This window comes from Pseudomonas sp. SST3 (assembly GCF_003325755.1).
Window position 1 is genome coordinate 57,672 of the sequence record NZ_QORI02000014.1, and the last position, 57,112, is coordinate 114,783.

The window sequence follows — 57,112 nt, forward strand, 5'->3', positions numbered from 1 at the left end:
ATCCAGCAATTGTTCGCCGTAGGACGCAATCATGCCGGTTTGCGGGTAGTGAATATGAGTGTCGATGAAGCCGGACGTGATCAATGCATCCGGGTATTCGATCACCTCGGTGTCGGTCGGCAGCGAGGCCAGCAGCGATTCCGCCGCGCCTAGCTGAGCGACCTTGCCGCCTTCGACCACGAGCAGGCCGTCTTCGAAGTACTCATAGGATTTCTCCACGCCTACCTCTCTCGGATCGGCGAGGCTGTGGAGGATGGCGGCACGGTAGGCTTTGCGTTGGGACATGGTTGTTCTCGGAATCGTTGTAGATGGAAATAGTGTGGAGGCTTACCGTCGGCGTGTAGCCTTTGGACTCTGGCGGGTTGCTGTCCGCCTTGCCGCGGGCGCGCTTCAGGCAAAAAAGCGGTGCTCGATCAGGCCCAGATGCCGCTAACTCATCGAGTCTGAGTAAAGATCGCTCGATAGGACGGCAGCCTTCGTACGGGTTCGGTACTGACGCTACGATCGCGGTTCATCCTCGGCGCGAAGCAGGGACCAACATGGGCACCGGTTTCTCGCCGTCATGACTTTTTTCGCCGAAATTGGCGTTGTAGGTGGCGATCACTTCGCCGGCGATGGATACGGCGATCTCGATCGGCAGCTTGCCCTTCACCTCGGCAATACCCATCGGGCAGCGCATACGCTCGACCGTTTCGGGTTGGAAGCCACGATCGCGCAAGCGGTTTTCAAACTTGGCGCGCTTGCTCTTCGAGCCAATCAGGCCGTAGTAGGTGAAGTCGTTGCGCTCGAGAATCGCCGCAGTCAGTTCCAGGTCAAGTTGGTGATTGTGGGTCATGACGATGAAGTAGCTGCCGGCGGGCATGTTCTCCACCTCGTCGACCACGTCCTCATTGACGGCCTTTTCCACACCTTGCGGAACCTGCTCAGGGAATTCGTTTTCCCGCGAATCGATCCAGCGCACCTTGCAGGGCAGACTGGCGAGCAGCGGCACCAGGGCGCGACCGACATGGCCGGCGCCGAATACAGCGATATGCGCCTGCGGCTGGCCCATGGGTTCGAACAGCAGCACGGTGGCGCCGCCACAGCACTGGCCCAGGCTTGCGCCGAGGGAAAAGCGTTCCAGCCGCGTATCACGCATCCGGTTTACCAGCATCTCGCGCGCAATTGCCTGTGCTTTGTATTCCAGATGGCCACCGCCGATGGTGTCGTACAGTCGATCGCGGCTCACCACCATCTTCGAGCCGGCATTGCGCGGCGTCGAACCACGCTCCTCGATGATGGTCACCAGCACGCAGGGTTCGCCTTGTTGCCGCAGATCGGCGAGTGCTTCGATCCAGTTATTCATATCTGTCTCCGCTACCCGAAGGCATGCGATGGCTTTTTGTGGCAGCGAGTTGATGTTTAGTCCCCGTCGCCAACTGCGTGGCTGCGGTTTCATCAAGCTCGCTCCCGCTTGTGCTTCATGCTGCGCCAAGGCCGGGCCTGCAAGCGCTGGCACTTGCGTATCTCAGTAGGGTGGGCTTCAGCCCACCACCGAGCGCCGGCCCATTAGTGGGTTGAAGCCCACCCTATGTTTGCGACCGCCGCAGGTGGGCCGGGTGACGCGCCGCTCCAGCCCGCAGGTGCGAGAAACGCACCTGGTCATCAGGCTGGTGCCGTTTCCGTGGCGCTCGGCACTGCCGCAGCCTGCTTCAACTTGCGCATCTGCTCCACACCCCAGAGCACCCGCTCGGGTGTCGCTGGCGCGTCGATTTTCGGCTGGGCCTTGTAGTCGGCCAGACTGGCCACGGCGTCCTTGATCGCGCACCAGACGGAGATGCCGAGCATGAACGGCGGCTCACCGACGGCCTTGGAGTGGAACACGGTGTCTTCCGGATTCTTGCGGTTTTCCACCAGCTTGACCCGCAGATCCAGCGGCATATCCGCCACGGCCGGCACCTTGTAGCTCGCCGGGCCACTGGTCATCAGCTTGCCCTTGTCGTTCCACACCAGTTCTTCCATGGTCAGCCAGCCCATGCCCTGCACGAAGCCGCCTTCCACCTGGCCGATGTCGATAGCGGGGTTCAGCGAGGCGCCTACGTCATGCAGGATGTCGCTGCGCAGCATCTTGTACTCGCCGGTCAGGGTGTCGACGACTACTTCCGAGCACGCCGCGCCATAAGCGAAATAGTAGAACGGCCGACCGCGTGCCTGGCTGCGGTCGTAGTAGATTTTCGGCGTGCGGTAGAAGCCGGTGGACGACAGCGAAACCTGGCCGAAATAGGCCTGCTGGATCAGCTCGTCGAAGGATACGTACTCGTCGCGAATGCGCACCTGACCGTTCTTGAATTCCACATCCTCTTCGGTCACCTGGTAATGCCGGGCAGCAAACTCGGTCAGTCGCTGCTTGATGGTTTGCGCGGCGTTCTGCGCCGCCTTGCCGTTGAGGTCGGCGCCAGAAGAGGCCGCCGTCGGCGAGGTGTTCGGCACCTTGTCGGTGTTGGTCGCAGTGATCTGGATTCGCTCGACGTCGACCTGGAACACCTCGGCCACCACCTGCGCGACCTTGATGTTCAGGCCCTGACCCATCTCGGTGCCGCCGTGGTTCAAGTGGATGCTGCCGTCGGTGTAGACGTGTACCAATGCACCGGCCTGGTTAAGGAAGCTGGCGGTGAAGCTGATGCCGAACTTCACCGGGGTCAGCGACAGGCCCTTCTTCAGAATTGGACTGTTGGCATTGAACGCGCGGATTTCCTCGCGACGACGGGCATATTCGCTGCTGGCCTCGAGCTCGGCGGTCATCTCTTCGAGCATGTTGTGCTCGACGGTCTGGTAGTAGGGCGTAACGTTGCGCTCGGTCTTGCCGTAGTAGTTGCGTTTGCGCACGTCCAGCGGATCCTTGCCCAGCTCTCGTGCCACCGCGTCCATGATTTCTTCGATGGCGACCATGCCTTGCGGGCCGCCGAAGCCGCGGTAGGCGGTGTTCGAGGCCAGGTTGGTCTTGCAGCGATGGCCGTTGATGGTGGCATCGCCCAGGTAATAGGCGTTGTCCGAGTGGAACATGGCGCGGTCGACGATGGAGCCGGACAGGTCCGGCGAATAGCCGCAGTTACCGGCCAGATCGATCTCGATCCCGTGCAGCAGCCCGTCATCATCGAAGCCGACGTCGTACTCGACGTAGAACGGGTGACGCTTGCCGGTCATGGTCATGTCTTCCATGCGCGGCAGACGCATCTTGGTCGGGCGACCAGTGAGGTGCGCGATCACCGCGCACATGCACGCAGGTCCCGCGGCCTGGGTTTCCTTGCCGCCGAAGCCACCGCCCATGCGGCGCATGTCGATAACGATCTTGTTCATCGAGACGCCGAGCACCTCGGAGACCAGCTTCTGGACTTCGGTGGGATTCTGCGTCGAGGTATAGACGATCATGCCGCCATCTTCGGTGGGCATCACCGAAGACACCTGAGTCTCGAGGTAGAAGTGTTCCTGTCCACCGATATGCAGGCTGCCCTGCAGGCGACGCGCGGCGGTCGCTAGCGCGCCGGCCGAATCGCCGCGCTTGTGGGTGTGGCTGTCGAGTACGAAGTGCTTCTTGCGCAGCGCGTCGACCACATCGATCACTGGCTCCAGGTCTTCGTACTCGATCACCGCGGCCATGGCCGCCTTTCGCGCGGTTTCCAGGCTGTCGGCCGCAACGGCGATCACCGGTTGCCCGACGAATTCGACCTTACCGTCCGCCAGCAGCGGATCGCCGGGCATGACCGCACCGATATCCAGCTGCCCTGGCACATCCTTCGCGGTGATCGCGATGGCGACGCCAGGCACCGCGTAGCAAGGCGCCGTATCGATGCGCACGATGCGCGCATGGGCGCGGTCGCTCATGCGGGCGTAGACATGCAGCTGGTTCGGGAATTCGAGGCGGTCGTCGACATATACCGCTTCGCCGGTGACATGCTTCGGTGCGCTGTCGTGCTTGACGCTTCGGCCCACGCCGGTCACCAGATCCTGAGTGAACAGCGCAGCAATTTCTTCCTGAGTCTTGGTTGGCTTATGCATAGGAAGTAACCCTCGTCTCATATGCCGGCGCTTGTTGTTCGTGGAAGCACTTGCGCAGCAGGTTCTGTGCGACCAGCAGGCGGTACTCGCGGCTGGCACGGAAGTCGGTTAGTGGCGTGAAGTCTTTTTCGAGTGCCAGGCAGGCTTGCTCGATGGCCGACTCGGTAAAGGGCGCGCCGATCAGAGCGCGTTCACAGGCAGTCGCGCGTTTGGGAATGGCTGCCATGCCGCCGAAGGCGACCCGGGCATCTTCGATGATGCCGTTCTCGATTTTCAGATCGAAGGCTGCGCAGACGGCCGAAATATCGTCGTCCAGGCGTTTGGAAACCTTGTACGCGCGGAACACCCGGTTTGGCTGAGCGCGCGGCACGATGATTTTCTCGATGAACTCGCCCTGTTCGCGTGCGGTGACCTTGTAATCGATGAAGTAATCCTCCAGCAGCAGGGTGCGGCTGTTGGTGCCCTTGCGCAGGACTACCTGCGCACCCAACGCGATCAGGAGCGGTGGGGAGTCGCCGATAGGCGAGGCGTTACCGATGTTGCCACCGAGGGTGCCCTGGTTGCGGATCTGCAAAGAGGCGAAGCGGTGCAGCAGCTCGCCAAAATCAGGATATTCGTTGGCCAGCGCTTCATAGCAATCGGTCAGCGGGGTCGCAGCGCCGATCTCGATGCTGCTGTCGGTCACCTCGACCTTCTTCATCTCGGCGATATGACCGACGTAGATCATCACCGGCAACTGGCGATGAAACTGGGTGACCTCAAGCGCCAGGTCGGTACCGCCGGCGAGCAGGCGAGCATCGGGGTTGGCACTGTAGATATCGGCCAGATCGCCCACGGTCAGCGGCGACAGGCAGCGCTTGTCGCCACTGTTCAGCTCGGCGGTTTCGCGTGGTTCGATGGCTTTCAGCTGAGCAATGGTTTCGGCTTCGCGTACGTCGAACTGGTCCGGCTGCTTGGCGCAACAGGCCTGCTCTGCGGCGTCGAGAATCGGGCGATAGCCGGTGCAGCGGCACAAGTTGCCAGCCAGGGCTTCATGGGTGTCGGCCTTGTCGAAACCATCCGCTGATTTCTGCAGGGCGAACAGGCTCATGACGAAGCCCGGCGTGCAGAACCCGCACTGCGAACCGTGGCAGTCGACCATGGCTTGCTGAACGCTGTGAAGCTGACCCTGATGCTTCAGGTCCTCGACAGTGATCAGCTGTTTGCCGTGCAGGGCGGATACGAAGGTCAGGCAGGAGTTAAGCGTGCGATAGCGCAGACGGTCACCGTCCAGCTCGCCGACCACGACGGTACAGGCGCCGCAGTCACCGGAGGCGCAGCCTTCCTTGGTGCCGGGTTTGCCGCGATATTCGCGCAGGTACTCCAGCACGGTGGTATTCGGATCGAGTGTCTGCTCACGGCGCAGTTCTCGATTGAGTAGGAACTGGATCAAAGAGGGCCTCCGGGGATTTTTGTTCTGGGCTCTGGCAGTGGAAATTAGCGCTATCTGACTTCTTGGTCAACAAATACCTGACCCAAAAGTCAGTTCGAGCGACGAGCGCAGATGCCGGCGGTGATTGCGTTGGTCGCTGCCGGTGGATGTTCTTGATTACGAGTATGGATCAGGCGGGCAAAAGTGGCTGCGCGCGGCGATGGACGTGGATTTCGGCGAAACGAGCTAGACAGCCGGTTAGCGAATTCAAATGATGCCTGGCTGAGTCGTGAGGTTCCGAGAATACGGCTGGAACCCCACATGCAGCAGTGCGCATCAGCCAGCAATCAACTCCCGCGCGGCCTGACTGTGATCGGCAATCAGTCCGGCGATGTCGAGGCCCTCTACTTGGCCGTCGATGACGCGCCACCGTCCGCCGACCATTACGCGGTCGGCCCGATCGGCACCGCACAACAGCAACGCAGAGACGGGGTCATGGCTACCGGAAAAGCGCAGCTCATCAAGCTTGAACAGCGCGAGGTCGGCCTGCTTACCGACGCTCAGCTCGCCGACATCATTGCGGCCCAGCAGGCGTGCCGAGCCGCGTGTGGCCCAGCCAAGCACACGCTCCGGCGTGATCTGCTCGGCGCCATAGCGCAAGCGCTGGATGTACAGTGCCTGGCGCGCCTCGAGAATCATGTTGGAGGCATCGTTCGACGCCGAACCGTCGACGCCCAGGCCGATGGGCGCGCCAGCGGCTTCCAGCGCGACGGTCGGGCAGATGCCGGAAGCCAGCCGCATATTCGAACTCGGGCAATGGCAAATGCCGGTACCGGCTGCGCCCAGGCGCTCGATCTCGTCGTCATTGAAATGGATGCCGTGGGCCAGCCAGGTGCGTTCGGATAGCCAGCCAACGCTGTCCAGATAGCCCACGGTGCGCAAGCCGAAGCGCTGCTTGCAGAATTCTTCCTCGTCGAGGGTTTCCGCGAGGTGCGTGTGCAGGCGTACATTGTGATGCTCGGCCAGCGCCGCGCTGGCGCGCATGATTTCCGGGGTGACCGAAAAAGGAGAGCAGGGCGCCAGGGCAATCTGGATCTGCGCGCCGGCGCCGCGCTCATGGTAACGACCGATCAGCCGCTCGCTGTCATCGAGAATCGCCTCGGCGGTTTGCACCGTGTGCTGGGGCGGCAACCCGCCATCGGCTTCGCCCAGGCTCATGGAGCCGCGGGTGAGCATGGCGCGCATGCCTAGTTCGCGTACGGCTTCGATCTGCACATCGATGGCGTTTTCCAGACCGTCCGGAAACAGGTAGTGATGGTCCGCGGCGGTGGTGCAACCGGAGAGCAACAGCTCGGCCAGCGCCACCTTGCTGGCCAGCGCAAGGCGGTCCGGCGTCAGGCGTGCCCAGACCGGATAGAGGGTTTTCAGCCAGGGGAACAGCGGTTGATTCACCACCGGCGCCCAGGCTCGAGTGAGTGTTTGGTAGAAGTGGTGATGGGTGTTGATCAGCCCTGGCAGCACAACGTGCTCACGGGCATCGAAGCTATTGTCGACCGGTGTGGCGGGGGATTGCCCGGCGGCGAGTAGTTCGACGATGGTGCCATTCTCGATGACCAATCCGCCGGAGGCGTCCTGATCGTTGGCGGTAAAAATGGCGAGGGGATGCTTGATCCAGATACGGCTGGCAGTCATGGCCGGCTTCTCCTGAGTTGAGTTCAGAAATGAGCCAGCTCAGTTATGCCCTGTCTGCTGATCCAGGGACCTGTGCCGATCGGCGCAGATGCGGGGGCCACCATAGCGGCTCCCGTTGGCGTTGTCATCGTCTGCGGTTGCAGGATGCGGATGTACGGTCCCGGCGATACCTGTAGGAGCCAGCTTGCTGGCGAAGCTTCTGCATAGCATCTTCACGAGCAAGCTAGCACTCACATTCGGCGCTCAGGCTCGCCAGCAAGAACTCGGCGTCCCTAGCTCCTACGGGACGCGCTCGTATCAGCTCCTGGTCAACCGCCGAGGTAGGCGTCGCGGACCTTGGGGTCGCTCAACAGCTCTTCGCCGCTGCCCTGCATGACGATGTGACCATTCTCCAGCACGTAGCCACGGTCGGCCAGCTTGAGCGCCTGGTTGGCGTTCTGCTCGACCAGGAAGACGGTCACGCCATCTTCACGTAGCTGCTCGATGATCTCGAAAATCTGCTGGATGATGATTGGTGCCAGCCCCAGCGAGGGCTCGTCGAGCAGTAGCAACTTGGGTTTGCTCATCAATGCCCGGGCGATGGCGAGCATTTGTTGCTCGCCGCCGGACATGGTGCCGCCGCGCTGCTGGAAGCGTTCCTTCAACCTCGGGAACAACAGCAGCACTTTGTCCAGCTGCTCCTGAAAGTCCGTGCGGTTGGTGAAGAAACCGCCCATGACGAGGTTCTCCTCCACCGTCAGGCGAGCAAAGATGCGCCGCCCTTCAGGTACGACGGCGATGTCCTTGCGCATGATGTCGCAGGTCTGTTTGCCGACCAGTTCCTCGCCCTCGAAGCGGATGCTGCCTTCGGAGGCCATTGGCGTGCCGCAGAGCGTCATCAGTAGGGTCGATTTGCCGGCACCGTTGGCGCCGATCAGCGTGACGATCTCGCCTTTGCGGACCTCAACGTCGACGTTGTGCAGCGCCTGGATCTTGCCGTAGAAGGTCGAGACGTTTTCGAAATACAGCATGGTTACGCCTCCCCCAGATAGGCTTTGATCACGTCCGGATTGTCCCGAATCTGCTCCGGCGTGCCGTCGGCCAGGGGGCAGCCCTGGTTGATCACGACGATATGGTCGGAAATGCTCATGACCAGCTTCATGTCGTGCTCGATGAGCAGCACGGTGACATCGTGCGTGTCGCGCAACATGCCGATCAGTGCCTTGAGGTCCTCGGTTTCCCTCGGATTGAGACCGGCCGCTGGCTCGTCGAGCATGAGGATGCGCGGACGCGTCATCATGCAGCGGGCGATCTCCAGGCGGCGTTGCTGACCATAGGCGAGGGTGCCGGCCGGGCGGTTGGCCACCTCGGTGAGGTTGACCTGCTCAAGCCAGTGGGCGGCAAAATCCATCGCCTCGTGCTCGCTCTGGCGGAACGCCTTGGTCTTCAACAGGCCGGACAGAAAGTTGGTGTTGAGATGCCGATGCTGGGCAACCAACAGGTTCTCCACGGCGGTCATGTCCTTGAACAGGCGGACGTTCTGGAACGTACGCACCACACCCTTGCGGGCGATCTTGTGGCCGGGCAGGCCATGGATCGCTTCTCCGTCGAGCAGGATTTCTCCCGAGGTGGGCTGGTAGAAGCCGGTCAGGCAGTTGAATACGGTGGTCTTGCCGGCGCCGTTCGGACCGATCATCGAAACCACTTGTTTGTCCTGTACGCTCAGGCCCACTCCGTTAACGGCCAAGAGGCCGCCGAAGCGCATGGTCAGGCCGCGTACTTCAAGAATCGGGCGGCTCATCGCTTCAGCTCCAGGTGGGGGCGTTGCATGGGCAGCAGACCCTGCGGACGCCAGATCATCATCAGCACCATCAAGGCGCCGAACATCAGCATGCGGTATTCGCTGAACTCACGCATTAGCTCGGGCAACAGGATCATCACGATGGCGGCAAGAATCACCCCCAGCTGAGAGCCCATGCCGCCGAGCACGACGATTGCGAGGATGATGGCTGATTCGATGAAGGTGAACGACTCCGGCGACACCAGGCCCTGACGGGCAGCAAAGAAGCTGCCGGCGAAACCGGCGAAGGTCGCGCCCAGTGTGAAGGCGGAGAGCTTGATCACGGTGGGGTTCATGCCCAGCGCGCGGCAGGCGATCTCGTCCTCGCGCAACGCTTCCCAGGCACGGCCAATGGGCATACGCAGCAGACGGTTGATCACGAACAGAGTCAGCAGCACCAGCAGCAGGGCGATCAGGTAGAGAAAGATCACCTTGTTGATGGAGGCGTAATCCACGCCGAAGAACTCGTGGAAGGTCTGCATACCCTCGGCGGCGCGACGGTCGAACGAGAGGCCGAACAGTGTGGGCTTGTCGATGCCGCTAATGCCGTTCGGACCACCGGTGAGATCGGTCATGTTGCGCAACAACAGACGGATGATTTCGCCGAAACCCAGGGTCACGATTGCCAGGTAGTCACCCCGAAGGCGCAGCACCGGGAAGCCCAGCAGGAAGCCGAACAGCGCCGCCATGGCGCCGGCAATCGGCAGTGCGACCCAGAACCCGATCCCGTAGTAGTGCGATAGCAGCGCGTAGGTGTAGGCGCCGACCGCGTAGAAGCCGACATAGCCCAGATCGAGCAGACCAGCGAGACCGACGACGATGTTCAGGCCCAGGCCCAGCATGACGTAGATGAGGATCAGCGTGGCGATGTCCACCGCGCCTCGCGAACCGAAGAACGGCCAGGCGAGCGCCACCAGCACCAGTCCGATGATGATGTAGCGCTGAGTCGACGGCAGGGTCAGGAAGCTGCCTGCGCCGGCCGGAATCGTCGGCAGCTTGGGGCTGGCGGCCCAGCCGGCCGCTGCGTGGTGGCGGAACAATTGCCAGAAGAACATGGCAACGGCACAGGCGGCGATGATCCAGAAGGTCTTCGCGTCGCTGCCATGGACTTCGAGGCGAATGCCGACGGTGGTGAGTTTCAGACCGAACACCGGTACCGCGACGGCGATGACCAGCAGGGCGCTGAAAAAGGCAGTACGAAGATTGCGGGTCATACCTTTTCAACCTCCGGGCGACCAAGGATGCCGGTCGGACGGAACAGCAGAACCAGAACCAGCAGGCTGAAGGCCACCACGTCCTTGTACTGATCTCCGAAGATGTCTGCGCCGAAGGCTTCGGCAACACCGAGCACCAGGCCGCCCAACATCGCACCAGGGATGCTGCCGATGCCGCCGAGTACCGCGGCGGTGAAGGCTTTAATGCCGGCCAGGAAGCCGATGTGCGGGTTGATTACCCCGTATTGCATGCTGATCAGCACGGCCGCGATGGCTGCCAGCGCTGCGCCGATGACGAAGGTCAGGGCGATGATGCTGTTGGTATTGATGCCCAGCAGGTTGGCCATCTTCAGATCTTCGGCGCAGGCGCGGCAGGCGCGACCCAGCCGGGAGCGGGAAATAAACAAGGTCAGGCCCATCATGGCAAGGATGGTGACCACGAAGATCAGCACCTGCATGTAAGAGACCACCACACCGTTCATGGCGCTTTCACCGAAGATGAAGTTGCCCGGCATCAGGTTGGGGATCGCCTTGTCCTTTGAGTCCTGAGAGAGCAGGACGACGTTCTGCAGGAAGATCGACATACCGATCGCCGAGATCAGCGGAATCAACCGGTTGCTTCCGCGCAGTGGCCGGTAGGCGACCCGCTCGATGCTGTAACCGTAGGCGCTGGTGACGATCATGGCGGCGGCGAACGCGCCAATCATCAGAATTGGCAGGGCATCGAGCCCCATCATCGAGAGCCCGACGATGGCGATGAAGGTGACGTAGGAACCGATCATGTACACCTCGCCGTGGGCGAAGTTGATCATGCCGATGATGCCGTAGACCATCGTGTAACCGATGGCTATCAAGGCATAGGTACTGCCAACGGTCAGGCCGTTGATCAGCTGTTGGAAATAGTGGTAAAGCTCAGGCATTACGTTCTCCTGAACACCCAGCAGCCCGTGCTCGACCGCCAATGCGGACCTGCTTCGAACACGCAGCACGGAGAATGCAGCGCCAAGGGCTCCGTGCGGATCACGCACATTGCCAGCTTCGAGGCGGGCCAGCTATGCAGGCCACTCGCTTGGTTGAAGGTGTTGCGGGGGCGGCCCCATTGCTTGTGGCCGGGTCAGCCCCGATCAGCTAAAACAAAGCCCACAGCGGACGCCGTGGGCTTCGGTTGGGTGGTTACCGGCTCACTTGGCTTCGGTCTTGGTGCCGTCCTGGTGCCATTCGTAAACCACGAAGTTGAAATCCTTCAGGTCGCCCTTCTCATCGAACGAGAGGTTGCCGGTCGGCGTATCGAAGGTGTTGCTGCGCAGCGCTTCGGCGACCTTGTCGGTGTCGGTGCTGCCTGCTTTCTCGATACCCTCGGCAATGACCTGGACCGCAGCGTAGGCTGGGAACACGAATGGGCCGCTCGGGTCCTGCTTCTTCGCCTTGAAGGCGTCGACCAGTTCCTGGTTACGCGGGTCCTGGTCGAAGGATTTCGGCAGGGTCACGTACAGGCCTTCGGAAGCCGGGCCGGCGATGGCCGAGATTTCCTTGTTGCCGACGCCTTCCGGTCCCATGAACCGCACGTTCAGACCACGCTCTTTGGCTTGGCGCAGTAACAGACCGAGTTCCGGGTGATAGCCGCCGTAGTAGACGAAGTCGACGTCTGCCTGCTTGAGCTTGGAGATCATCGAGGAGAAGTCCTTGTCGCCGGCGCTTGATGCCTTCGAACAAGCCGACCTTGACGCCTTTCTCTTCCAGGGTCTGCTTAACGGCGGTGGCGATGCCTTCACCGTACTGCTGCTTGTCATGGATGACGGCAACATTTTTCGGCTTGACGTGATCGGCGATGAAGTTGCCTGCGGTCGGACCTTGCAGGCTGTCCAGACCGATAGTGCGGAAAATCAGTTCATAACCACGGGAAGTGATGTCCGGGCTGGTCGAAGCCGCGGTAATCATCAGAATGCCTTCGTCTTCATAAATATCGGACGCGGGCTGAGTCGAGCTGGAGCACAGATGACCAACTACGAAGCTGATTTCGTCGTTGACGATCTTGTTGGCGACTGCGACCGCCTGTTTGGGGTCGCAAGCATCGTCATACACGACGCCTTCCAGTTGCTGCCCGTTGACCCCGCCCTTCTTGTTGATCTGCTCGATGGCCATCTGGGCGCCGATGAACTGCATGTCGCCGTACTGCGCAACGGCCCCTGTGACCGGGCCGGCCAAACCGATCTTGATGTTGTCGGCGGCAAGCGTATAGCTCGCTGCTCCCGTCAAAGCGATTGCCATGAAAAGTTTGGAAAGACGCTGTTTGGTCTTCATATGCGCTCCACTTGCATCATTATTGTTTTGAATCCTGCTGGCTGCAGTGTCGTTCAGGAGCAAACGTCCCCAAACGGTACGGCAACTGTACCGGCACAGTGTAGAAGCGTCAGCACTTGTTTGCACAGTCAGCAATTGGATCCGTTTGATGAGATTCACCCGGACGTTATCATTGCGCCCTTTTTGAAACAGGTGAGTCACATGAGCGAAGATCCAAGCACTCTCTATGCCAAGTTGCTGGGCGAAACCGCGCCGATCTCCTGGCAGGACTTGCAGCCATTCTTCGCCCGTGGCGCGCTGCTACGCGTCGCCAGCGACTTCGATCTGATCGAAGCGGCGCAGGCGGTGGCTCAGGATGACCGCGAAACAGTAGCCCAATGGCTGGCTAAAGGCCATATGGGCAAGCTCGAGTCTGAACAGGCGCAGGATTGGCTGGAGCGTGATCCGGAGTTGTGGGCGGTAGTGGTAGCGCCTTGGGTGCTGGTGCAGGAAAGGGCGGCCCGTCAGCACTGACGCCGACCGCTCTGCTGATCGAAAGCACCCAAGGCCACCTTTCAGCTCATGCCACCTTCTTGCAGGTGTCCTTGCGATTGGGCATCTGCTTGCACTTCTCACCGAGTTTCCGCAGGGAGTCTTCATCCTGCTTCAGTTTGTTGGCCAGCATCTTCTCGACAATGAACAGCTCTTCCGATCCCAAGTGCCGTTCGGCCTGCTCGATGGCAGCGAGCGCGGCGGCCGGGTTGTCGTTGCTCAGGTGGTAGCTCACCAGCAATTCGTATACGCCGGGGCCCGCCAGCGACCAGTCGCGGATGGCCGTTAGATGGGCCAGTGCCTGGCGCTTCTCACCTGCAGCCATGTGCACGTTGAACAGACTGCGGCGGATGCCGGGCTGGCTTGCAACCGGTGACTTGAGCGCCCGCTGGGCCAGCGTTCTGGCGTCCTTGAGGTTATTGCTACGCAATGCCTCGTTCGCTCCGTAAGCGTTTCGATAGGCATCCATGGATGCCTTGACCGTCGGATTACCGCGCACCTTGCGCCAGCTCCGTTTGTCGACCCGGTTGTAACGGGTCTCATCGTACTCGCGCTGCAGGTACTGCCGCAGATCGGTATCGCGACGCTGCGCGGACATGTGTGAACGTGTCAGGTGTTGGCCGACGGCGCTCACCGTGGTGGTCAGCCCCTGATTGACGAAGAGGTTGATCTCCTGGGTGAAGCCATTGAGGTCGAATCGCTTCAGCGACTCCTGCATGGCGCCTTTGCGTGCCTGAATGAAACTGGCAAGAATCGGTTCCTGCTTACCCTGGAAATCATCGAGGCGCTGCAGGCTGTGACTAGCGGCGCGCGGCGCATAGTGGGCTTTGACCAGGAGATCGGTGCCAAGCAGGTCGGCCTGGTCTTCCTGAGCCCGCCCCCACGCCGTATTCCATACATGGTCGGAAAAGGTGTTGGCGAGCGCGGTGTAAAGCACTGTGTCGCCGATCATCTTCTGGGTGCCTTGCGGGTCCTTGCTGAGCAGCTTGAGCTGGGAGGCACCGCGGTCCAGACGGCTGTCAGCCACCACTGCTGCGATGACGGCGGTGCTGGCCAGCGTGGTCAACAGTTCGCGCTGTTGGTCGAAGGCGAGCCGTCGATCATGATGACGCAGCAGCACATGACTCATCTCGTGAGCTAGCATCGACGCGATCTCGTCTTCGCTTTCCACGCCCTCGAGCATGCCGAGTGGCACGAACAGGTTGCCGTAAGGATCGGCCGAGGGGCCGAATGCATAGCTGTCGACGACCCTCACCTGCAAGTTAGGCAGCTCACCTGGCCAACCCTTGCCGAGTTTGTCGACGATACCCTGCAAGTAGCTCTGCAGGGGAGCGATCAGAACGAGGTTTTGCTGGCGGATCTCAGTGGCCGGCAGATTGCGTCCGTCATAGCTAAGGCGGAGCGTCTGCCGGTGCTGGGGGTCGAGCTTGAAATGGCTACGCACCTCTTCTTGTGCCAGATACTTGCCCTGAAAACCGTCATGAGCGCTTCGGCCAGCCAGGTTGATCAAGGCGTCAGGCGCGCCTTTGAGCGTCGTGCATCCACTCAGGGCGGCTAGCAGCGAGAGGGCTATCACTATGAGTCTAGGTGGCATGACGTCAGTTCCTCGCGCAGCCGGCGCCGTAGCCAATCGTGGACAGGTTGGTGGCGCCATCGGCTTTGGCTCTTGGCAGGGCTGCGCAGGGCATCGGGACGGTTTTGCCTTCGCTCAGGCGCACGTCGACGCCATCGAGCCAGACCGGTCGGCCGGCGATTTCGACCTGCACCAGTTCCATGTCTTCGTTCCACTGTTGAGCAGCTAGTGGTGTTGGCGGCAACTCGGCGCGCGGGACCCTCTGCAGGAGGCGGCCAGTCTCGTCGAGCAGCGCGATTGGATCATTGGTGTATTCCTCCACGGTAAGGCCGGCTGCGTGGGCAGCGCCGCTTAACAGCAATGCGCAGAGCAGGGTTAAAGGTTTACGCATGGTGACTCCTTTCGCTTGAGGCAGGGCTGGAAGGGCCTTCGCAGCATTCCTTTGGCAGCAACAGGCCTGTCAGTAACAACAGGCCCAGAATGTTCACGGGTGTGATCCGCAGTGCGTAGAGCACGCAGCTGAGCAGCACCAGTACGGTGATTGCAGTGATGGGAACAACGTTGCGCATTGGCCGGAGCACTGGGGGTTGGCGAGCCTGGAACCTCAGCAGCAGCGCCACGAAGGCCAGCTCGAAGAGGTCGAGAATATCCATTTCCGTGCCGAATAATCCCGGCGGTGCGGTGAAATAGTGCATGCCGTACTGGATGAGGTTATCTAGCGCCGTGGCGTGTGCGTATACGCCTGGCAGTTGGCCGTGAACGGGTGAGTGGGTGAGATCTTCAGCCGACGCGATGGCGGCTCCCACCAGTACCAAGCGATCGGTCAGCAGCTGCTTCAGAAGGGCGCGCTCCTCGGGCACGGTAGTAGCCAGAGCGCCGGCAGGGATGGTCAGGTGATAAGGGCAACGCGTTTCGGTGGGGCCGGTAAATCGCCAGAAAACCGCTTGTAGTATTCGCGTTGCGGCCTCTGCCCAGGCGTTTCGCTCTGCTGGGCATTGGCCGGTATCGCTGACGTGGCGCTGCCCGTCGGCTTGGCCGAGCCCCCACTGCAGGGCCATCGGTAGCGCCGCCGCCGCCGCCTCAGCCGTTGCCGGTAGCGACTGGCAGGGGTGTTGCTGGCAATGGATTCGGTACAAGGCGAACGCGGCCGTGTCCATCCAGCCATCGTCGGTTTCGGCCGCCAAAGGGTAATCCTGGGGCGCAGCGCTCCAGCTCACCAGTGCGGGTTGACTGGCCGCGGCGAATCTCGACAGCGTATTGGATTGGGAGACGCCCGAATTGGCCAGGTAGAGCGGTATGGAGGCGGCGCTATAGCGTTCGAAGACGTTGGCGAGCAGCTGACTGCTATCGTTGCTGCGCCCCACCGCGTGATCGTAGCTGTACATTAAATCCACCATCACTGCGGCGGGCCGATAAGCCAGCAACTGGCGGAACAGCTTTCCCTGTTCCGCATACGGGAGCGGCCAGTGGCTGCCGCGTTGGCGGAGGTAATCATCGTCAATGATCACCACTGCGATCCGCTGCTGCGCGCCGTCGTCATAGATATTGGCCAGAAGCTGGTTCAACAGGCGGGAGGAGGCTTCTTCAGTTGCGGTGGTGAGGCCAAACGGGTCCAGGATAATGGCGAGCAATGCGCCGATGCTGGCAAACCTGGAAAAATGATGCACGAAACCTGGCACTCAATCAGTCTCTAATGATATCAATCTGATATCACGCATAATCGGCGACGAAGGCCGCCAAAGTCAACGCCGCTGGTCTGCTGCGGTCAGCCACGCACCCAGCGCATCCGTGCCCAGCCACTCAAAGCATCGACCGCCAGCACCATCAGCAGCATGGCCAGAATCACCGTCGAGGCCTGGGCTTCCTGGAAGAGGCTCAGGCTCATGTAGAGCATCTGCCCCAGACCGCCGGCGCCGACGAAGCCGAGCACGCTGGCCATGCGGATGTTGTTCTCCCAGCGATACAGGGTGTAGGCCAGCAGCTGTGGCCAGATGACGGGCAGGGTGCCGTAGCAGAACGCGCTGATGCGATTGCTACCTGAAAGACGCAGCGCTTCGGCCGGGCCGCTTGGCGTGTTTTCCAGGGTTTCGGCAAATAGCCTCCCCAGCACCCCGGCAGTGTGTAGCGCCAGCGCCAGGGTTCCGGCATTCGGCCCCAAACCAGCCGCCAGGACCATCAACGCGGCCCAAACCAGCTCGGGGATGGCGCGCAATGCGTTGAGCACCAGCCGCGAGCTGGCCATGGCAATAATGCCGACGCGTCCTGACGCCGGTAATGCGAGCGACAATCCGAGCAGCGCGGCCAATAGCGTGCCGATCGCCGACATCGCCAGCGTTTCCAGAGCGCCGTAGCCGACCGCTCGCAAATGATTGGCTGAAAGATCAGGACTGAGGAAGCTCGAAGCGTAATCGGCCATCTGCCTACCGCCGTCACGGCTGAATAGTGCGCTGGCCTCGAATTGCAGAAAGGCGAACGAACCGATCACGGCCGCGATCAGTAACAACGGCAACGCATAGCGCGATAGCGACTTCACACGAATCTCCGGCGCAACGTCTGGCTGATCAGGTCGGCCATCAGCACCAGCGCCAGGAAGGTCAGCAGCATGCTCGCGACTTCACCGCCGGCGAACATGCGCATCGAGAGATCCATCTGCTGACCCAGCCCGCCCGCGCCGACGAAACCCATCACCACCGAGGCGCGCACCGCACATTCCCAACGATAAACGGTATAGGACAGCATCTCGCCCGTGGCCTGTGGCAGCACACCATAGGCGAGGGCCTGCAGTCGTGAGCTGCCGGCGCCTAGCAGGGCGCGGGTGGGCAGCGGATCGACCGACTCGAAAATCTCCGCATAGACTTTGCCGAGCATGCCGGCATAAGTAATGGCAATGGCCAGCACGCCGGCGGTCGGCCCAAGCCCCACCGCACGCACGAACAGCAACGCCCAGACGATCTCCGGCACGCTGCGCAGCACGATCAGCAGTCCACGCACCGGCCAACGCGCTGCCTGCGACCACCACCTCGGGCGGCCGGCGCGGCTGAGTGCCGAGATCGACAGGGCCCGCGTAGCCAGCAGGGCACAGGGCAGGGCCACGACCAGCGCCAGCGCCATGCCAGCAGTTGCGATGGCGAGCGTCTCCAGCGTGGCGCGCCCCAGCAGCGCGAGAAAGGCCTGGTTGTGCGCGGGCGGCCAGAAACCGGAGAGGAATACACCCATGGTTTCGGCGTTGCTGCCATCGAACAGCACGCCCAGGTCCAGTTCGCTCAGTGACAGGCCCGGCCATAGCAGAGCCAGCGCCAGCAGCGTCGTCATCAGGCGCGGGCCGGCGGCCGGGTCGCGTTGCGTGAGGGTCGGATTTAGCATCGCGGAATGTGCAGGGACTGGCCTGGCAAGGGCAGCGAGGCCTGCTCGTTTTCCAGCTGCTCGTTCGCATAGAGCGCTTCGAGCTCGGCTGCTGTCACCGCTGCCGAGGCTTTATCGAATAGGATACGGCCGGCACGAACTCCGATGACCCGCGGAAAATGTTCCAGTGCCAGATCCACGGCATGCAGGCTGGCCAGCAATGTCACCTGACGCTGCACGGCTTCGCGATTGAGTACGTTCAGCGAGTACGCGGCAAGCACCGGGTCCATCGCCGACACTGGTTCGTCCGCGAGAATCAGCTCGGGCTGCTGATAGAGCACCCGGGCGATACCGACGCGCTGCAGCTGTCCGCCGGATAGCTGATCGCAGCGCATATAGAGTTTGTCGGCGAGGTCCAGCCGGCCGAGGGCTTCGGCTGCGCCTTGTTTGTCCAGTGGATAGACCAGGCTGGCGAGACTGCGCCCCAGCGACCAACGGCCCAGCTGCCCGGCGAGCACCGCCGTGACGACCCGTTGCCGGGGCGGAAGCGGTGGCGCTTGGTGAATCAGGCCGATGCGCTTGCGTAATCTCTGGCGCGCGCCAGTGGATAGCGACCATGGCGTACAGCCGAGCAATTCCAGGTGCCCGATGCTTGGTTGGATGTGGCTGGCCAGCAGGCGCAACAGCGTGGTCTTGCCAGCCCCGGACGGGCCGATGATCGCGACTCGCTCGCCTTGCCCGATTTCCAGCTCGATGTCCTGCAGTGCTGCCTGTCCGCCCGGATGGCTATGACACAGGCCGGACAACCGCACGCATGATGCCGGCGCGGGTGCCCTGCGGATATCCGGTGGGAGAAAGGTGATCGAACTGCTCATCGTGACTACCTGGCTTCGCCTCACAGGCACAGCTGCCTGTGCGTCGCCATGAGGGTTTAGGCGCGGACGGCTGGGCGCAGAGGCCGAGCCGTGACGGTTCTGGCTGCACCGATCGCTGGCGACCGAGTGCGAAGGGTTACTTCAGCAGGCCAGCGGCGCGCGCGGCGTCCTCGATTCCTTCGTAGTTTTCCGGGCGGGTTTCGATGAAGCGGCTGGCCGCCTGCAGGTCGAGAATTTTCTTGTGCTCCCGGTTCTTCGGGTCCAGCGCGAGGAAGGCGGCTTTGATCTTGCTCACCAGCGCAGGGTCGAGGTCGCCACGCACCGTCCAGTTGTAGTCGTAATAGGGTGGGGTGGTGTCGATGACACGCACTTTGCTCGTATCCACTTTCCCGGCCTCGACCAGCTTGTCCCACACCGAAGCGTTGAGTACGCCACCGTCGGCTTTGCCGGCCTGGACCCAGGCTGCCGTGGCGTCGTGGGCACCGGAGTAGGCGATGCGCTTGAAGAACTGCTCGGGATCGATGCCGTCCCTGATCATGAAGTAGCGCGGCATCAGGCTGCCTGACGTCGAGGACACGGAGCCGAAGGCGAAGGTTTTGCCCTTGAGGTCCTGCAGCGTCTCGACTTCTGGGTCGGCGGTAATGAATTTGCTGGTGAACTTCTCGTCCTGCTCACGCTGCACCAGCGGAATGGCATCGCCGGTCTTCAGTCGGGTTTGGACGAAGGTAAACCCACCGAGCCAGGCGAGGTCTATGCGGTCTGCGGCAATGGATTCCACCACGGCGGCGTAATCGGAGACCGGGGTGAATTTCACCGGCATGCCCAGCGCTTTTTCAAGGTACTGGCCCAGCGGTTCGAACTTGCGGATCAGCTCGGTCGGCGCTTCGTCGGGAATAGCCGAGACACGAAGGACCTCGGCGGCATGTGCGGTGACAAAAGACAGGGATACAGCAAGGCCGGCAACGGCTGCCAGGGTGCACTTCAACATTGTGGTTCTCCGGTTCAATAGCGGAAAAAGCGCGCGAATTATAGAGGCAGAGGGGCGCGCTGGTGCAAGTCGCGTGGCGCTGATGCCTGATTTGTTGCGGGTCGCAAGCCGCTTCGGATTGTCGAGCCGGTACGGTTAGTGAGGTCAGTTACCCATCGAAACATGAATGATGGCACTGTGACATATCATGCTCTGCCCGCATCGATTAGAATTCGGCGCCTTCCGAGGACGGCGTCGGGATTGACGGAATCAGGGGATGAAAAGCGTAAGCGTCATGCACTGCTAACGCGCCCCGGCGAGCAGCTGGCTCTTGTGCGGTGCGGTGCGCGACTGAGCAACCACCACGCAATAGGCAGCATTGAGGGACCAGCGAAGATTGATCTGCCTAAGGACCGGAACCATGACCGATGCACGTCCCGAGCGCCGCGTAAATCATGTATTGCGCCGACATATCGACTGTCTGCTCGATTCGGGCGGGACGCTGACCGGTCGCTGCCCGATCACGGTAACGATCAAAGCCTGCACGCTCACAGAGCGAAATGGCGTGCTGTTCAGCGAAAGTGGGCTTCGAGACCTGGTGGCGGCCATCGCTAGCCATGTTTGGCCTACTCCCCATCTGCGTTACATAGCCATCGATATCTGTCTACGGCAGCTGGGACAGCCCATCGAACCGCGCAAGGACCGCTAGACGCACGCGACTGGAGTGTCTTGTAGTTGGCCAACAGGACGGTTTGCTGAATCGCCTGAGTGCTAGCGTTGGCGAAAGTCTTTTGTGATTCAGTTCACGGCTGAACTAGAATTACCGGCCCAACGGACGGTGGCCTATTGCTATGGAACAGCAACAAGACAAACGCACGCTCCATTTTCTTCGAAAACACATCGATGAACTGTTTGCCGACGGAGCGACAGTGGTCGCGCGGGACCCGGTGACCCTGCTGTACAAAGGCCAGACACTGGGAATCAAGCAGGGAATGCTCGTTGGCTATTCCGGTCTGCTCGATCTCATCGAAGTGATTTCCGACGATGAATGGCGGGACGCTCAGCATCAACTTTACGTTGCAGAGCCGGACGAGCCCAGCCCAGCGCTTGAGGGGCCGTCCGCGCCCGAGGGTACGAGGCGCCCGATAAGCGATAGCTAAACCAACCGCCTTCTATCCCTGCGAATAAATATCCAGGCGAAGAAACGCAGCGGACAGGAGCGGATCAGAGAAATATGGGTGCGTCCTGCATCCCTATTTTGAAAGGGGGCTCTCCATGCTCGATCAGGCGTCGTGCAAAGGCTTCATTCCGCCTTATATCCTCAAGCACATCATCGATAATGGCTCGGAGCATCAGCGTGAGCGGGCCTTGGGCACGCTCGCTCACGTGCGCCACCTGTTGCCCAATCCGGGGCCGCCCAACCGCCAGCCAACACCGAGCGTGCTGCCCGAGCGCGGTCGGCCGGGGGAACCGCGGCGCAGCATTCACGATGCTCAGCAGCAGATGGTGCTGCCGGGTGCGCTGGCACGGATCGAAGGCCAGCCGCCGATTGCTGACCCGGCGGTTGACGAGGCCTACGACGCCCTCGGTAAGACTCATGAGTTCTTCTGGCAGGTGTTCGGTCGAGACTCGATCGACGGTCACGGCTTTCCGCTAATCGGGACGGTGCACTACGGCGTGGAGTACGAGAACGCGTTCTGGAACGGCGCACAGATGGTCTTCGGCGATGGTGACGGCGAGATTTTCAATCGCTTTACCCTGTCGCTGGACGTCGTGGCCCATGAGCTGGCCCATGGCATTACCGAAAGCGAGGCCGGGCTGGTCTACTTCAACCAGTCCGGTGCCTTGAACGAGTCGATGTCCGACGTTTTCGGCGTACTGGTCCGACAGTTCAGTCTCAAGCAGGCGGCGGACCAGGCCGACTGGCTCATCGGCGCCGAGTTGCTGACCGACAAGGTGCAGGGCGCCGCACTGCGCTCGATGGCCAATCCGGGCAGCGCCTATGACGATCCGTTGCTGGGCAAAGATCCGCAGCCCGGGCACATGCGCGACTTCATCGACACCCGCGACGACAACGGTGGCGTGCACCTGAACTCTGGCATACCCAACCGCGCGTTCTACCTGGCAGCCACGGCTGTTGACGGCTACGCCTGGGAAAAGACCGGCCGTATCTGGTACGACACCCTGTGTGATCGTCGTCTGGCCAACGATGCGGATTTCGCCGCGTTTGCTCAGCTCACGCTGGATAACGCGGCGACACGCTTTGGCGCTGGGAAGGAGGCGCAGTCGGTACATCAGGCCTGGATCGATGTTGGCGTATTGGAGAACTGAGGAGGTTTCATGAGACAGCTACCGCCATTGGGCAAGGACGCCGTCGTCCGCCTGTCGCGGCAGGGCGGCTTTGCAGCGATGCAGGCGCTCAGTCGGCCACGCGAGATCGACTTCGCCAGTTGCAACGAACAGCAGCGAGTGCAGATATGTTCCGTGCTGGAGGGCTGTCTGCCGCTAGCGACGGGCGCCAGCGGGGAGGGCGATCGCCGCTTTTATCAGATCGAGCTGCGCTATCGAGAGAACGAGCACGACGACGAATTGGTTCTGCAGATTCCCGAGGAGCAGGCACCCGGCGAGCTTGTGCTGCTCTGGGACAAAGGCGAGGTGCTCTGAGCGCGACTTGGCCGCCGCCGCGACAGCGGCGCTAGAATCGTTGCACCTGCCTTCGAGGAGCCTTCTTCATGTCTGAATTGCCATCCATTGCCTTCGCCGGTATCGGCCTGATGGGCCTGCGTATGTGCCGCCGGTTGCTTGCTGCCGGCTTTCCATTGACGGTCTGGAACCGCTCGCCCGACAAGTGCGCGCCGCTGGTCGAGGCCGGCGCGCGGCAAGTGAACACACCGGCCGAGCTCTGTGCTGCAGCTGATGTGGTGCTGTTGTGCCTGGCCGATACCGCGGTGGTGCGTGAGGTGGTGTTCGGCCCTGACGGTGTCGTCGAGGGCGCGCGGGCGGGGCAGGTGCTGGTCGACCATTCCAGTCTGGAGCCGGCCGCCACACGTGCCATGGCGATCGAACTGGAATCGCGTAGCGGCATGCGCTGGGTTGACGCGCCGGTATCCGGGGGTACGGCCGGCGCCGAGGCGGGGAGTCTGGCAATCATGGCCGGTGGGCGTGGCGAAGATGTTGAGCGGGTGCGACCGGTATTGGCGCACCTGGGCCAGCGACTGACCCATATGGGTGATGTCGGTGCCGGCCAGGTGACCAAGGCCTGCAACCAGATGATCGTGGCCTGCAACGCGCTGGTTATCGCCGAAGTAGTGGCGCTGGCCGAGCGCTCCGGTGTTGATGCCAGCCTGATCGCGCCGGCACTGGCCGGTGGTTTCGCTGATTCCAAACCGCTGCAGATTCTTGCGCCGCAAATGGCCCGCAGCGAATTCGAACCGGTCAAATGGCATGTGCGAACCCTGCTCAAGGACCTCGACACCGCGGTTCAGCTGTCCCGTGAAGAGGGCAGCGCCACGCCGATGACTGGCCTGGCCGCGCAACTGATGCGCCTGCACGGCAGTCAGGGCCATCTCGAGAATGATCCCGCGACGCTGGTGAAGATGTTCCGGGAGCAAAGCCGATGAAGATTGCCGCCAACCTGTCCATGTTGTTCAGCGAACTGCCCCTCGACCAGCGCATCATGGCTGCCCGCGTGGCCGGATTCGAGGGTGTGGAGATCCAGTTTCCCTACGAACTACCGGCGATCCGTCTCAAGGAATTGCTTGAGCGCGCCGGCCTGCCGCTGGCGCTGATCAACCTGCCAGCCGGTGACTTTATGCAAGGTGGCCCAGGTCTGGCCGCGGTGCCCGCCCGCCAGAAAGCCTTCGATGCAGCCTTGCAGGAAGCGCTGACCTACGCCGCCATGGCGCGGCCGGCGTGTGTCAATGTACTGCCGGGTCGATTAGCTGAAGGCGTCACTCGCGACGAAGCGTTGGAAAGCCTCGCCGGCAATCTGCGCAAGAGCGCGGAGGCCTTCGCGCCGCTCGGGGTGCGAGTGGTGTGCGAGGCGATCAATCCGCTGGATATGCCGGGTTTCCTCGTCAACACACCCGAGCATTTGCAGGCATTGCTGGGGCTGGTCGATCACCCGAACTGCCAGGCTCAGCTGGATCTTTACCACATGGCTCGGCAAGAGCTGGACATCGCCGCCGGCATCCGGCTGTTGGGCTCGCGCATTGGGCATGTGCAGTTTGCCGATTACCCTGGCCGCGGTGCGCCCGGTACCGGTTCGGTAGCGTTCGGCCCTCTGCTCGATGTGTTGCGGGCGGTGGGCTATGACGGCTGGCTGGCGGCCGAGTATAGACCCGACGGTGCGGATACGAACGCCAGTCTGGGCTGGCTGGAGGGATGGTTACAGCGCTGAATGGTCGCATCGTCCTGCATAAGCGCAGATGATGGTGACAGACAGGCGCGCGAATGAACTCTAGAGTTGGTTCCCGAGGATCGGTCGGGATACGGCCGGGGCATAACAATAAAACGAGAGCGATGTCATGCAGCCATCCACCCAAGCCGCTAACGCCTGGCGCGTCCTGTTCCTGCTGTTTCTGGCCAACCTGTTCAACTTCTTCGATCGCACCATACCGGCAATCATCGCCGAGCCGATTCGCCTGGAATGGAACCTCAACGACTTCCAGCTGGGCCTGATCGGCACCGCCTTCACCATCATCTACGCGATCGCGGGAGTTCCGCTGGGGCGAATGGCTGATCTCGGCTCGCGCCGCAAGATCATGGGGTGGGGGCTGACCGCCTGGAGTGGGCTGACGGCCGTCAACGGGCTGGCCTGGAATTTCTGGAGCTTTTTGCTGGTGCGCATGGGTATCGGTATCGGCGAGGCCAGTTATGCGCCGGCCGCCAACTCGCTAATCGGCGACCTGTTTCCGGCAAACAAGCGCGCACAGGCGATGGGTATCTTCATGCTTGGCTTGCCGCTTGGGCTGCTGCTGGCCTTCTTCACCATCGGCTCGATGGTCGAATACTTCGGTAGCTGGCGTGCGCCGTTCTTCATCGCTGCAGTGCCTGGGCTCGTGCTGGCGCTGTTCATTTTCTTCGTCAAGGAACCCCAGCGCGGCGCGGCCGAGACGGTAAAGGTCTCACAGGAACCCGTGCAGCAGCCGGTGCGCAAGGTGCTGGCGATTCGCACCTTCTGGTGGCTGGTGCTGGCTGGGCTGGCGTTCAACTTCGCAACCTACGCCTGCAATGCATTCATGGTGCCGTTGCTGATGCGCTATCACGCCGTGCCGCTGGTCGAAGCATCGATCGCCACCGGCGTGATCGTCGGGCTGACCGGTCTGATCGGGCTGACCCTCGGCGGCTGGGTTGCCGACCAGATCCACCAACGCTTCGCCCGTGGTCGGCTGATTTTCGCCGCTATCAGCATGGCCATCGCCACCCTCGCGACCGGCTATGCGCTGCTCGCCGGGCGGATCGAGGTCGGTGTGTTCGTTGCTGTGTTCAGCATCGGCTGGTTGTTCTCCTACAACTTCTATACCTGCGTCTATACGGCCATTCAGGACGTGGTCGAGCCGCGCCTGCGCGCCACTGCGATGGCATTGTTCTTCGCCGGCCTATACCTGCTCGGCGGTGGCATGGGCACGGTGGTGGTAGGGCTGTTGTCTGATCATTTTGCCGAAGCCGCAATGCTCGCTGCTGGCGCCAGCGAGATGAGCGAGTTGTTCCGCGCAGAGGGTCTGCACGGCGCCATGTACCTGATTCCGGCCTCGTTGCTGCTGACCATGGTGTTCCTGTTCCAGGCCTCGCGCACCTTCTGTCACGACTCCAAGCGCATGACCGACGGTATGACTGACTCCGCCGCGGCTGCCGAGACGGCGCTGGCCTGACCAACACCAGCCAGGCGTCGCAGCGGCAACGCGGCACCTGGCTCGGCTTGAACCGCATCAAAACGACGATTGACCGACATTTGCCTGCTGGCTCGCATAAACTGCGCGGCCGTTTTTTGGCAGTCCGGACCGTTCATGCACAATCCGTCACCCGCCCGCGCCTGCGGCATCGATTTCGGTACCTCCAATTCCACCGTCGGCTGGTGGCGACCCGTCAGCGAGCCGCTGATCGCGCTCGAGGACGATCAGCACACCCTGCCATCGGTGGTGTTCTTCAACGCCGAGGAGCGGCGTCCTGTCTATGGGCGTCTGGCTCTGTCCGAATACCTTGAAGGTTACGAGGGGCGGCTGATGCGCTCGCTCAAGAGCCTGCTGGGCTCCAAGCTGTTGAAGAGCGAAACGACGGTGCTGGGCAGCGCGATGCCGTTCAAGGAAATCCTCGGGCTGTTCCTTGGGACGCTCAAGCAACGTGCCGAAACCAGTGCGGGTCGTGCCTTCGACGAGGTGGTGCTGGGCCGTCCGGTGTTTTTCGTCGATGATGATCCTCAGGCGGACAGGGAAGCGGCGGATACGCTGGCCGCGGCGGCAAGAAAGATCGGCTTCAAGGACGTGTCGTTCCAATACGAGCCCATCGCCGCGGCGTTCGACTACGAGTCGCGCATCGAGCAGGAAGAGCGGGTGCTGATCGTCGATATCGGCGGCGGTACCTCGGACTTCTCGCTGGTGCGGTTGTCACCGCAACGCCGTCATATCGATGATCGCCAGGAAGACATCCTCGCCACGTCGGGCGTGCACATAGGCGGCACCGATTTCGACAAGCAGCTCAGCCTGCAGGGCGTGATGCCGCTGTTCGGCTATGGTAGCCGGATGAAAAGCGATGCGCCGATGCCCACCAGCACGCACCTCAACCTTGCTACCTGGCACACCATCAACGCGGTGTACGCGCCGGCCTCGCTGCGCGCGCTGCAAAGCATGCGCTACGACATCGTCGACCCCACCGGGATTGATCGCCTGTTCAGCCTTATTGAACAACGCGCGGGGCATTGGCTGGCGATGCAGGTGGAGCACGGCAAGATCGAACTGACCGAGCAGGACCGTCATGCCATCGACTTCGCGCGAATTGAGGCTGGTCTGCAGGCGAGCCTGACCCGCGACGGCTTTGAAACGGCCATCGATCCGCTTCTCGAACGAATCCGAGGTAATGTCAGTCAATTGCTGGCCAGTGCCGGACTCAAGCCCGAGGACATCGATACGGTGTTCTTCACGGGTGGCTCCAGTGCGATTCCGGCGCTGCGCCAGAGCGTCGCCAGGCTGCTGCCAAGGGCACGCCATGTCGAAGGCAACCGTTTCGGAAGTATCGGCAGTGGCTTGGCCATCGAGGCGAAGAAACGCTACGGTTGATTTCCTGAGCGCCTGCATGGCGCTCGGGCCTGCCCGGGAGTCGTCATGAGCTACAAGCTGCGTCCAAAGAACCCCGCCGCCGAGGTGCGCAAGGTCGCTCGGCAGCGCATCGACAAGGCCATCGAGGCGCTGGGTGTTCCGCCCGCGGAGCGCGGCGAAGGGGTGCATAAGGCGCGCAAGCGCTTCAAGGAGCTGCGTGCGTTGCTGCGTCTGGTGCGCGAGCCGTTGGGCGATGAGTTCAAACACGAGAATCGACGGGTTCGCGATCTTGGCCGGATGCTGGCCGAATCGCGCGATGCCACCGCCATGCTGGAAAGCTGGGATCTGCTGATGCAGCGCTTTGCCGAGCGGCTCGGCGAACCTGCTTCCAAGCAGACACGGCAGCGCTTGCAGGCCAGTGCTCGGCAGGCAGAGGGCAACGCCGCCGACCTGGACGACCGCATCGCGCAGGCCGTCTCGGAGCTACACGCCGTCAAGGCCAGCATCGACAGTTGGCCGCTGGACGCCACGGGCTTCGGGCTGCTGGCCGCCGGGGTAGAGCGCACCTATGCCGATGGCGCGGCCGAACTGGCGAAGGTCAGATCGGAACCGAGCGATGAGCAGTTTCATGAATGGCGCAAGCGGGTCAAGGATCACTGGTATCAGGCGCAGCTGCTGACACCCAGCTGGCCCATGCTGATGCGGCTGCGCGCTGACTCGCTCAAGCGCTTGGCTGATTTGCTCGGCGATGACCATGATCTGGCGATGATGCAGTACTTGCTGCGGGAGCAGCCGCAACTCTTCGGTGATCAGCCCGTGCTCGAAAGACTCGGCCCAGCGATCGCCGAACGCCGCAGCGAACTGCAGCGTGCAGCACTGGGGCTGGGTGATGAACTCTATCGCGAGGCACCCAGGGATCTGGCGGCGCGCTGGCGACGTTACTGGGACGCGGCGGAGCACTGACCCGCGGCGCTGCAGCGCTGATCAGGCGGCTTGGCTGTTGATCTCGTGGATCTCCAGCATCTTTTCCAATTCGGTGCGGATGAAAGCGTCTTCGCAGCCCGGCAGGTACTCACGCAGCTTGCGGATCACCCACTGCTGGCCTTTATCGACGAATGGCAGGCGCTCCTCCAGTGATTCGATCGCCATGGCCTTGCCATAGAACGCACCGGTCTCGCGATTGGGTTCGATGCCCAGGTGGTTAAGGCAGTTGAGTACTAGCCTGCAGCTATCGACTTCACCCTGGCGGATCTGTTCGAGCTGCTTCCGCTGAGCCGGGTCATCGCATTGTTGCAGGCTCTCACCAGCAACCTTGGCGCCGGCGCGCTCGGCACTCAGCAGGTCCTGGAGCAGTTTCGCTTCGCCTTCGGCCGTGTTCAGGTGGTTCTGGTCACTCATGCTCGATCTCCTGGCAGCGGGAAATGGCGCACGGCTCGAGAGAAGTGCGCCAGGAATGAATGTGTCGGGTTACAGCTTCTTCGCGGAAATGATCTTCACCGGCGTCAGCGGGACGTTCTGCATCATGCTCCGGTTGCCGGTCGGCACCTGGGCGATCTGGTCGACCACATCCATGCCGCGCACGACCTTGGCGAAGACGGCATATCCGAAGTCGCGGCTGCCGTGGTCGAGAAAGTCATTGTCGCGGTGGTTGATGAAGAACTGGCTGGTAGCCGAGTTGACATTTTGCGTGCGGGCCATGGCGAGGGTGCCACGGACGTTGTGCAGCCCATTGTCAGCCTCATTCTTGATCGGTTCGCCAGTCCTCTTCTGGCCCAGGCCTTCATTGAAGCCGCCGCCCTGGATCATGAAGCCGGGAATTACCCGGTGGAACACGGTGCCATCGTAGAAGCCGCTTTCCACGTAGCTAAGAAAGTTCTTCACGCTGATAGGCGCCTTCTCGGCCTCCAGCTCGATTTCGATTTCACCCATGCTGGTGTTCAGCAGTACGTGTGGGTTGTCTGCCGCCAGCAGGTTTCCGGCGAGCAACAGTGAGCAGGCGGCGAGTACGAGTCGTTTCATGGTGTGGTCCTGGTGAGGGTGGAAGCCTGGGGCAGGCTGTCATTGGCAGGCTGCGATTGCGCATCGTACGTCTTGATCAAGTCGATGAGAATCTGCGTTGCCGCGCCGAGCGGTTTGTTCGGGTTGGTGTAGAGGTAGAACAATGGGCGGCGAATGCTTCCTTGAATCAATGGCAACGGCTTGAGTACACCTTCGGCCAGCTCGCGTCCGATCATGTGCCGCGGCAGCCAGGCGAAGCCGAGTCCACTGCTGACGAAGCCTACTGAAGTCGCCAGGCTACCGACGGTCCAGCGCTGCTCGGCGCCCAACCAGCCGCTGTCGCGTGGCTGCCGCTGGCCGGAATCGCGCACCACGATCTGCATCTGGCTCTGCAAGTCCTGCACGCTGAGCTTGCGTCGCAACTGGTGCAGGGTGTGGTCGGCGTGGGCCACCGCGATGAACTCGACGGTGCCCAGCTCGGCGCCGAGGTAACCGGTGATGTCCAAGCCGCTGATGGCCAGATCGGCGGTGCCGTCCTTGAGCACATCCTCGACGCCGGACAGGACCTCTTCGCGCAGCCGCACCCGACATCCACGACTCTGCGGCATGAATGCGGTCAAGGCGTGGATCAGCTTGGCGTTGGGGTACGCGGCATCCACCACCAGGCGAACCTCGGCTTCCCAACCCTGCTCCATGTGATGGGCCAATTCCTCGAGCTGCCCGGCCTGGAGGACCAGCTGCCGCGACCGCCGTAACAGCACCTCGCCGGCATCGGTGAGCACCGCCTTGCGTCCATCGATCCGCAACAGCGGCACGCCCAGCTGCTCCTGCATGCGAGCCACGGTGTAGCTGACCGAGGATTGCGAGCGATGCAGCATTTCGGCGGCTTGGGCGAAGCCACCATGGTCGATAACCGCTTGCAGGGTTCGCCATTGATCGAGGGTTACGCGTGGCATTTTCATTCCATTGCTTTCCTGTTGCGTCTGTCTGATACGCTGGCACGCCTTTACGAGGAGCCCGCACAACAATGAAAAGAATCTGCATCGCCGTGCTTGCGGTCGCCATCATCCCACTGAGCGCCCTGGCCGTCAGCTATCCGGTGGAGGTTGAACAGGAGCTCAATGGTGCCGAAGTGCTCGCCACTACTGAAACCATAGACCGGGACATGGCCGGCCTGGTGCTGCAAAACTTCGGTGATCGTCCAGTCGAGTGCACGGCCGTGTTTCGTAACGGGCCGGAATCCCCGCGTACCCGTCGCACCACGTTGGCTGCTGGCGAGCGCAAGCCGCTGACCGCCAAGTTCAAGCGCGATGTCATTCGTTTGCGGATCAAGCTGACCTGCGAGCCGCATTAATCCGTCCATGGAGCGCTCCTGATTGGGGCGCCGTGGTGCGTCGCCAGACGCGGCAATCGACAGCGCGGCCTGCCACCGGCCACATCTGGCGGTCCCGGGCCAGCCCATTAGCAGTTCGCGCTGCACAAAGCCGCCGCTACGGCGACCGGACGCGTTAATCTATGCGACGTTCTTTCGACCTTGAGGTATCCCCCTTGTTTGACCAATTCGCCCTGCATGAACGCCTGCTCAAGGCGGTCGCCGAACTCAAATTCGTCGAGCCGACTCCGGTGCAGGTGGCGGCCATTCCCCCGGCGCTGGAAGGGCGTGACCTGCGGGTGACGGCTCAGACCGGTAGCGGCAAGACCGCGGCATTCGTGTTGCCTATGCTCAATCGGCTGATTGGCGATGCGGTGGTACGCAAAGACGTGCGCGCGCTGATACTGCTGCCGACCCGCGAACTGGCCCAGCAGACCCTCAAGGAAGTCGAGCGCTTCTCGCAGTTCACCTTCATCAAGTCGGCCATGATCACTGGCGGTGAAGACTTCAAGGTCCAGGCGGCGATCATGCGCAAGGTGCCGGATATCCTCATTGGCACGCCTGGGCGGATGATCGAACACCTCAATGCCGGCACGCTGATTCTCAAAGACGTCGAGCTGCTGATCCTCGACGAGGCCGACCGCATGCTCGACATGGGCTTTGCCGAGGATGTGCAGCGGTTGGTGAACGAATGCGCCAAGCGCCAGCAGACCCTGCTGTTCTCGGCCACGAGTGGCGGTGCGGCCCTGCGCGAGATGGCCGCCAGTGTCCTGCGCGATCCGCTGCACCTGCAGCTCAACCGCGTCAGCGAGCTTAACGAAGGCACTCGTCAGCAGATCATCACCGCCGAGAGCACCGAGCACAAAGAGAAGCTCGTGCACTGGCTGCTGGCCAACGAAACCTACAAGAAGGCTGTGATCTTCACCAACACCCGGGTGCAGGCGGATCGGCTCTACGGCCGGCTGGTCGCGGAGGGTGTGAAGGCCTTCGTGCTGCATGGCGACAAGGATCAGAAGGACCGCAAGCTGGCCATCGACCGGGTCAAGGAAGGCGGCGTGAAGGTACTGGTCGCCACTGACGTGGCGGCACGCGGGCTGGATATCGAGGGCCTGGATCTGGTGATCAACTTCGACATGCCGCGTTCGGGCGATGAGTATGTGCATCGTATTGGTCGCACGGGGCGCGCGGGTGCCGAAGGGCTGGCGATCTCTCTGATCTGCCACAACGACTGGAACCTGATGTCGAGCGTCGAGCGCTACCTCAAGCAGCGATTCGAGCGCCGGGTCATCAAAGGTTTGAAAGGCAGCTACGGTGGGCCCAAGAACCTGAAGGCCTCAGGCAAAGCGGCGGGCACCAAAAAGAAAAAGGACGACAAGAAAAAGGGCGTCGACAAAAAGGCCAAACCGGCCGGCAAGCCGACCGCCAAGCGGCCGAAGAACGCCAAGCGCGACGAACCGGCCTCGCAGATCGTCAGTCAGGACGGCTTGGCGCCGCTACGACGCAAGAAGCCCGCCGGGGAATAAACCGATCGAAGGGGTGGCGTCGCTACCCCGTTCTCCGCCTGTTTATCAGCGCTTCTCGGCCGGTGCGATATCGGCCTGCTTCTCCGCCTGCTCAACGTGCTCGATGCGCTTCTCGTAGGCTTCGCATTCGCTGCCCAGCTGCTCGGCCGTCTGCTTGACTTCCATATCCCGCAGCTCCTGATTGATCTCAGCGGCCCGCTTTGGGTCGTTTTCAGTCAGCGCGTTAACGCGATCGGCAAGCTCCTTGGCCTTGGCTGTTATCACGTCAGTGGTGCACTCGGCCGCCAACACCGGCTGGCTTGCCAACAGGGCAAGGGTCAAGGGAATCATCAGGCGTTTCATGGCGCGCTCCTTTATAGGTCGATCTGTTTGGTGGATCGTCCCGGACGCGCTTTAGTTCAGCCCGTTTCCCGTTGCGCTGGAGATCGAACCATGCCGCCGCCGGCAAGGTCCGTATTAGCAAGAGCCGCCGTGCTGACGCGGTGCAACAGGAGAAGGTCATGACCTATAACTGGGATCTAATGCTGCGCCTGCTGCGAGAGGCGCAGAAATCCGGCAACGAGAGCTTCGTGCCGCGTCAGTACGCTGACGAGCATGCCATTGCCATGGAGGAAGCCGGGCAGCCGCTGCCTAACCTCGATTCACTCAAGGCCGAGGCGCAGAACTATGAAAGCCTGCTGTTTGAGGGCGGCTTCGTGGTGACTCGCCCGCAAGAGCAGGGCGGCAATGGCGAGAACTTCGTCCTGACCGAGCGTGGCACCCGGTTGCTGCAGATGCTTGAAGGGGGTGGCGGTACCCAGTACCGCCAGCGCCTGGACGAAAAAGGAGGCGCGGCGTTGACGCCGGAAGTCTTCGACGGGCTGGCGTCAGGCTGAACGTTAGCGCCTCGCGGATGCGAGGCGCTGGTTCGATTTAAAGCAGAGGGCCGATGGTCCCACAGGACTTGTTCGCCGCATGCTTCTGCAGGACCGGCAACTGAGGGCGGTGCTTCCCGCTTTTCACATCCAGCGACAGCGCGTACTCGCCCCACCATGGACCGGCCGCCCAGTAGGTGCTGGGAATGCAGTTCTGGTTGAGATACTTCAGCAGGTTGTCGGTCGCCACGATGGCCGAGGGCGAGAAATCCGGTGCACCGTGCTCGCCGATGAAGCCGCGAAGCCGGTTCTTTCTCAGCCACTCGACGAAGGGCTTGGCCCGGTTCACGCCGATCATCGGATCGTAGACGGCGGAGCGGTTCGCATAGGTGCCGGAATAGTCCTTGTCCAGGTACAGGTGAGCTTCGTACACCAGCTTGTTCTTCGCGTCGCGCATCCAGGGGTTGGTGGCCAGCTGGGTGTTGTAGGACGGCCAATGGAAAGCACTGGACCAGCGGTCGCCCGAGACATAGATCCAGCGATTCTGATCGATGCCACGAATCGCCTGCGCGGCCGCCAGCGCGGCGGCGGGCCACTTGCCATTGGTCGAATGGGGCTCATTCATCAGCCCGTAACCGTACACTGCCGGATGGTTGGCGACTTTCTGCACGATGCGGCGCCAGCCATCGGCGAAGGCGCTGATCGGAACGTCATTCGAGGCGATCAGTTTGCCGTAGTAACGGTAGTAGTTATGCATGTCGAGAATGACTTGCATGTTGTACTTCTGTGCGTGATTAAGGGTGGTCAACAACCGGCTGAGCTCGGCGGCGTTGAGTTCGCCATTGAGTTTCGGTTGGATGCGTTCCCAGCGAAACGGCAGGCGGATCAGTTTCAGGTTGAGGTCGGCGTAGCGTTTGAAGTTGGCCTCGCTCGGGTAGATGTAATGGATCTGATGCTGGCCGGGTAGCCCAGCGTATTCGCCGAATTCCGCGCCAGCCAGATTGACCCCGACCAGGTGGATCGGATTGGCCGGTGCTGCGTCGGTGCCTGTCGCCGGAGCGGTACTTGTACCGGTGCTCGGATGGGTGAAGTCGGTGCTGCTCACCGAAACGGTTCGCGGATACCCAACGAGCATTCCATCGATGGTGCCGCCATCAAGCATTACAGTCATGTTGTCGCCGGAGTGGTAGACAACCTTCACGGTCAGGACCTGCCCGTTGGCGAACCGCACCTTCGCGCCCTTGTGATAGGCCGTTTTGTTGGCCGCGCTGGCTTTCACCGAAATGCCGGTGGAGCGATAGACGCCGTTGACGAAATCGGTGCCATTGAACGAGTTCAGAGCCGTGACCAGCGGTGCGGAGGTTGCCGGTGTGCTGGTCGCTGGTGCATCCGCCACTGGCGCGCTAGGTGCGGTCGGCGTGCTTGGCGCGGTAGCCGTCGTCGCGGCGAACAGTTTGTTCGGATAGCCAAGTGCGCCACTAAGCGCGCTGCCCGAGAGCATGACGCTCATGTTGCTGCCGGAAATGTACACGGCAGTGATGGAGCGAGTCTGGCCGTTTGCCAGTTTCACCGAGGTGCCCGGTTTGAATACCGACCGGTTGGTGGTGGTCAGCGGTATCGAGAAGCCTGCCGACCGGCGCCATACACCGTTCAGCCAGTCGCTGTTGGTGTAATTGTTAATGGCGCTGCTGTGCGCGGTCGTGGTGCTTGGTGTCGGTGTGGAGGTCGCCGGCGGTGTGCTGGAAACCGGCGCCGAGCCCAGTACCGCAACGGTATGAGGATAGCCGGTGGCCACGGCATCGAGCGTCGTGCCGGAAAGCATTACGCTCATGTGCGCGCCCGAGAAATAGATGACCTTAACGGTGCGTATCTGACCGTTTGCCAGTTTCACCTGCGCGTCTTTCTTGAAGGCGGCCTTGTTGGCGGTTGTCGCAGGAATCGAAAAGCCAGCGGACTTACGCCAGGTGCCCTTGTTCCAATCCGGGCTGGTGAAGTTGTTGACCTTTGCCGTCGCGATGGTTTGCACGGCAGTGGCTGTCGAGGTGGTGGTTGCACTTGCTTGCTGCACAGTCGAGAAGCCGATCATTGCGGCGAGCAAAACGGCGCTTAGTGCTCCTCGTGGTACGCCCAATACTGCATTTAAGGACATTGATATCTCCGGAACTTAATACGACAAAAGGCCGCGAGTGCCTTTTAAAAAATTGCGGAAGCATTCATGGATGATGCAACGAACGAAGCACTGACCAACGACGCCACCTACTGCGCAAACGGAGCAGGTGTGCGGCTATTCGCCGTACCCGCTCTTGCGTGGATAGGCTTTATATAGATCGATGGTTTAATAGTGAAATTCTTTTGGCGCCGTAAAATCGACATCAATGTCGTTTTTTATTATTTAGTTTCATATCGCTACTATTCAATATCAATATGACATTAATTAGCGCTTCGCTATAAGTTACTGATTTTTATAATAATTAAAAGTATGTTAAGTCATCGGCTGGCTATAGTTGCTTAACTAGCGTTTCGCTTGTTTTCCCACGGGCTCGTTGCTAACGGATCGATGCGTATGTTGCGAAATGTTTCATTCGCGCGCCAAGCAGCAAACTTCGCGGGGAATCGAACGGTCGGGCGAGCTGAGGGCTGAAAGAGCCAGCCGGACATGGTCGAACTGCGATGCAGTTGATTGAGCCATTTTGCCAATGCGTGCGATGGAATGGACGAAGGACTGCTAGCGCACCTGATGCAGGCTATCGACGGTCAGTTCCAGCGCCTTGCGCATGTCCAGTCGGGCCGAGCGGCCGATGTCCTGGTTGCTCATCTGATAGCTGCGCTCGGATGGCAGGATCGGGGCGGTCAGGTCGTCCGCCTCTACCGGTTCGAAATCCCTGTCGCGGCCGATGGTCAGTGCGCTGCGGCGCAGCAGCTCACGCAGCTGTTCCGGGGCGAGCTGCGGGTTGATCGAGAGCATTGCTGCAATAATGCCGGTGACCATCGGTGTGGCGTACGAAGTGCCGCAATGCACCTCGCCGCGTTTGCCCGCTTCCAGCGTTGCGGCACGGGTGCAGGCAGAGGCTGTAATGTCGACGCGCATGTCGACGTTCGATGATGGCCGTTTGGTAACGTACTCCGGATGCTCCACCGGGACGTCGCGCTCCTCGTTGCGCTGGTGGCCGCCGACGACCAACAACTGCTCCGTAATGAAGGAGGAAGGCAGGCGGTAGTCGTCCTGCCCTGAACGGGCCGAGCCATTGCCGGCCGAGTTCACCACGAGCACATCAGGGTGTTCGCGGCGCAACCAGAGAAAGAACTCTTCCAGCAATTCCTCGTAGCCACTCATGGCGATGCCCGAGCGAATCAGTGAATCCACCTCTTCGCCCGCAACGTCCCGGGCGCCGATGCGGTGGATGCCCCAGCTCCAGTTCAGCACCCGCACACCATCTTCGACCAGGTTCACCGAAGCGGCGACGTTAGCGGTAATGCCTGCATCGGAGTTGCGCTCGACTATCACTTCGAAGCCGGCGCTTGCGGGTTCCAGCGCGCTGAGGAAGCCGCTGTCGCCGGGTTCCATGCTGCGGGCGGCGAGAATGCCGGTGACGGTGCTGCCGTGTTCGCTCGGCACGTCGGCATCTCTGGCATAGACGCAGGTGCGTGGCGCGCGGGGATCGCAGTCGCCGATATAAGGGGCGAACTCCGGGGCATCGAAGTCGAGGTTGCGTTCGATGATGCCGATGCGCACCGGCTGCGTTTCGATCGGGGCATGCTCGGACGGCAGACGATGACGGTAGTAATCCACCGCGTCGAGAAAACGATTGGCAACCCATTCGCTGGTGCGCGGCTTCCTGTCCCGGTCCTGCTCGACCGGCTCCTCGGGGCCGGATTCCTCGACCACTACCGCGTCCACGCTCACCTCGTTGCCCAGGCGCAGCACCAGGGCATCTCGCTCGGTCAGGTTCTTCACCGGCAGGCGCAGCTGATAGGTGTTGAGGGGCGCGATGGCACCGACTACCTCGGCGCCATACTTCCGGGCCAGGCGGTGGGATTCTTTCAGACCGTCGTGATTTTCCTCGATGATCAGGCTGATCAGGTTCAGGTAAGTGTTCAGCCCATCCATGTTCTTCGTCACTTCGTCAGGACCGGCCGCCAGCACGTGGCTTCTGCCCAGCGTCAGCCATACCGGGTTGCTCTGACGTTCGCCCTGCTCCAGCCAGAGCGGGCCGCTCTGGTGCTCACGCTTGCGCAGTGTCAGGCGCAACTTGCCGTTGTCGAGTCGGGACACCTCTAGCGGTTCTCCGCTCAGCAGTAGCTTGATATCGCCATCACCGAGCCCGTCGCTGCGCAGGCAGAAGGTCAACTGGTCGGCTGCAAAGAGGTCACCGCAACGCTGCACATCCTTGAGTCGTAGTGGATCCGCCTCGGCCATTGCCGGGTTGAGGGGCAGCCCCCCCAGCAGAAAACCGATCGCTACGGAGAGTCGGGCTGCCCTCATTGTCGGCGTTGCAGGTAATGCACGCTGAACAGGGTCTGCGAATCGGTCCACTGACCACTGCAGTCGAAGCCGGCGCTATTGGCGAGGTTGGCGAAGGACTGCAGCGTGTACTTGTATGAATTCTCGGTATGCAGGCTTTCGCCGGCATCGAAATGGAACCGCTGGCCTTCGATGGTCACATCCTGCGCTTCACGGCTGACCAGATGCATTTCGATGCGTGAGTCGTTGTCGTTGAAGAACGCCTGATGAGCGAAACGTGACGGGTCGATGTCGCTGTCCAGCTCCTGACGGATGCGCTGCAGCAGGTTCAGATTGAACGCGGCCGTGACTTGGGCGCGATCGTTATAAGCGGCCTCCAGAACGTCCCGGTCTTTGACCAGGTCGACGCCGACCAGCATGCCGCCACCCTCCGGGAGAACCTCGTGTAGGTGCCCGAGTAGCTTGCGCGCCTGCAGAGGAGTGAAGTTGCCGATGCTGGATCCGGGAAAAAATACCAGGGGGTGATGAATGGTGAAGTCGGTCGGTAGCCTCAGTTCATCGGAGAAATCGGCGCAGGCGGCGTGAACCTCCAGCCAGGGGTAGTCCGCCGCCAAACGCTGAGTGCTGGTGAGCAAGAAGTCTTCTGAGATATCGATGCCCAGGTAGCTGACCGGGCGCAGCCCTTCGAGCAGCAGGCGTACCTTGCGGCTGGCGCCACTGCCCAGCTCGATCAGATCGGTCTGCGGCCCGGCGATTCTGCGGATGTCATTTGCCGCTTCGGCGAGAATCAGCTCTTCGGTGCGGGTGAGGTAGTACTCGGGCTGCAGACAGATTTGCTCGAACAGCTCCGAGCCGCGGCGATCATAGAAAAACTTCGGCGAGATGCGTTTCGGCGAGGCGGCAAAACCCGCCAGCGCTTCGTCACGCAGAGAAGCTTCGTGGGGCTGCTGGGTCTGGTCGTGGAAATGAACCGCTAATGCCATTTTCATAGCTCCCTGGCCAGGCGCAGCCCGGCGAACTGCCAGCGCATGGACGGCTGGAAAAAATTGCGGTAGGTGGCGCGGATATGAGCTTCCGGCGTCGCACAGCAACCGCCGCGCAGGACCATCTGGCCGGACATGAACTTGCCGTTGTACTCGCCCAGACTGCCTTCCAGCGGTCGGAAGCCGGGATAGGGGCGGTAAGCGTCGGCTGTCCACTCCCAGACATCGCCGAACAGCTGCGCCGGTCCCTCATGGGGTGTGTTCGCCGCGACCGGTTGCAGGTGGTCGTTCTCGAGAAAGTTGCCGCGTTGTGGCTGGTCCATCGCCGCGACCTCCCATTCGGCCTCCCTGGGCAATCGGGCTCCGGCCCAGCGCGCATAAGCATCCGCTTCGAAGAAGCTGACGTGGCAGACCGGCGCCTCCAGATCCAGCGGGCGCAAACCGCCGAGCGTCATCTCATGCCAGCTGTCCTCCTGACGCTGCCAGTACAGCGGTGAATGCCAGCCGCATTGCTGGATATGTGCCCAGCCATCGGACAGCCAGAGCTCGCTGCGCGCATAACCGCCGTCTGCGATGAACGACAGGTATTCACGATTGCTGACCGGGCGATCGGCCAGCTGGAAATCCTCGATGAACTGCCGATGCCGCGGCATTTCACAATCAAAGGCAAAACCACTGCCAGCATGGCCGATATGGCGCACGCCACCGGCATAGTCATGCCAGCGAATACGATCGTTATGCAGCGCCGGTGTCGGTCTCAAGTCGTCGCGGTAGACCGGATGCAGCGGGTTCTGCGCGAGGATGTGCTTGATATCCATCAACAGCAGTTCCTGATGCTGCTGTTCGTGCTGCAGGCCGAGCTCGACCCTGCGCATGATTTCGCCGGCATGCTGCTGCGGTGGGTTGACCAGCAACTCGCCCATGGCACGGTCGATGTGCTGGCGGAAGCGATACACATCCTCGACGCCTGGCCGCGAGATCAATCCGCGCTTGGCCCGCGGGAAGGGCGTGCCGTGGGTTTCATAGTAGGAGTTGAACAGGTGGTCATAAGCCGCATTGAGCGGTTTGTAGCCAGAGAGGTAGGGCTTGAGCAGGAACGCCTCGAAGAACCAGCTGACGTGTGCGAGGTGCCATTTCGGCGGGCTGACGTCAGGCATGCTCTGGATGACGTAGTCCTCGATCTGCAGCGGTGCGCAAATCACTTCGCTGGTTGCGCGGACCTGTCGGTAACGCTGCAGCAGATAGTCCAGTTCGGCGAGTGCTGGTTGCTGTTTTGGCTGTTCTGCCAGGTTGCCCATGGGCGTCCCCCTTGTTCGATGCCTGGATTCGATGCCAGAACGGCCGAAAACCGCCTCTATAGCGACCCGAAGCGAGGCGCAAAAGTTTCTGCCGATGTAGATGCGAGAGCCGTTACATGGGCTCACCGGCGCCTTTTGATGAAAGCAGCACAACCGCGATTGCGAAAGGCGCCGTGTCGGTTACTCGGCTGCCAGCGCTGTCATTGACCACGCAGGGGACGCCGGACCTAGCTGTTCTCGGTCGGCGGAGTAGGGCGGATGAGAATCTCGTTGACATCCACATGGCGCGGCTGCGAGAGCGCATAGACCACCGCTCGGCCGATGTCCTCAGGCTGCATCGCATAGGCGGGCGGCTTGTCGAACAGCGGCGTGTCGACCATGCCCGGCTCGATCAGCGTGACCCGTACGCCCGTGCCGCGCAGCTCTTCGCGTACGCTCAGGCCCATGCCGGTCACCGCCCATTTGCTGGCGCTGTACATCGAGCCGGGAATGACGAAGCGGCCGGCTGCCGAGCCGGTTAACAGCAGGTGGCCGCGGCTGGCCTTGAGTGCTTCGATGCTGCAACGCAGGGTCAGGCCGACCCCGTAGACGTTGGTCAGCAGCATTTCGCGCCAGACTTCAGGATCGGCGCCGCTGAAGCCGCCTTCGCTGCCCGGTATGCCGGCATTGGCGTAGACCGCATCGAGCTGGCCGAAATGATCCAGGGCCCGTTGCACCATGGCCTGTTGTTCGGCGTACTCCTTGACATCGCAGCGGATCGCCAACGCCCGATCCGGTCCGCCGAGGTCGCTCACCAACCGTGCGAGCTTATGTTCGGAGCGCGCTGCCAGCGCCACGCGATAGCCAGCCTCGGCGGCGAGCCGGGCCGTGGCGGCGCCGATCCCGGAGGATGCACCGGTGATCAGAAGAACGGGATTGCTCATGGTCGTCCTCGTCTGGTCGCAGAAGCGTCAGTAGTTCGGCGGGGTTTCCGGAATGCCGGTGCTATCGGTAATGGACGGCATGGTCCAGGGCTCGAGACGATGATCCTTGTCCTCAACGTCCAGTCGCGCCTGCTCGATGACGCTGCCAAGATGCTGCGGGTTGCTGTATTCCTCCCGCGACACGCTGGGCACCCGCAGCACCTCGGTGCCGCTACCCGACATGACGGTAAAGCCGAAACTGTCCTCATCCGGGTTGGCGCTGGTCACGCAGCCGCATGGGAGGAAGGCCTCGGTGACGAGTTGCATCGCATCATCGAGCGTCAGTGGTTGGTTACTCATGGCGTTCTCCATCGTCAGGCTGTCTGAAGTGGACCGCCGGGGAGGGCTGCCGTTTCCTGGCAAGCGACGGGCTGCGGTTGTTTAGCCTTGTAGCCGAGCCGCGGCGGCAGCATATTCAGTGCATGAAACTGACCCCCGCTCACGATGCGCTGGCCGCGTTCCACCCGGCGGTTGCCGGTTGGTTCAGCCGCAGCTTCCCAGCGCCGACCCCGGCCCAGACGCGCGCGTGGCCCCTGATCCGTTCCGGTCGATCGACGCTGGTGGCGGCACCCACCGGCTCCGGTAAAACGCTGACGGCCTTTCTTGCCGCGCTTGATCAGCTGGTCCAGCAGGGCCTGGCCGACGGTGGCCTGCCGGACGAAACGGCGGTGCTCTACGTGTCGCCGCTCAAGGCGCTGTCCAACGATATTTATTTGAACCTGGAGCGGCCGCTGGCGGGGATTTCCGCCGAGCTGCAACGCCTTGGGCTACCGATGCTGGAGGTTCGTACCGCGGTGCGCACCGGCGATACCCCGCAGGCCGAGCGCGCCGCGATGCGCAAGCGGGTGCCGCACATTCTGGTGACGACCCCGGAATCGCTCTACGTGCTGCTGGGCTCCGAATCCGGCCGACAGATGCTGGCGGGCGTGCGCAGCGTGATCGTCGACGAGATCCATGCGATCGCCGGCAACAAGCGCGGCAGCCATCTGGCGTTATCACTGGAGCGGCTCGAAGCCCTGTGCGGGCGGCCGCTGGTGCGAGTCGGCTTGTCGGCGACACAGAAACCGATCGAAGCAGTGGCTGACTATCTGGTCGGTGTTGGTCGCCGCTGTGAAGTCGTCGATATCGGACATGGTCGGGCGCGCGATTTGGCGCTGGAAGTGCCACCGGTTTCGCTGGAAGCGGTGATGAGCAATGACGTCTGGACGCTGGTCTACGATCGCCTGGCAGCTTTGGCCGGCGAGCACCGCACCACGCTGGTATTCGTCAATACGCGGCGCATGGCCGAGCGCGCCGCGAGGCATCTCAGCGAGCGCCTCGGCAACGCCGTGGTGGCGGCGCACCACGGCAGTCTCGCGCGCGAACAGCGATTGAACGCCGAACAGCGGCTCAAACGTGGCGAGCTAAGGGTGCTGGTGGCCACTGCCTCGCTGGAACTGGGCATCGACATCGGCGATGTGGAGTTGGTCTGCCAGCTCGGTTCGCCGCGCTCGATTTCCGCCTTCCTGCAACGTGTCGGCCGTGCTGGGCATCAGGTCGGCGGTGTCTCCAAGGGGCGGCTGTTCCCCAACTCGCGCGACGACCTGATCGAATGCACCGCCTTGCTCGACAGCGTGCGCCGCGGCGAGCTGGATACCCTGGTGATTCCCGTGGCGCCGCTGGATGTGCTGGCGCAACAGATCATCGCCGAGGTGTCGTGCCGCGAATGGCAGGAGGATGCGCTGCTGGCGATGATTCGTCGGGCCATGCCGTACGCGTCGCTCAGCGAAGAGAGCTATCAGGCGCTGCTGGCGATGCTCGCCGAGGGCTACACCACTCGCCACGGCGCCCGCGGCGCCTACCTGCACCGCGACGTGGTCAACCGCAGCCTGCGCGGCCGGCGCGGCGGTCGTCTGACCGCGCTGACCTCCGGCGGGACCATTGCCGACAATGCCGACTACAGCGTGCTGCTCGAGCCGCGGGGCTTCAACATCGGTACGGTGAACGAGGACTTTGCCGTGGAAAGTTTGGCCGGTGATGTGTTCCAGCTGGGGAATACGGCGTACCGCATCATCAGGATCGAGGCGGGGCGGGTCCGGGTTGAAGACGCCCAGGGCCAGCCGCCGAACATTCCGTTCTGGCTGGGCGAAGCGCCAGGGCGCAGCGATGAGCTTTCGGCGGCCGTGGCGAGGTTGCGTGGTGAGATCGATGAACGTCTGGCGGAAACGGATTCCTGTAGGAGCGAGCTTGCCCGCGAACCTGACACAGCGGCGGTGTCGACATTCGCGAGCAAGCTCGCTCCTACAAAAGCAGCCGGCGATGCTTCCGAGGCCTCATTAAGGCTCCAGCCCGCCATCGACTGGCTCATGGACACACTTGGCCTGCCAGACGCCGCAGCCCGGCAGATCGTCGAGTACCTGGCGCGCGCCCGTTCGGCGCTGGGCGCGTTGCCAACCCAGCAGCGGCTGATCATGGAGCGATTCTTCGACGAATCCGGCGGCACCCAGCTGGTCATCCATTCGCCGTACGGCAGCCGGATCAACCGAGCCTGGGGCCTGGCGCTGCGCAAACGGTTCTGTCGTACCTTTAACTTCGAACTGCAGGCTGCCGCGACGGAAGATGCAATCATCTTCTCGCTATCTACCAGCCATAGCTTTCCCCTCGACGAGGTCTGGCGCTACCTGCACCCCAACAGCGCAGAGGGCGTCCTGATCCAGGCGCTGCTCGATGCGCCGCTGTTCGGCGTGCGCTGGCGTTGGAATGCAACCACGGCCCTGGCACTGCCGCGCATGGCCGGTGGGCGCAAGGTGGCGCCACAACTGCAGCGGATGAAGAGTGAGGACTTGCTCGCCACAGTCTTCCCCGATCAGGTTGCCTGCCTGGAAAATATCGTCGGCGAGCGCGAAATTCCGGATCACCCACTCGTGGCGCAGACCCTGCATGACTGTCTGCACGACGCTATGGACAGCGACGGCTGGCTGGCGCTGTTGCGGCGCATCGAGCACGGCGAGATCGAACTGCTGGCGCGCGATCTGCCGGCACCGTCGCCGTTGGCGATGGAAGTGCTCGGCGCGCGACCCTATGCCTTCCTTGACGATGCGCCATTGGAAGAGCGACGCACCCAGGCGGTGCTCAATCGGCGCTGGACCGATCCTGAATCCAGCGACGACCTCGGTGCGCTGGACGCCGCAGCGATCGAAGCAGTACGTGAGGAGGCTTGGCCGCAGGCGCGCAATTCGGACGAGTTGCACGAGGCCTTGATGGGGCTGGGTTGCATCGCCGAGGCCGAAGCTCGGCGCGATCCGCAGTGGCCCGCTTGGCTCAGTGAGCTGGCCCGCGGCGGTCGCGCCACTCGCGCGCAGGTCGCCCATGATCGCGCGCTCTGGCTGCCCGTCGAGCGCTTGAACCTGCTCCTGGCAATCTACCCGGCCGCGCGTTGCGAACCGCAGCTGCGGCTGCTGCCGGGCTACGACGAGACGTTGGTCGAGGAAGCGGCGCTTACGGAATTGATCAGAGCCCGCCTGACCGCGTTCGGCCCATTGCCGGTAGCGCTGATCGCCCGACCGCTGGCTCTGCCGGCTTCCGCCGTGGCCCTCGCGCTGACGCACCTGGAGGCCGAAGGCTACGTGCTGCGCGGTCGCTTTACGCCTGGGGCGAGCGAAGAAGAATGGTGCGAGCGGCATCTGTTGGCGCGCATCCATCGCTACACCCTCAAGCGCCTGCGCCGTGAAATCGAGCCAGTGGAACGCGCCGACTTCATGCGATTCCTGATCGACTGGCAGCATCTTTCCGAAGCGACGCGGATGCAGGGACGTGATGCGCTAGGCCCGGTAGTCGAGCAGCTTGAAGGCTTTCAGGCCGCTGCTGGAGCGTGGGAGAGCGACCTGTTGCCGGCGCGCCTGAAAGACTATGGCGGGCCCTGGCTGGACGAACTGTGCCGATCCGGACGCATCGTCTGGACGCGCCTGGCCGGGCGGATCAAGGCCAGCGGCGGGCCGGTGCGCGGCACGCCGATCGTCTTGCTGCCGCGCCGGCACCTGTCCGCCTGGTACGCGCTGGCCAGCGACGCGCCGCAGCCGGAGCTGTCCTCACGCGCGCAGCGGGTACTCGAGACACTGCAAAGTCACGGCGCGCTGTTCTTCGATGAACTGCAGCAGGACGCCCGGCTGCTGCGCAGCGAGCTGGAAGATGCGCTCGGCGAGCTGGTGGCTGTCGGGCTGGTCAATGCCGATAGTTTTGCCGGTCTGCGTGCGCTGTTGACGCCAGCGGCGAAACGTTCACGCAGCAGCCGCCAGGGCCGTGGTGGCGCCTTTATCGGCGGAATGGCTGATGCCGGACGTTGGGCCCTGGTGCGTAAGAATTCTGCGGCAGCACCCGATCCTGTTCCGGCACGTCGGCCGCCGCTCGATCCCGCCGCTCTGGAACACATCGCCATGGTCCTGTTGCGCCGTTATGGTGTGGTGTTCTGGCGATTGCTGGATCGCGAAGCGGATTGGCTACCGCCATGGCGCGACCTGCTGCGCGTCTATCATCGGCTCGAAGCGCGAGGTGATATTCGCGGTGGTCGCTTCGTTGCCGGGCTGCCGGGTGAACAGTTCGCATTGCCGGAGGCCGTCGGGCTGCTACGAGAGATCCGCAAGCGGCCGTTGTCGGGGGAAATGATCGCGGTCTCGGCGGTCGACCCGCTGAATCAGGTCGGGACCTTACTGCCGGGTGAGCGCGTGCCGGCAGTGGCGGGTAATCGCATCCTCTATCGCGACGGGGTGCCGCTGGGTTTGTTGATCGCTGGCAAACCGGAGCTACTGGTGGAACTCGACGAGGACGATCAGCGCAGGGCGCGGCAGCTGCTTGCAGTGGCGCGACGCTAGCGGTGAAAGTATCGGGAGCGTCAAGCCGTAAGCTTCAAGCGGCAGCTCTGCGGCCTGCGTTCGCCGCGGGTCGCGCCTCCCACAGGACGATGTGTGCCGGCTGCTTTTTGTGAGAGGCCCGCCCTCGGGGCGAAGCGGGGTGGGGCCTTGGAGGGATAGTTATAGCTTTAAGCTCTCGGCTTCAGGCTTCAGGCCAAGCCTGAAGCCCAATCCATCGACGAATCACCCAGCAACCAATACGCGAATCGCCTCCAGGCGCAGCGCGGCTTTTTCCAGCATCGCCAGGCCTTCTTCACGCTGCTTGCTCAGGGCTTCGATCTCGCTGTCGCGTACGCTCGGGTTGACCGCTTGCAGTGCCGTCAGGCGTGCCAGCTCCTCGTCGAGGCTGGCTTTCAGCTTGCGCTGCGCTTCGGTTACGCGCTCGCTGTGGCGCGGGGCGATCTTGGCTTCAGCATCGGCAATCTGCACCGCCAGCACGTCGCGCTGGGCCTGGACGAACTTGTTCGCGCTGGCCCGTGGCACACTTTCCAACTGATCGGTGAGGGTGTCGAAGGCCACCTTCGGCGCGAGGTCGTTGCCGTTCGAATCCAGCAGACAGCGCAGCGCCAGCGGCGGCAGGAAGCGGTTGAGCTGCAGCTTGCGCGGCGCCACCACCTCGCTGACGAACAGCAGCTCCAGCAGTACGGTACCGGGCTTGAGCGCCTTGTTCTTGATCAGCGCCACCGCAGTGTTACCCATGGAGCCAGACAGCACCAGGTCCATACCGCCCTGCACCATAGGGTGTTCCCAGGTGAGGAACTGCATATCCTCACGCGCCAGTGCCTGCTCGCGGTCGTAGGTAATGGTCACGGCTTCGTCGTCGCCGAGCGGGAAGCTGGCATCCAGCATCTTCTCGCTGGGACGCAGGATCAGTGCGTTCTCAGAGTGATCCTCGCTGTCGATGCCGAAGGCGTCGAACAGCTCTTCCATATAGATGGGTAGGGCGAATTGGTCGTCCTGCTCCTCGATGGCTTCGACCAGTGCCTTACCCTGTTCACCGCCGCCGGAGTTGAGTTCCAGCAGGCGGTCGCGCCCGGCGTGCAGGTCGGCCTCAAGACGTTCACGTTCGGCACGTGCTTCGTCGATGAGCTTCTGAAACTCGTCATCATCGCCTTCTTCCAGCTGATTCAGCAGGCGCGGCCCGAACTGATGCTGCAACGCGTTGCCGGTCGGACAGGTGTTGAGGAAGGCATTCAGTGCTTCGTGGTACCACTTGAACAGACGTTCCTGCGGGCTGGTCTCCAGGTAGGGCACGTGTAGCTGGATCACGTGCGCCTGACCGATCCGATCGAGACGGCCGATGCGCTGCTCCAGCAGGTCTGGGTGCGACGGCAGGTCGAACAGCACCAGGTGATGGGCGAACTGGAAGTTGCGGCCTTCACTGCCGATTTCCGAGCAGATCAGCACCTGTGCGCCGAACTCTTCGTCGGCGAAGTAGGCGGCGGCGCGATCGCGCTCGAGGATGCTCATGCCTTCATGGAACACTGTGGCCGGGATGCCGGAGCGCACGCGTAGCGCGTCTTCCAGATCCAGCGCGGTCTCGGCGTGGGCGCAGATGACCAGCACTTTGAACTTCTTCAACATCTTCAGTGTGTCGATCAGCCATTCGACACGTGGGTCGAACGTCCACCAGCGGTTCTGCGCGTCGGGGACATCCTGCTGGTGCTGAAAGCTGACTTCCGGATACAGCTCGGCGTGCTCGCCCAAAGGCAGCTCCAGATACTCGGGTGGGCAGGGCAGCGGATAGGCATGCAGCTGGCGCTCCGGGAAGCCACGTACGGCGGCGCGGGTATTGCGGAACAGCAGGCGTCCGGTGCCGTGCCGGTCGAGCAGCTCACGGATCAGCCGGCTGCTGGCTTCGATATCGCCATCGGTGGCGGCGGCGAGCAGTGCTTCGCCTTCGGCACCGAGAAAGTTGTGAATGGTCTGGTGCGCTTCCTGCGACAGACGGCCCTCATCGAGCAGCTCCTGCACGGCCTGGGCGACCGGTTGATAGCTGGCGCTTTCCGCGCGGAAGGCCTCGAGATCGTGGAAGCGGTTCGGGTCGAGCAGGCGCAGGCGGGCGAAGTGGCTTTCCTGGCCCAGCTGCTCGGGCGTTGCGGTCAGCAGCAGAACGCCGGGGATCACTTCGGCTAGCTGCTCGACCAGCTTGTATTCGGCGCTGGCGTTTTCGGGATGCCAGACAAGGTGATGCGCCTCATCCACCACCAGCAGGTCCCAGCCAGCGGCGAAAGCGGCGTCCTGGGCTCGCTCGTCATCTTTCAGCCATTCCAGCGAGACCAGTGCGAGCTGGGTGTCCTCGAAGGGGTTGCTGGCATCGCTCTCGATGAAACGCTCGTCATCGAACAGCGCGACCTGCAGGTTGAAGCGGCGGCGCATCTCCACCAGCCACTGGTGCTGCAGGTTCTCCGGAACCAAGATCAGTACGCGGTTGGCGCGCCCCGACAGAAGCTGGCGATGAATCACCAGGCCGGCTTCGATGGTCTTGCCCAGGCCCACTTCGTCCGCCAACAAGACCCGCGGAGCGATACGATCGGCGACTTCGCGGGCGATATGCAGTTGGTGCGCGATGGGTTGCGCACGCACACCGCCCAGACCCCACAGCGACGAAGTCAGCTGTTTGCTCTGGTTTTCCAGGGTGTGATAACGCAGCTTGAACCAGTTCAGCGGGTCGATCTGCCCGGCGAACAGACGGTCGCTGGCGAGACGGAACTGGATGAAGTTGGACAGCTGGGTTTCTGGCAGCGTCCGGGCTTCGTTCTGCTCGGTCAAACCGTGATAGACCAGCAGGCCGTCGACATCGTCGACTTCGCGCACGGTCATCTTCCAGCCTTCGAAATGCGTGATCTCATCTCCCGGGACGAAACGCACGCGGGTCAGCGGGGCACTGCGCGCGGCATATTGGCGGGTCTCGCCAGTTGCCGGATAGAGTACGGTGAGCATCCGCCCGTCGAGCATCAGGATGGTCCCCAGACCGAGTTCCGCTTCGCTGTCACTGATCCAGCGTTGCCCCGGTAGATACTGCTGCGCCATGCTGCCTCCCGCTGTGAAAAAAGCGCGCTATGGTAACGGAACACTGCCGATAGAGCGACGGCAGATGCCAGTCGGATAAGGTATGGATGGTTCCCATTCATGGCCGTGGCTAACGGGAACGGACCTTGGCAGTGTAGCGTTGTTAAAGTCGTCGGCAGTTCAGCCGATCAATTGGTGCAGGCCCGCACGACAGGCACCGGTTATCTCGGGGCTGCTTTTGGGAGAGCACAGATGCTGCCAGTCATTCCGCCAGGCGCCGTTCAGGTCAATGCCCAGCAGGACGTGGTCAAGCCACGCCCCGATATCGCACCGGTCACACCTATACAGCCGAGCGCCAACGAGAGCTCGGTGGACCTCGAACGGCGTCACCCGCAGGAAGCCGAACAGATGCTGCGCGACGAGCAGCGTCGGCGGCAGCGGCGTCGCGGCTACAGTCCGCAGGAGCTGGCCGAAGGCGAAACCGCCGACGAAGATCAGGACGCGCTCGACGAGTTGCCGCGTCAAGGGTTGTGGGTGGATGTCGAGGTCTGACGATCTATTCGGCGGGCAAGCCAACCGTATGCAGATCGACCTGCCGGGAGCTGATCTGCGCTACCTGCCGCAGTGGGTCAACACCGACATCGCCGATCGCTGGCTAGAGGTTCTGTTGGCGCAGACGCCCTGGTCGCAGCCGGAAATCAAACTCTACGGCCGCCGCTTCAGCGTACCGCGACTGGTCGCCTGGTATGGAGATACGGGCGTGCGGCTGCGTTATTCAGGGCTGGCCCATGATCCGTTGCCCTGGACGCCATTGCTGGCCGATATTCGCGAACAGGTGCAGCTACAGGTCGGCCAGCAGCTGAACGGGGTGCTGCTCAATTTTTATCGCGACGGCCAGGATGCGATGGGCTGGCACAGCGACGACGAGCCGGAGTTGGGCCCGGAGCCTCTGGTGGTCTCGCTCAACCTGGGCGCGACACGGCGTTTCGATCTGCGCCGCAAAGGCACCAGCCGTATCGAGCATTCGATCGGCCTCGAACATGGATCGCTGCTGGTCATGAGCGGCCCGACGCAGCATCATTGGCAACACCAGATCGCCAGAACACGCAAGGTATCCGAACCGCGCCTCAACCTGACCTTCCGCCAGATCATTCGCGAGCCCGCCCTATGAGCAGTGACGAAAAGCTGATCGATTTCAGCGCCGAACGTGAAAAGCGTATTCACGACATCAAGGAAAAGCGCCTTGCCGAAATGCGCCAGGCCTTCGAGCAGGCGCTGCCGCTGGCCAAGCCGAAGAAAAAAGCCAAATCCAAACCGAAGAAGCGCTGACAGCCATTACCACAGCGCTGTTCCAGGCGCTGGCGCGGCAACCCGATTCATAGCTCCCCTCCGGTAGTCGCCCTTCCTACCTCGTTTTCTTGATCCAGATCAGCTACCGCGGCGCCTGTTTTCACAGGCGCGTGGCGATTGACGTCGGTCAATTTTTTATTCCGGCAACAGGGCGAGTATGCAGCCATCAGACAGCGCAACAGCTTGGAGGCAGGAAATCATGTTCGTCGATAATGTGGTGCTCGCAGGGGTTGTCACGGTCGGCCTGATGGTCGCCTTCCTCGGTGGTTTCGGATATTTCATCTGGCGGGACGCGCAAAAGAAGCGGTGATCCGGCTGGTATTCAGAGCACGCAAGGCATTTGGGCGACTTAGGTCGCCCTTTTTTTGCCCGGCATTTAACGGCGTTGCTGAGGCTGCACGAACACGGCGGTGGTGAACGGGGGCACATCGAACTCGCCGGAGATCACCTTCGCTTGGCGGCTAACCGCGTCATCCGATCGCTGCAATATCGGGTGCGGTTGATAGCCGCTACCGCCCGCCAGACGAGCCCGTTCCCCGGAAGCATTGAGCACCACCACCAGCGATTGGTAGCGCGGGTCGAGATCGCGTCCGCCGCTTGGGCCATCGGCCAGACTGAAGGCGATCACGCCCGGCTGCTGCCCGGGACCGGTGTTATGGAAACGCAAACGGCGTTGCACCTCGCGCGCGTTATCGAGCTGAAATAAGGGGCTTTCGCTGCGAATCCTCAGCAGTTCGAGGAAGCGCCGCTTAGCGGCCATGATGTCGGATGCACCCGGTCTGGCATGCGGATCGGCAATCACCTGACGAATCAGCGGCCAGTTATCGGCATCCTTGTCGGCACGCGGCAGGCCTTTGTTCCAGTTGTTGTCCTGGTAGCTGAAATCCACCGCATTGAACCAGTCGCCCGAGTCGTAGCTATCGCGCTGCATGGATTTGGAGCGGAGGATATCCGAGCCGAGATGGATGAACGGCACGCCCTGGCTGAACAGCGGCACGGACAGCGCAACCAGCTGCAGGCGCACGCGATCGGCCAGCGGCAAGGTGGCCGGAAATTTGTACTGGTTGTTGTCCCACAGCGTCTGGTTGTCGTGCTTGGAGACATAGTTGATGGTCTCCTGTGGGTCGAGCGTGTAGCCGGCGGGCTGACCGTTGTAGTCGATATCGCCACCCTTGCGCATGCTGCCGTCAGCGGTGACGAACTGAAAATCGCGAAGGCCGCCAGCGATACCAACGCGGATCAGGTCGGCTGCGTGCAACAGCTGCGCCTTTTCCTGCGCGCCCGCGCTGCTCAGTTCGTTCGGTAGCACGTATAGGCCGTTGGCGAATCCCTGGTTGCGGCGGATGCTCTGGCCGCTGTCGAAGGGGCTGCCGCCGCGAACGGCATCGCGCTGCCGATCGTTGAAGGTGCCGATGCCGGTGCCCGCCATGTTCAACTGCGTGGCGTTGATGCCGCGCGCGTTGCCGGCCACTTCGCCGAAATCCCAACCTTCGCCGTAGAAATAGGTGTCCCGGTCGATCCTGCGGACCGCGCGGTAGGCATCGACCAGGTTCTTGCGCAGGTGATGGCCCATCAGGTCGAAGCGAAAGCCGGCGATTTTATAATCGCGCGCCCAGACCTCCAGCGAATCGATCATCAGCTTGGCCATCATGCGATGTTCGCTGGCGGTGTTCTCGCAGCAGGTGGATGTTTCCACTGCGCCAGTGATGGGATTACGGCGGTGGTAATACCCGGGTACCACCTTGTCGAGGACAGACTTTTCGCCCAGGCCGGAGGCGTTGGTGTGGTTGTAGACCACGTCCATCACCGTGGCGAGGCCGCTGCCGGCTAGCGCCTGGACCATCTGGCGGAACTCGAGGATGCGCTGCACGCCTTCTGCATCGCTGGCGTAGCTGCCTTCAGGTGCGGTGAAGTGGAAGGGGTCATAGCCCCAGTTGAAATTGTCCAGGGCGCGCAGGTCGTTGTAGAGCGCTTGCGCCTGGTCACTGGCCGGGTCGAAGCCCTGCAGGACCTGACGAATGCTAGGCGTGCCACAGTATTGCGACCAGTTTGCGCGGACCTGAGTCGACAGCTCGCAGAGCTTGCCGAACGGGTCGTCGAGATCCACGCGCCGGTCCGGGTCTTCATCGATGGTGGCGATGTCGAACACCGGTAGCAGTTGTACGTGCGTGAGGCCGGCGTTCTGCAGGTCGCGCAGGTGCTGCATGCCGTTGCTGTCCGGCCGAGTGAAGGCGCCATAGGTACCGCGCAGCGCGGCTGGCAGACTGGTGTCGCTGGCGCTGAAGTCGCGCACATGGGTTTCGTAGATCACGCTGGCTTCGGGGCGCTCCGGATGCGGCGGGCGCAGGGCGTCCCAACCGGCGGGCTTGAGATCGGCGGCGTTCAGGTCAACGATCTGCGCATACTGGCTGTTGCGCGACAGGCTCAGGGCATAAGGGTCGCTGACGAAGGCGGTCTCGATCTTGCCGGTGCTGGGGCGATACGCGGTGACCTCGTACTGGTAATACTGCCGATCGAGCGAAGGTGGGCCGTCCAGACGCCACACGCCAAGCCGCTCGCTCATGGTTTTCGGGTAGCCCGGTAGCAGTCGCTTGGCCTCATCGAAGACATGCAGGCGAACCCGCTGCGCTGTCGGTGCCCAGAGTTTGAACGAGACGCCGCGCGCGTCCACTTTTGCGCCGAGCTCGCCGTTATAGGCAAACAGCAGGTCCAGCAGGCCCGCGGTCTGCACTTCGGTGGCATCGATTATCCGGTCCTCGGCGTCATAGGCGATCACCACCAGCTGACTCATCACGGCGCGGCGCAGCTCGCGGGCGCCTGCCGCGATGCCGAACGCCGACGCCTCGGCGAGATGCGGGTGCTGCTTCTTGAGGCCATCACGGAGTGCGGTTTGCCGCAGCTCGAGCGCCGTGCCGCCGGTGACTGTGCGTGTCTCACCGTCGATGCGGATGCTGGCGTCGCTGGAGTAGCGCAGTTCGAGCCGGCTGGCTTGCGCAGCACCGTCCACCAGCGCGAGTGTGAACGGGTCCAGCCAATGCGCGCGGGCGCCCTTGATTGCAACCACAGCGCCGCTTAACGGTGTGCTGGATAGCTGTGCGTTTCCGCTGAGGGTGAAGACGCGACGGCCCAGCTCATCGAATCGCCAGGTCAGGTCGGCTCCGCCCAAGTCCTTCTCGTCGCCTTTGTGCATGATCAGGTTGAGGCAGTTGGCGTCGGGGGTGAGAGGGATACGGTAGAACGCGCCATAGTCAGGATCGGTGCCGGCTGCGGGCATGGGTTGATCCCAGCTTGTCTCAGTCCGGCTGCCGCTGCAGCTTGCTGTGTTCCAGAGGTGCGGGCCCCAACCGGCATAGTCGCCGTCGGCTCGTTGGTAATACAGCAGAGCCTCGTCCGGGCCGGGGTCGAGTGGCGCGGCCAAGGCGGGTTGAAGGGTCAGCGAGAGGCTGCCGAAGACGAGCGCCGCCAGGCGTCGATAAGCAATCGAGCGAGTGAGCATGGATGAGGTCCCGGTGTTGTTATTGTTTTATTGCCAGCGGGATGGTCGATGCGCAATCAACCGAGCGCATCCTCCAGGGACGTTCGTTTCGGGGCGTAGCCGAGGGACTTAATGGCGCTTTGCTTGTAACCGGGCCGGACTCTGTTTCAATTGCCGCGCCACCGCGTTTGCTCGACGGTGTGCCGCCGAAGCCCCGCACGCAACTATCCAGCCATACAGGCAGGATGATCGAGCGAGGTACTGGCAGGAGTCGGGAGGTAGCGTGACGATACCTTCATTTGAGTCATTGCGGTGGGCTGAAGCCCACCCTAGAGAAACATGCGAGAGTCGCGGGGTCGGTTAGCGGGCCGACGATCGGCAGATAGTCCGGGCTGGTGAGAAAACTATGCCTAGATAAAAGGCGCCGAAGAGGCGCCCGGGAGAGCTGCGGTCACGCACGGAGTCTGAAGGCGCAATCGACTGCGCCAGTCATGTCAGCCGATGTTGACCGGAGGCAACGCCTTGATTTCCACGGTTTGTGCTTTTCGCGGCGCGAGGATTTCCGCTTCGCCATCAACCACCATCTCATCGCGCTGATTGAAGACCTGGGTGGCGATGCGAACACGAAACTTGGGCAGCTTCTCGAGGATTTCCAGACGCACCGTCAGCGTATCACCGAGCTTGACCGGCAGGACGAAACGCATCGTCTGCCCGATGTAGATAGTCCCGGGCCCTGGCAGCTCACACGCCACGGCTGCGCTGATCAGTGCACCACTGAACATGCCATGGGCAATGCGCTCACGGAAGATCGTCGTAGCGGCGAACTCAGCGTCCAGATGGACCGGGTTGTGGTCGCCTGACATTGCCGCGAACAACTGGATGTCGCGCTCTTCCACTGTCTTGCTGTAGGTGGCTTTCTGGCCAACCTCCAACTCGGAGTAGGGGGTGTTGCTCATCGTACTCATGCGTGAACCTCTGAATTAAGAATGAACGGCAGCCCCGCCGCGGCAGCAGCCGTCGCAGGTCCTGACGATGCGCGTGCAGGCGCTTGGGTGGCTGCATTCTAGAGATCTGCGGGTGGGTTGTCCCGACTCCCGCCTCTTTTGGCTGCAGTGGCCAGAGATTCACGTCACTGATTACGCAGCCGAACTATTGCGCGGCAATGCGGAGCTGCTAAGTTCGCCACAGCCCGCCGCGAGTGGGCCAGACACTCTCAGGTAACGAGGCCAATAACAATGCAACCTGATTTCTGGAACGACAAACGTCCCGCCGGTGTGCCCAACGACGTGGACATGGGGGGCTTCCGCTCTGTGGTGGAAGTGTTCGAGCGCTCCTGCAAGATCCACGCGAACCGCCCGGCATTCAGCAACATGGGCGTGACGCTGACTTACGCCGACCTCGAGCGCTACTCGGCCGCGTTTGCGGCTTGGCTGCAGAACCATACGGATCTGCAACCGGGCGATCGCATCGCAGTGCAGATGCCCAACCTGTTGCAGTACCCGATTGCCGTTTTCGGCGCTCTGCGGGCAGGGCTGATCGTGGTCAATACCAACCCGCTGTACACCGCGCGGGAGATGCGTCACCAGTTCAAGGATTCCGGCGCGCGGGCGCTGGTGTACCTGAATACTTTCGGCAAGTTGGTGCAGGAAGTGGTGCCCGACACCGACATCGAGGTGCTTATCGAGGCGCGCATCGGCGACATGCTCCCTTCGTTCAAGGGCCTGCTGGTTAATGTCGCGGTCAAGCATGTGAAGAAGATGGTGCCGGCCTACAGCTTGCCGCAGGCGATCCCGTTCAAGCACGTGCTGCGCGAAGGAGGCCACCACAGCGTCAAGCCCGCGTCACTGACCTTGGACGACATCGCAGTGCTGCAATACACCGGCGGGACCACCGGTGTAGCCAAGGGCGCCATGCTCAGTCACGGTAACCTGGTGGCCAATATGCAGCAGGTCCGGGCCAACATGCAGCAGCTGGACGAGCAGGGGCACAGCATCATCAAGGAAGGTCAGGAAATCATGATCGCGCCCTTGCCGCTGTATCACATCTACGCATTCACGGTTAATTGCATGTGCATGATGGTGACCGGCAACCACAACGTGCTGATCACCAACCCCCGTGACATCGACGGCTTCGTCAAGGAACTGCAGAAATGGCAGTTCACCGGCTTTCTCGGGCTGAATACGCTGTTCGTCGCGCTCATGTCGCATCCCGAATTCAAGAAGATCGATTTTTCCGCCCTCAAGGGCACCAACTCGGGCGGCACCGCGCTGGTGTCTGCCGTGGCCGAACGCTGGAAGGGCATGACTGGCGTGACCGTGATCGAGGGCTACGGGCTCACCGAGACCTCACCGGTCGTGTGTGCCAACCCGCATGGCGAACGGTCGCGCCTGGGTACGGTCGGCCTGCCCGTACCGGGCACGGTGCTGAAGGTGATCGGCGATGAGGGGGACGAGCTACTGCTGGGCGAGCGTGGCGAACTTTGCGTCAAGGGTCCGCAGGTGATGAAGGGTTACTGGCAACGCCCTGAAGCCACCGCCGAAGTGCTCGATGGCGAGGGCTGGCTGAAGACCGGAGACATCGCGGTGATCGACTCGGATGGTTTCGTGCGCATCGTCGATCGCAAGAAAGACCTGATCATAGTCTCGGGATTCAATGTCTATCCCAACGAAATCGAAGACGTGGTCATGGCTCACCCCAAGGTGGCAGCCTGCGCCGCAATTGGTGTCGCCGATGAAAAATCGGGGGAAGCGGTGAAGCTGTTCGTGGTACGTAGCGACCCCAGCCTGACCATCGAGGAACTGCAAGCTTACTGCCGAGAAAACTTCACCGGGTACAAGGTGCCGCGGCACTTGGTATTCCGCGATTCTCTGCCGATGACACCGGTTGGCAAGATTCTGCGCAGAGAGCTGCGCGATCAGGCCTGACATCGCCCGGATGTGCGGCTTCTCCTTTTGCAGTATGTGACTGACTGGTTGATGTCAGTCACTTTGTGTCTGTTGATCCCAGCTCGGCCACTGTTCGGGCTGTTTCAAAACTGCTAACCTCGACCCCGCTTTTTGGCCGGAATCCGGTACAAAAATTAACAAAACACAACAAAACAGCTGCTATGTGCAGTAAAGCTGTCGCTTAGGAGTGGGGGTTTCATGACCGATAACTTCTGGAAGGATAAGTATCCTGTCGGGGTCGAAAGCGAGATCAATCCCGATGAGTACCAGAACATCCAGGCTGTGCTCAAACAGTCCTGTGAACGCTTCGCGGATAAGCCGGCTTTCAGCAACCTTGGCAAAACGCTGACTTACGGTCAGCTGTATACCCTGTCCGGCGAATTCGCCGCCTATCTCCAGCAAAACACCGATCTGCAACCGGGCGACCGGATCGCCGTGCAGCTGCCTAACCTCCTTCAGTACCCCGTGGTGGTATTCGGTGCCATGCGCGCCGGCCTGATCGTGGTCAACACCAACCCGCTGTACACCGCGCGAGAAATGGAACACCAGTTCAATGACTCCGGCGCCAAAGCGTTGGTGTGTCTGGCGAACATGGCCCATTTGGCCGAGGAAGTCTTGCCGAAGACCGGCATCAGGCATGTCATCGTTACCGAAGTCGGTGACATGCTGCCGGCGATCAAGCGCCTGCTGGTCAACGCCGTGATCAAGCATGTGAAAAAGATGGTGCCGGCGTACAACCTGCCGAAGGCCATCAGGTTCAACGATGCCATGGCGCTCGGGCGTGGCAAGGCGGCTCGCGAGGCCAGCCCGGCAGGCGATGATGTCGCCGTGCTGCAGTACACCGGCGGCACGACGGGCGTCGCCAAAGGCGCAATGCTGACACATCGCAATATCGTTGCGAATATGCTGCAGTGTCGGGCGCTGATGGGCTCGGAGCTTGGAAGTGGTTGCGAAACCATGGTTGCGCCGCTGCCGCTGT

General features: G+C 62.1%; 49 protein-coding genes and 1 pseudogene (2 of these 50 only partly in view). 20 read left to right on the forward strand and 30 right to left on the reverse strand.

The window, feature by feature from the left end; translation table 11 throughout:
• From guaD to DQ405_RS15490, 10 genes and pseudogenes are all read right to left on the reverse strand, one after another.
• Window positions 1-285: the beginning of a guanine deaminase gene (gene guaD, locus DQ405_RS15445; protein WP_168425035.1), read on the reverse strand. 1,020 nt of this gene lie to the left of the window's left edge; 285 of the gene's 1,305 nt are visible here — the first part of the coding sequence; its start codon is at window positions 283-285; the stop codon falls past the left edge of the window.
• A 226-nt stretch (window positions 286-511) separates the two neighbouring features.
• On the reverse strand, window positions 512-1,345 hold the full coding sequence (xdhC, locus tag DQ405_RS15450; RefSeq protein ID WP_168425036.1) for a xanthine dehydrogenase accessory protein XdhC: 834 nt from the start codon (window positions 1,343-1,345) through the stop codon (window positions 512-514).
• A gap of 299 nt (window positions 1,346-1,644) precedes the next feature.
• Entirely contained in the window at window positions 1,645-4,035 is a 2,391-nt protein-coding gene (xdhB, locus tag DQ405_RS15455) for a xanthine dehydrogenase molybdopterin binding subunit (protein WP_168425037.1), read from the reverse strand.
• On the reverse strand, window positions 4,028-5,467 hold the full coding sequence (gene xdhA / locus DQ405_RS15460; RefSeq protein WP_168425038.1) for a xanthine dehydrogenase small subunit: 1,440 nt from the start codon (window positions 5,465-5,467) through the stop codon (window positions 4,028-4,030). Before xdhA ends, xdhB begins: the two co-directional genes overlap by 8 nt.
• A 315-nt stretch (window positions 5,468-5,782) precedes the next feature.
• A complete protein-coding gene (locus DQ405_RS15465; RefSeq protein WP_168425039.1) occupies window positions 5,783-7,138 on the reverse strand; it encodes an 8-oxoguanine deaminase in 1,356 nt (451 codons plus the stop codon).
• Window positions 7,139-7,446: 308 nt separating this feature from the next.
• Entirely contained in the window at window positions 7,447-8,148 is a 702-nt protein-coding gene (locus DQ405_RS15470) for an ABC transporter ATP-binding protein (RefSeq protein WP_168425040.1), read from the reverse strand.
• 2 nt (window positions 8,149-8,150) lie between these two features.
• Window positions 8,151-8,918, reverse strand: a complete 768-nt coding sequence (gene livG, locus DQ405_RS15475; RefSeq protein WP_168425041.1) for a high-affinity branched-chain amino acid ABC transporter ATP-binding protein LivG — start codon at window positions 8,916-8,918, stop codon at window positions 8,151-8,153.
• Window positions 8,915-10,171, reverse strand: a complete 1,257-nt coding sequence (locus DQ405_RS15480) for a high-affinity branched-chain amino acid ABC transporter permease LivM (protein ID WP_168425042.1) — start codon at window positions 10,169-10,171, stop codon at window positions 8,915-8,917. Before DQ405_RS15480 ends, livG begins: the two co-directional genes overlap by 4 nt.
• Entirely contained in the window at window positions 10,168-11,091 is a 924-nt protein-coding gene (gene livH / locus DQ405_RS15485) for a high-affinity branched-chain amino acid ABC transporter permease LivH (RefSeq protein ID WP_168425043.1), read from the reverse strand. The genes DQ405_RS15480 and livH overlap by 4 nt, the downstream gene beginning before the upstream one ends.
• Window positions 11,092-11,352: 261 nt before the next feature.
• Window positions 11,353-12,472 (reverse strand): annotated as a pseudogene (locus DQ405_RS15490) (branched-chain amino acid ABC transporter substrate-binding protein).
• Between the two features lie 201 nt (window positions 12,473-12,673).
• Between DQ405_RS15490 and DQ405_RS15495 the strand changes: the two are divergent.
• Window positions 12,674-12,985 (forward strand): DUF2288 domain-containing protein, encoded by a 312-nt coding sequence (locus DQ405_RS15495; RefSeq protein ID WP_168425044.1) that lies wholly within the window; start codon window positions 12,674-12,676, stop codon window positions 12,983-12,985.
• Between the two features lie 46 nt (window positions 12,986-13,031).
• On the opposite strand, the gene DQ405_RS15500 is transcribed toward DQ405_RS15495, so the two are convergent.
• The 7 genes from DQ405_RS15500 to DQ405_RS15530 form a co-directional block, all read right to left on the reverse strand.
• Window positions 13,032-14,597 carry a M48 family metallopeptidase gene (locus tag DQ405_RS15500; RefSeq protein WP_168425045.1) on the reverse strand — a complete coding sequence of 522 codons (1,566 nt, stop codon included), beginning with the start codon at window positions 14,595-14,597 and terminating at the stop codon, window positions 13,032-13,034.
• Between the two features lie 4 nt (window positions 14,598-14,601).
• A complete protein-coding gene (locus DQ405_RS15505) occupies window positions 14,602-14,967 on the reverse strand; it encodes a hypothetical protein (protein ID WP_168425046.1) in 366 nt (121 codons plus the stop codon).
• Entirely contained in the window at window positions 14,960-16,207 is a 1,248-nt protein-coding gene (locus DQ405_RS15510; protein WP_178114127.1) for a CHASE2 domain-containing protein, read from the reverse strand. Before DQ405_RS15510 ends, DQ405_RS15505 begins: the two co-directional genes overlap by 8 nt.
• Before the next feature lie 134 nt (window positions 16,208-16,341).
• Entirely contained in the window at window positions 16,342-17,109 is a 768-nt protein-coding gene (gene phnE, locus DQ405_RS15515; protein ID WP_168425048.1) for a phosphonate ABC transporter, permease protein PhnE, read from the reverse strand.
• Window positions 17,106-17,939, reverse strand: coding sequence for a PhnE/PtxC family ABC transporter permease (locus tag DQ405_RS15520; RefSeq protein ID WP_168425049.1), 834 nt, complete (start codon window positions 17,937-17,939; stop codon window positions 17,106-17,108). Before DQ405_RS15520 ends, phnE begins: the two co-directional genes overlap by 4 nt.
• The gene (locus DQ405_RS15525) at window positions 17,933-18,793 is read right to left on the reverse strand and encodes a phosphonate ABC transporter ATP-binding protein (protein WP_168425050.1); all 861 of its coding nucleotides are present in this window, start codon (window positions 18,791-18,793) and stop codon (window positions 17,933-17,935) included. The genes DQ405_RS15520 and DQ405_RS15525 overlap by 7 nt, the downstream gene beginning before the upstream one ends.
• A gap of 136 nt (window positions 18,794-18,929) precedes the next feature.
• Window positions 18,930-19,781 carry a putative selenate ABC transporter substrate-binding protein gene (locus DQ405_RS15530; protein WP_168425051.1) on the reverse strand — a complete coding sequence of 284 codons (852 nt, stop codon included), beginning with the start codon at window positions 19,779-19,781 and terminating at the stop codon, window positions 18,930-18,932.
• 400 nt (window positions 19,782-20,181) lie between these two features.
• Here DQ405_RS15530 and DQ405_RS15535 point away from each other — a divergent pair, with 400 nt between their 5' ends.
• The 9 genes from DQ405_RS15535 (at window position 20,182) to DQ405_RS15575 (ending at window position 27,976) form a co-directional block, all read left to right on the forward strand.
• Window positions 20,182-20,469 carry a hypothetical protein gene (locus DQ405_RS15535; protein WP_168425052.1) on the forward strand — a complete coding sequence of 96 codons (288 nt, stop codon included), beginning with the start codon at window positions 20,182-20,184 and terminating at the stop codon, window positions 20,467-20,469.
• A gap of 142 nt (window positions 20,470-20,611) precedes the next feature.
• A complete protein-coding gene (locus DQ405_RS15540) occupies window positions 20,612-20,920 on the forward strand; it encodes a hypothetical protein (protein WP_168425053.1) in 309 nt (102 codons plus the stop codon).
• A 115-nt stretch (window positions 20,921-21,035) separates the two neighbouring features.
• Window positions 21,036-22,091: a M4 family metallopeptidase gene (locus DQ405_RS15545; protein WP_168425054.1), complete on the forward strand. Its 1,056-nt coding sequence runs from the start codon at window positions 21,036-21,038 to the stop codon at window positions 22,089-22,091.
• Window positions 22,092-22,100: 9 nt separating this feature from the next.
• Window positions 22,101-22,424: a protealysin inhibitor emfourin gene (locus DQ405_RS15550; protein ID WP_168425055.1), complete on the forward strand. Its 324-nt coding sequence runs from the start codon at window positions 22,101-22,103 to the stop codon at window positions 22,422-22,424.
• Window positions 22,425-22,492: 68 nt separating this feature from the next.
• Complete coding sequence (locus DQ405_RS15555) at window positions 22,493-23,380, forward strand: NAD(P)-dependent oxidoreductase (protein ID WP_168425056.1); 888 nt, start codon at window positions 22,493-22,495, stop codon at window positions 23,378-23,380.
• Window positions 23,377-24,159: a hydroxypyruvate isomerase family protein gene (locus DQ405_RS15560; protein WP_168425057.1), complete on the forward strand. Its 783-nt coding sequence runs from the start codon at window positions 23,377-23,379 to the stop codon at window positions 24,157-24,159. The genes DQ405_RS15555 and DQ405_RS15560 overlap by 4 nt, the downstream gene beginning before the upstream one ends.
• A 127-nt stretch (window positions 24,160-24,286) precedes the next feature.
• On the forward strand, window positions 24,287-25,633 hold the full coding sequence (locus tag DQ405_RS15565) for a spinster family MFS transporter (protein ID WP_168425058.1): 1,347 nt from the start codon (window positions 24,287-24,289) through the stop codon (window positions 25,631-25,633).
• Window positions 25,634-25,768: 135 nt separating this feature from the next.
• The gene (locus DQ405_RS15570) at window positions 25,769-27,034 is read left to right on the forward strand and encodes an Hsp70 family protein (protein WP_168425059.1); all 1,266 of its coding nucleotides are present in this window, start codon (window positions 25,769-25,771) and stop codon (window positions 27,032-27,034) included.
• A 45-nt stretch (window positions 27,035-27,079) separates the two neighbouring features.
• Entirely contained in the window at window positions 27,080-27,976 is an 897-nt protein-coding gene (locus tag DQ405_RS15575) for a CHAD domain-containing protein (RefSeq protein WP_168425060.1), read from the forward strand.
• A gap of 21 nt (window positions 27,977-27,997) precedes the next feature.
• On the opposite strand, the gene DQ405_RS15580 is transcribed toward DQ405_RS15575, so the two are convergent.
• The 3 genes from DQ405_RS15580 to DQ405_RS15590 form a co-directional block, all read right to left on the reverse strand.
• Complete coding sequence (locus tag DQ405_RS15580) at window positions 27,998-28,411, reverse strand: DUF6306 domain-containing protein (protein WP_168425061.1); 414 nt, start codon at window positions 28,409-28,411, stop codon at window positions 27,998-28,000.
• Between the two features lie 69 nt (window positions 28,412-28,480).
• Entirely contained in the window at window positions 28,481-29,032 is a 552-nt protein-coding gene (locus DQ405_RS15585) for a peptidylprolyl isomerase (protein ID WP_168425062.1), read from the reverse strand.
• Window positions 29,029-29,973 (reverse strand): LysR family transcriptional regulator, encoded by a 945-nt coding sequence (locus DQ405_RS15590; protein WP_168425063.1) that lies wholly within the window; start codon window positions 29,971-29,973, stop codon window positions 29,029-29,031. The genes DQ405_RS15585 and DQ405_RS15590 overlap by 4 nt, the downstream gene beginning before the upstream one ends.
• Before the next feature lie 65 nt (window positions 29,974-30,038).
• Between DQ405_RS15590 and DQ405_RS15595 the strand changes: the two genes are divergently transcribed.
• Window positions 30,039-30,365, forward strand: coding sequence for a 3-phosphoglycerate kinase (locus tag DQ405_RS15595; RefSeq protein WP_168425064.1), 327 nt, complete (start codon window positions 30,039-30,041; stop codon window positions 30,363-30,365).
• A 194-nt stretch (window positions 30,366-30,559) separates the two neighbouring features.
• Window positions 30,560-31,906, forward strand: coding sequence for a DEAD/DEAH box helicase (locus DQ405_RS15600; protein ID WP_168425065.1), 1,347 nt, complete (start codon window positions 30,560-30,562; stop codon window positions 31,904-31,906).
• 45 nt (window positions 31,907-31,951) lie between these two features.
• Here the strand turns inward: DQ405_RS15600 and DQ405_RS15605 are convergent, their stop codons facing one another.
• Window positions 31,952-32,248 (reverse strand): hypothetical protein, encoded by a 297-nt coding sequence (locus DQ405_RS15605; protein WP_168425066.1) that lies wholly within the window; start codon window positions 32,246-32,248, stop codon window positions 31,952-31,954.
• Between the two features lie 158 nt (window positions 32,249-32,406).
• Here DQ405_RS15605 and DQ405_RS15610 point away from each other — a divergent pair, with 158 nt between their 5' ends.
• A complete protein-coding gene (locus tag DQ405_RS15610) occupies window positions 32,407-32,781 on the forward strand; it encodes a transcriptional regulator (RefSeq protein ID WP_168425067.1) in 375 nt (124 codons plus the stop codon).
• Window positions 32,782-32,818: 37 nt separating this feature from the next.
• Here the strand turns inward: DQ405_RS15610 and DQ405_RS15615 are convergent, their stop codons facing one another.
• The 6 genes from DQ405_RS15615 to DQ405_RS15640 form a co-directional block, all read right to left on the reverse strand.
• Entirely contained in the window at window positions 32,819-34,909 is a 2,091-nt protein-coding gene (locus DQ405_RS15615) for a glycoside hydrolase family 5 protein (RefSeq protein WP_168425068.1), read from the reverse strand.
• A 576-nt stretch (window positions 34,910-35,485) separates the two neighbouring features.
• The gene (locus tag DQ405_RS15620; RefSeq protein WP_168425069.1) at window positions 35,486-37,243 is read right to left on the reverse strand and encodes a S8/S53 family peptidase; all 1,758 of its coding nucleotides are present in this window, start codon (window positions 37,241-37,243) and stop codon (window positions 35,486-35,488) included.
• Window positions 37,240-38,205 carry an L-histidine N(alpha)-methyltransferase gene (gene egtD, locus DQ405_RS15625; protein ID WP_168425070.1) on the reverse strand — a complete coding sequence of 322 codons (966 nt, stop codon included), beginning with the start codon at window positions 38,203-38,205 and terminating at the stop codon, window positions 37,240-37,242. The genes DQ405_RS15620 and egtD overlap by 4 nt, the downstream gene beginning before the upstream one ends.
• A gap of 2 nt (window positions 38,206-38,207) precedes the next feature.
• Complete coding sequence (gene egtB / locus DQ405_RS15630) at window positions 38,208-39,503, reverse strand: ergothioneine biosynthesis protein EgtB (protein WP_168425071.1); 1,296 nt, start codon at window positions 39,501-39,503, stop codon at window positions 38,208-38,210.
• A gap of 227 nt (window positions 39,504-39,730) precedes the next feature.
• Entirely contained in the window at window positions 39,731-40,426 is a 696-nt protein-coding gene (locus DQ405_RS15635; RefSeq protein WP_168425072.1) for an SDR family oxidoreductase, read from the reverse strand.
• A 27-nt stretch (window positions 40,427-40,453) separates the two neighbouring features.
• Window positions 40,454-40,765: a hypothetical protein gene (locus tag DQ405_RS15640; protein WP_168425073.1), complete on the reverse strand. Its 312-nt coding sequence runs from the start codon at window positions 40,763-40,765 to the stop codon at window positions 40,454-40,456.
• Window positions 40,766-40,887: 122 nt separating this feature from the next.
• On the opposite strand from DQ405_RS15640, the gene DQ405_RS15645 reads away from it, so the two are divergent.
• Window positions 40,888-45,312, forward strand: a complete 4,425-nt coding sequence (locus tag DQ405_RS15645) for a DEAD/DEAH box helicase (RefSeq protein WP_168425074.1) — start codon at window positions 40,888-40,890, stop codon at window positions 45,310-45,312.
• A gap of 222 nt (window positions 45,313-45,534) precedes the next feature.
• Here the strand turns inward: DQ405_RS15645 and rapA are convergent, their stop codons facing one another.
• A complete protein-coding gene (gene rapA, locus DQ405_RS15650) occupies window positions 45,535-48,384 on the reverse strand; it encodes an RNA polymerase-associated protein RapA (RefSeq protein WP_168425075.1) in 2,850 nt (949 codons plus the stop codon).
• Window positions 48,385-48,615: 231 nt separating this feature from the next.
• On the opposite strand from rapA, the gene DQ405_RS15655 reads away from it, so the two are divergent.
• From DQ405_RS15655 to ccoM, 4 genes are all read left to right on the forward strand, one after another.
• Complete coding sequence (locus tag DQ405_RS15655) at window positions 48,616-48,915, forward strand: aspartate-semialdehyde dehydrogenase (RefSeq protein WP_168425076.1); 300 nt, start codon at window positions 48,616-48,618, stop codon at window positions 48,913-48,915.
• On the forward strand, window positions 48,902-49,534 hold the full coding sequence (locus tag DQ405_RS15660; RefSeq protein ID WP_168425077.1) for an alpha-ketoglutarate-dependent dioxygenase AlkB family protein: 633 nt from the start codon (window positions 48,902-48,904) through the stop codon (window positions 49,532-49,534). Before DQ405_RS15655 ends, DQ405_RS15660 begins: the two co-directional genes overlap by 14 nt.
• A complete protein-coding gene (locus DQ405_RS15665) occupies window positions 49,531-49,692 on the forward strand; it encodes a hypothetical protein (protein WP_168425078.1) in 162 nt (53 codons plus the stop codon). The genes DQ405_RS15660 and DQ405_RS15665 overlap by 4 nt, the downstream gene beginning before the upstream one ends.
• Before the next feature lie 220 nt (window positions 49,693-49,912).
• Window positions 49,913-50,023 (forward strand): cytochrome c oxidase subunit CcoM, encoded by a 111-nt coding sequence (ccoM, locus tag DQ405_RS28305; protein ID WP_014851898.1) that lies wholly within the window; start codon window positions 49,913-49,915, stop codon window positions 50,021-50,023.
• 66 nt (window positions 50,024-50,089) lie between these two features.
• Here the strand turns inward: ccoM and pulA are convergent, their stop codons facing one another.
• Together pulA and DQ405_RS15675 are read right to left on the reverse strand one after the other, a co-directional pair.
• Window positions 50,090-53,209, reverse strand: coding sequence for a pullulanase-type alpha-1,6-glucosidase (gene pulA / locus DQ405_RS15670; RefSeq protein ID WP_168425079.1), 3,120 nt, complete (start codon window positions 53,207-53,209; stop codon window positions 50,090-50,092).
• A gap of 473 nt (window positions 53,210-53,682) precedes the next feature.
• Window positions 53,683-54,153, reverse strand: a complete 471-nt coding sequence (locus DQ405_RS15675) for a MaoC family dehydratase (RefSeq protein WP_168425080.1) — start codon at window positions 54,151-54,153, stop codon at window positions 53,683-53,685.
• A 270-nt stretch (window positions 54,154-54,423) separates the two neighbouring features.
• Here DQ405_RS15675 and fadD2 point away from each other — a divergent pair, with 270 nt between their 5' ends.
• Together fadD2 and fadD1 are read left to right on the forward strand one after the other, a co-directional pair.
• Window positions 54,424-56,112 carry a long-chain-fatty-acid--CoA ligase FadD2 gene (fadD2, locus tag DQ405_RS15680; RefSeq protein ID WP_168425081.1) on the forward strand — a complete coding sequence of 563 codons (1,689 nt, stop codon included), beginning with the start codon at window positions 54,424-54,426 and terminating at the stop codon, window positions 56,110-56,112.
• Window positions 56,113-56,331: 219 nt separating this feature from the next.
• Window positions 56,332-57,112 carry the 5' end (the start) of a long-chain-fatty-acid--CoA ligase FadD1 gene (fadD1, locus tag DQ405_RS15685; protein WP_168425082.1) on the forward strand. 908 nt of this gene lie beyond the right edge of the window, so the window shows 781 of its 1,689 coding nt (coding positions 1-781); it begins with the start codon at window positions 56,332-56,334; the stop codon falls past the right edge of the window.

What these genes read in the sequence shown, in the direction of transcription:
- xdhC (WP_168425036.1), bottom strand. Translation starts at nt 1,345, where the DNA reads ATGAATAACTGGATCGAAGCACTCGCCGATCTGCGGCAACAAGGCGAA.
- xdhB (WP_168425037.1), bottom strand. Translation starts at nt 4,035, where the DNA reads ATGCATAAGCCAACCAAGACTCAGGAAGAAATTGCTGCGCTGTTCACT.
- DQ405_RS15465 (WP_168425039.1), bottom strand. Translation starts at nt 7,138, where the DNA reads ATGACTGCCAGCCGTATCTGGATCAAGCATCCCCTCGCCATTTTTACC.
- DQ405_RS15470 (WP_168425040.1), bottom strand. Translation starts at nt 8,148, where the DNA reads ATGCTGTATTTCGAAAACGTCTCGACCTTCTACGGCAAGATCCAGGCG.
- livG (WP_168425041.1), bottom strand. Translation starts at nt 8,918, where the DNA reads ATGAGCCGCCCGATTCTTGAAGTACGCGGCCTGACCATGCGCTTCGGC.
- DQ405_RS15480 (WP_168425042.1), bottom strand. Translation starts at nt 10,171, where the DNA reads ATGACCCGCAATCTTCGTACTGCCTTTTTCAGCGCCCTGCTGGTCATC.
- livH (WP_168425043.1), bottom strand. Translation starts at nt 11,091, where the DNA reads ATGCCTGAGCTTTACCACTATTTCCAACAGCTGATCAACGGCCTGACC.
- DQ405_RS15495 (WP_168425044.1), top strand. Translation starts at nt 12,674, where the DNA reads ATGAGCGAAGATCCAAGCACTCTCTATGCCAAGTTGCTGGGCGAAACC.
- DQ405_RS15500 (WP_168425045.1), bottom strand. Translation starts at nt 14,597, where the DNA reads ATGCCACCTAGACTCATAGTGATAGCCCTCTCGCTGCTAGCCGCCCTG.
- DQ405_RS15505 (WP_168425046.1), bottom strand. Translation starts at nt 14,967, where the DNA reads ATGCGTAAACCTTTAACCCTGCTCTGCGCATTGCTGTTAAGCGGCGCT.
- DQ405_RS15520 (WP_168425049.1), bottom strand. Translation starts at nt 17,939, where the DNA reads ATGCTAAATCCGACCCTCACGCAACGCGACCCGGCCGCCGGCCCGCGC.
- DQ405_RS15525 (WP_168425050.1), bottom strand. Translation starts at nt 18,793, where the DNA reads ATGAGCAGTTCGATCACCTTTCTCCCACCGGATATCCGCAGGGCACCC.
- DQ405_RS15530 (WP_168425051.1), bottom strand. Translation starts at nt 19,781, where the DNA reads ATGTTGAAGTGCACCCTGGCAGCCGTTGCCGGCCTTGCTGTATCCCTG.
- DQ405_RS15535 (WP_168425052.1), top strand. Translation starts at nt 20,182, where the DNA reads ATGACCGATGCACGTCCCGAGCGCCGCGTAAATCATGTATTGCGCCGA.
- DQ405_RS15540 (WP_168425053.1), top strand. Translation starts at nt 20,612, where the DNA reads ATGGAACAGCAACAAGACAAACGCACGCTCCATTTTCTTCGAAAACAC.
- DQ405_RS15545 (WP_168425054.1), top strand. Translation starts at nt 21,036, where the DNA reads ATGCTCGATCAGGCGTCGTGCAAAGGCTTCATTCCGCCTTATATCCTC.
- DQ405_RS15550 (WP_168425055.1), top strand. Translation starts at nt 22,101, where the DNA reads ATGAGACAGCTACCGCCATTGGGCAAGGACGCCGTCGTCCGCCTGTCG.
- DQ405_RS15555 (WP_168425056.1), top strand. Translation starts at nt 22,493, where the DNA reads ATGTCTGAATTGCCATCCATTGCCTTCGCCGGTATCGGCCTGATGGGC.
- DQ405_RS15560 (WP_168425057.1), top strand. Translation starts at nt 23,377, where the DNA reads ATGAAGATTGCCGCCAACCTGTCCATGTTGTTCAGCGAACTGCCCCTC.
- DQ405_RS15565 (WP_168425058.1), top strand. Translation starts at nt 24,287, where the DNA reads ATGCAGCCATCCACCCAAGCCGCTAACGCCTGGCGCGTCCTGTTCCTG.
- DQ405_RS15570 (WP_168425059.1), top strand. Translation starts at nt 25,769, where the DNA reads ATGCACAATCCGTCACCCGCCCGCGCCTGCGGCATCGATTTCGGTACC.
- DQ405_RS15575 (WP_168425060.1), top strand. Translation starts at nt 27,080, where the DNA reads ATGAGCTACAAGCTGCGTCCAAAGAACCCCGCCGCCGAGGTGCGCAAG.
- DQ405_RS15580 (WP_168425061.1), bottom strand. Translation starts at nt 28,411, where the DNA reads ATGAGTGACCAGAACCACCTGAACACGGCCGAAGGCGAAGCGAAACTG.
- DQ405_RS15585 (WP_168425062.1), bottom strand. Translation starts at nt 29,032, where the DNA reads ATGAAACGACTCGTACTCGCCGCCTGCTCACTGTTGCTCGCCGGAAAC.
- DQ405_RS15590 (WP_168425063.1), bottom strand. Translation starts at nt 29,973, where the DNA reads ATGAAAATGCCACGCGTAACCCTCGATCAATGGCGAACCCTGCAAGCG.
- DQ405_RS15595 (WP_168425064.1), top strand. Translation starts at nt 30,039, where the DNA reads ATGAAAAGAATCTGCATCGCCGTGCTTGCGGTCGCCATCATCCCACTG.
- DQ405_RS15605 (WP_168425066.1), bottom strand. Translation starts at nt 32,248, where the DNA reads ATGAAACGCCTGATGATTCCCTTGACCCTTGCCCTGTTGGCAAGCCAG.
- DQ405_RS15610 (WP_168425067.1), top strand. Translation starts at nt 32,407, where the DNA reads ATGACCTATAACTGGGATCTAATGCTGCGCCTGCTGCGAGAGGCGCAG.
- DQ405_RS15615 (WP_168425068.1), bottom strand. Translation starts at nt 34,909, where the DNA reads ATGTCCTTAAATGCAGTATTGGGCGTACCACGAGGAGCACTAAGCGCC.
- DQ405_RS15620 (WP_168425069.1), bottom strand. Translation starts at nt 37,243, where the DNA reads ATGAGGGCAGCCCGACTCTCCGTAGCGATCGGTTTTCTGCTGGGGGGG.
- egtD (WP_168425070.1), bottom strand. Translation starts at nt 38,205, where the DNA reads ATGGCATTAGCGGTTCATTTCCACGACCAGACCCAGCAGCCCCACGAA.
- egtB (WP_168425071.1), bottom strand. Translation starts at nt 39,503, where the DNA reads ATGGGCAACCTGGCAGAACAGCCAAAACAGCAACCAGCACTCGCCGAA.
- DQ405_RS15635 (WP_168425072.1), bottom strand. Translation starts at nt 40,426, where the DNA reads ATGAGCAATCCCGTTCTTCTGATCACCGGTGCATCCTCCGGGATCGGC.
- DQ405_RS15640 (WP_168425073.1), bottom strand. Translation starts at nt 40,765, where the DNA reads ATGAGTAACCAACCACTGACGCTCGATGATGCGATGCAACTCGTCACC.
- DQ405_RS15645 (WP_168425074.1), top strand. Translation starts at nt 40,888, where the DNA reads ATGAAACTGACCCCCGCTCACGATGCGCTGGCCGCGTTCCACCCGGCG.
- rapA (WP_168425075.1), bottom strand. Translation starts at nt 48,384, where the DNA reads ATGGCGCAGCAGTATCTACCGGGGCAACGCTGGATCAGTGACAGCGAA.
- DQ405_RS15655 (WP_168425076.1), top strand. Translation starts at nt 48,616, where the DNA reads ATGCTGCCAGTCATTCCGCCAGGCGCCGTTCAGGTCAATGCCCAGCAG.
- DQ405_RS15660 (WP_168425077.1), top strand. Translation starts at nt 48,902, where the DNA reads ATGTCGAGGTCTGACGATCTATTCGGCGGGCAAGCCAACCGTATGCAG.
- DQ405_RS15665 (WP_168425078.1), top strand. Translation starts at nt 49,531, where the DNA reads ATGAGCAGTGACGAAAAGCTGATCGATTTCAGCGCCGAACGTGAAAAG.
- ccoM (WP_014851898.1), top strand. Translation starts at nt 49,913, where the DNA reads ATGTTCGTCGATAATGTGGTGCTCGCAGGGGTTGTCACGGTCGGCCTG.
- pulA (WP_168425079.1), bottom strand. Translation starts at nt 53,209, where the DNA reads ATGCTCACTCGCTCGATTGCTTATCGACGCCTGGCGGCGCTCGTCTTC.
- DQ405_RS15675 (WP_168425080.1), bottom strand. Translation starts at nt 54,153, where the DNA reads ATGAGTACGATGAGCAACACCCCCTACTCCGAGTTGGAGGTTGGCCAG.
- fadD2 (WP_168425081.1), top strand. Translation starts at nt 54,424, where the DNA reads ATGCAACCTGATTTCTGGAACGACAAACGTCCCGCCGGTGTGCCCAAC.